The following is a 57,671-nucleotide window of genomic DNA, read 5'->3' on the forward strand; positions in this document are numbered from 1 at the left end:
AAAGTCTTCATTGGCTAAATTTCAAGAATAGATTGGAAAGCCCAATATTATAGGCTTTCTAACAGCCTTTTTCTATGTATTGATTGGTTGTTTTGTAATCAAATTTATTTCATCAATAAAGTTTAAAATCCCAAAGCCCGTAGTCGCTTGGGGTTTTTATATTAATGGCTCACCCGTTGAATTGCTTCATCATAAGTTGGGCTAGGTTTGTACTGATTGGCAAGTTGGTAATGTTGCTTTGCTTGAGCAAAGTCTTGATTATTTTCATAGATTTTACCCATGTTGTAATGTGAATAGGCACGGGTATTGTCATTGCTTGCAAGAGCGATTGCCTTTTGATTTGCCCAAAGTGCTTCAGATGAACGATTTAACTTCTGATAAGCCACAGCAAGATTACTATAGGTTTGTCCAATATTTGGGTTGTAATCAATCGATTGTTGATAAAGCATTGCAGCCTGTTCAAATTGATTATTTTTATACGCCTTATCTGCATTTAAATTTAAGGTCTTGGCACGTGCTTGAGCTGCTGCTGAAACAGGCACAATATTTACCCGCGTGCTTTGGCTTTGATAGTTGGAAACACTTGAACCTACTTGGCTGGCATTCACCGTTGTTCCTGACATGCGGTTAATGTCCTGAATTTCACCTTCAGGGCTGATACGGAAAACCGTCCATAAATTACCCGTTTGACCCGTCGGTACATAATAAGAACGAATTAGCGATTCACCAGTATAGACCATCACTTTGGCTTGGCTGTTGGATAAGTTTGTCGTATTCGGTTGTCCACGATCTGAGAAATCATGTACAGAATAAACATAATATTGACCCTCCAAACGTCGATCAATCGTCACGGTTTCAGGACCATATGAATCGACATCATCCACATCTAGATTGGCTTCTAAACCTTGCTTGCGATCCCAGTAAATGTGCTGATTTTTATAACTTAAATGTGAATCTAAATCAGATGGATTTTTACCCCAGTTAAGGACGATACGCATACTATTTAAATCTTTGAGCACAGGACTCAGCGCATAAGTCATACCATCACAAGGGCATTTGGCAACTAATGTTGAATAACCTGATTTTTTGATAATGAGTAAGTTATCAGCATTGTCTGTGGTATTGGCATTCACCGTTGCACGACCATGACTATTACTTGAGCTTGAAGCAGAACGTTCACCATTCTTTTGTAAAATCACTTCGGCATTGGCAATATTTTGATCTTTGATCGTGGCACTGAGCACATGCACATTGATCGCATCTGCATGGCTGAGGATTGGAATTGTAAGTGCTAAGATAGATGAATATAAAAGATGTTTCTTCATTGTTTATTACTCTTCTTTATATGGGGATATTTATATGCGGAAGTTGCATTTTTGAAGATGTTTTGAACAAAATTAACGGATTTTTAATTTTTGCATCGTTATATTTTGTAAGGATTATTTTGAATGATTGCTCAGTTTCAAGCAGCAATGCACTACTTGAAACATGAGCGTATTCACTTAGGCATTAAAGCGCATAGATAAATCAATTGCTTTGACATCTTTGGTTAAAACACCCATCGAAATATAGTCCACGCCTGTTTGTGCAACTTCATTTAAATTATCAAGGGTAATATTACCCGATGCTTCGAGTTTACAGCGCCCCGCCACATGTTTTACCGCGTCAATCATTTGTTGTTGACTGAAATTGTCGAGCATCACAATATCTGCTTTGGCTTCAATGGCTTGATCAAGCTCCTCCCAAGTCTCAACTTCAACTTCAACTGGTTTCCCTGGTGCAATTTGATGTGCTTTGGCAATCGCTTGTGCGATACCACCTGCTGCCATGATATGGTTTTCTTTAATTAAGAAAGCATCAAATAAACCCAAACGATGGTTTTGACCACCACCAATGGCAACCGCATATTTTTGAGCAATACGTAGACCTGGCAATGTCTTACGTGTATCAAGAAGTTTGGTATGCGTTCCATCTAAATATTTTACATATTCAGCTGTTTTGGTCGCTACCGCAGACAGCGTTTGGATGAAATTCAAGGCGGGGCGCTCAACAGTCAATAAGCTACGTGCTGAACCCGCAAGTTTATAAATGGTTTCATTGGCTTTGACTAAATCACCATCATTTTTAAGCCATGTGATTTCGACATTTGGATCATAGGTTTGGATCAAAGCATTGACCCACGGCTGTCCTGCCAAGATCATATCTTCACGGGTGATAATAGTTGCTGTGGCTTGTTCATCTTCAGGGCTCAAGAGTGCCGTAATATCCGCATCACCAATATCTTCTTGAAGGGCTTGTTGAATATTGATTTGAATAGATTGTTCAAGCAAAGATGCAGGTATGCTCATGGATGTCCCTATCGGTGTAAGCTTCAAAAACTGAGCGCTATATTATCACCGTCCTTTGTAATTTGAATAAGTTTTTATTTTAATCAGATCAGAGTAGACTAGAATTCCAATAGATTCTTGAAAATAGAAAAAACGCTATGCAATCTGCACCGCAGTTTCAGGTCGTAAATGGACAATTAATTGGCGCAAGACAAGTCCCATCCCCCAATTATAATCAACGCCCTGAACATACCGAAATTCAGTTGATCGTGATTCACAATATTAGTTTGCCACCATCACAATTTGGTGGCGGCTATATTGAACAATTTTTTCAAAATCAATTGGATTGGTCATTACATCCTTATTTTCAAACGATTGAAGGGATGCAAGTGTCTACGCATTTATTGATTTTACGGACTGGTGAAGTTCTACAATTTGTCAATTTCAATGATCGTGCATGGCATGCGGGACGTTCAACGTATTTAAGCAAAGTTGAATGTAATGATTATTCGATTGGCATTGAACTTGAAGGCAGTGATGATACTGATTTTGAAGCAATTCAATATCAAACATTGGTCGATGTTGTGGCAACATTACAAACCACATATCCAAAAACTGATCATCATATAGCAGGGCATTCTGATATTGCACCGGGTCGTAAAACTGATCCAGGACCGCATTTTCAGTGGCAGGAATTTAGACAAAGTTTGTCTATTCAAAAGCAGCTTGAAACAAAATAACGGATTAACGTATAGATTAAGCCAATTTAGTTGGTGAAAACTCAAGTAAAATGCCGTGTTGGTTATGATTTAACAACGCAAATTTAAGAATATTTAACTACAATAGCGACTTTATTTAACTGGGTGAATGCGATGGCGCTGTGGCGATCCACCTTTATTGTCAGTGCAATGACCATGTTGTCTCGAGTTTTAGGACTTGTGCGAGATATGGTTTTGCTCAATGTGTTTGGTGCAGGTAAGGATTTCGACACCTTTGTTGTTGCCTTTCGTATTCCCAATTTTTTTAGGCGATTATTTGCCGAAGGGGCTTTTTCTCAAGCCTTTATTCCAGTCTTAACAGAATACAAGACCACAAAATTACATGCAGAAGTACAAATTCTAATTAGTCGGGTCTTTGGCTGTTTGTTAACAGTCATGTCCTTACTGACCTTATTTTGTATGATCGCAGCCCCTGTAATTTTGTATGTATATGCACCTGGATTTCATAACGATCCTGCTAAATTTGATCTTGCAGTAGATATGTTTCGTTTAACGATTCCTTATTTGATGTTTATGTCGTTAACTGCATTTGCAAGTAGTATTCTGAATAGTTATGGTTCTTTTGCATCGCCCGCATTTTCACCGGTACTGCTAAATGTAGCGATGATAGCTGGCGCTTGGTGGTTAGCACCACATATGGCTGCACCGATTATGGCATTAGGTTGGGCTGTCGTTGCAGCAGGTGTATTACAACTTGCCATTCAAATTCCTGAATTGTGGAATAAAAAATTACTGATTCCACCCAAAATTGATTTTAAGCATGAGGGTGTAGATCGGATTCTTAAGTTGATGTTACCTGCATTGTTTGGTGTATCGGTGACGCAAATCAATTTGCTCCTCAATACGATCTGGGCATCATTTATGCAAGATGGCTCAGTGTCTTGGTTGTATAGTGCGGAACGTATGACTGAGCTGCCACTTGGATTGATTGGTGTTGCGATTGGTACAGTGATTCTTCCATCACTTTCAGTAAGTAAGGCTGAACAAGACCAAGCAAAATTCCGCAGAATGTTAGATTGGGCAGCACGTGTCATTTTTCTTGTGGGTATTCCTGCAAGTATTGCATTATTTATGCTATCGACGCCGATCATCCAAGCTTTATTCCAACATGGTGCATTTGATGCACGTGATACACAGATGACTGCGATGGCATTGCAATGTATGAGCGGTGGTGTATTGGCATTCATGCTAATTAAAGTGTTTGCACCCGGTTTTTATGCGATTCAAGATACCAAAACACCTGTGCGAGTGGGTCTAATGGCTGTCGCAGCCAATGCGATTTTAAATGTCATCTTTATTGGGATTTTTAAACTGATTGATTGGCAAGCGGAACATATGGCTTTGGCGATTGCTTCTTCAGGTTCAGCATTGGTCAATGCAGGGATGTTATATTTCTATTTGCACAAGAAAGATATTTTTAGATTTGGTGCACATTGGAAAAAATTATTCATCCAATATGCGATTGCAAATGCTGTCATGATAGTTGCATTGTGGATCGGCTTGACTTGGTACAAAGGCGATGTTTCGCAATGGATTCGTATTCTTGAAGTGGTTGGTTTATGTGTACTTGGTGTGTTTGCTTATGCAGTAGCATTATTGGCAACAGGGTTTAGACCAAGACATTTGAAGCATTAATCCAATTCATTTGAAAGTCTAAAAAGTAAAAAACATCGCCTTTGTGCGATGTTTTTTTATTTGAGAATGGTTTAGATTACCAATTTAAATCATAAATTTATGGTAAAACTTTTAACAGTTCAACATCAAAAATTAAAGTACTGTTTGGACCAATGCTATCCCCAGCACCGATTTCACCATACGCCAATTTTGCAGGAATAAAGAAGCGGTATTTCGCACCTTCTTTCATGAGTTGTAGACCTTCTGTCCAACCTTGGATTACTTGACTGACTTGGAATTCAACAGCTTCATTACGTGCGAAAGAGCTATCAAATACAGTGCCATCGAGTAAACGCCCTTCATAATTGACAGAAACTTTTGATTTGGCTGTAGGCGATTGTCCTGTGCCTTGCTGGAGAATACTGTATTGCAAGCCACTTGGACGTGTTATTACACCAGTTTGTTTCGCATTATTTACCAAGAAGGCTTCGCCTTGTTTGGCATTTTCACCAGCAATTTTTTTAAACTCAAGCATTTGTTTGGCTTCACTTTGTTGCTTGTATTGCGCTAAAGCTTTTGCCATTTCTTCATCAGTTAAAGTCGCTTTTTGGCCAGAAGAGCCTTCTTTAATCCCTTGAATAAATGCATTGAGATTGATTTGCTTTAATGTTTCAGCATTGCTACGTCCCATGACATAGCCATAACTATAACCCAATTGATCTTGTTGGGAACTTTTATTATTGATAGGTGCTGAAAAAACAGTTGTGCAAAGTGTACATAAACCGAGTGTAATCAGTGTTTTTTTCATAATGAATATCCAAAAAAGGAGAGCGATGCTCTCCTTTCTTTAATTATTTAACTTGAAGTAATTCAACGTCGAAAATTAAAGTGCTATTTGGCGGAATCGTGCCTGGTACACCTTGTTCACCATAAGCTAATTTTGCAGGAATATAGAAGGTTGCTTTACTGCCTTCTTTCATCAGTTGCAGACCTTCCGTCCAACCAGGAATCACTTGATTGAGTGGAAATTCAACAGGCTGTCCACGATCATATGAGCTGTCAAATACTTTGCCATCTAAAAGTTGCCCTTTGTAATGTACAGTCACCATAGATGAAGCAGTTGGCTGTTTGCCTGTACCTTCTTTGGTGACTTTATATTGTAGACCTGAAGCTGTCGTGATCACGCCTGCTTTTTTTGCATTCTCTGTGAGGAATGAATCATTGGCTGAATTGGTTTGTTTGGTTTTCTCTAATTGTTTCGCTTGCATTTCTTTTTGGAATTCTACATAAGCGGCTTGAAGTTCTTCATCTGTGTATATACGTTCTTTTTTTGCATGACCATCACGAATACCATGAATAAATGTGTTTACATCGACTTCCGGTGGTGTTTGGCTTGCAACTTCATAACCAAGTGCATAGCTAATTTTTTCAACAGGTTTTGCGTTTTTTGACATTGAACTACTGTTTACATCAGCAGGGTGTTGAGTTGCATAATAAACAGGTACAAGTGCAGCACCACCTAAAATAACAGCAACTGCGATGGGTAAGGCTTTACTCATGAAAATATCCAAATATTAATCTTTTAAGAGGCTAATTTGATCATTAGCATAGACTGAATAAGCATATAACGTCTTCATCATAAACGATATAGTAATCTGATCATGACAACTAAAAATATACAGATTCGAATAGTAATAAAAAGCCAGATCTAAATCTGGCTTCTCTTAATGTGAATATTTATTGGGAGTTAATCTTCTTTAGAAGAACCATAAGCATATGCATAGTTATAACCATAATTTCCACCTAGTGAAGCTTGGACATCATTTAAGATTATGCCATTCACTTTAGTACCTGCCTGTTCAAAGCGATTGATGGTTAATTCAAGCTCTTTCATCTGGGTTTTCGCATATCGTGCAACTACAAGATTTACCCCAACAAACTGAGAAATAATGATGCCATCAGTTACTGCAAGTACAGGTGGTGTATCAATAATGATATGGTCATATTGCTGTGATAATAGCGCTAGAAGTTCGCTAAAACGGCTTGAACTTAACATTTCAGAAGCATTGCCTTGATTCTTGCCTCGAGCCAAGAAGTCAAGGTTTTTGACTGTTTCAGACTGTACAATACATTGTTCAATTGAACTTTGATTGGTTAAATACTCGGTTAAGCCTGGTGAGGTTTCACGATCAAAATATTTATGTAAATAACCACGACGAATATCTGCATCAATTAAGAGTACTTTTTTATCACCTTGTGCAAAAATTGCCGCAAGGTTGGTTGAGATAAATGATTTACCAATTTCAGGTGAAGGACCAGAAACTGCAATAATATTATTTTTAGCTTTGTTTAAAGCAAAATGAATCGTGGTTCGGATGCTACGTAGGCTTTCAATTGCAACATCTTCGCTATTTTTAACAGCCAAAATAGGAATCGATTTTTTCTTTTTCAGTAACTGAACACGGCTTTCTTGAATCGGAGAGCGCGGCACTGTTGCATATACAGGAAGATCCAATTCATTTTCAATACGAGATGAATCTTTGATTCCAGACGAAAGCATGTTGCGGAGTAGCGCAATAAGAACACCAATAAAGCCGCCGACAAAAATTGAAAGAATTAAAACGATCAATTTACGTGGCTTAATTGGTTTAACAGGCTCTATGGCAGTATCAATAACGCGAACATTCCCGATTTCACCTGCTTTGACAATCTTTAATTGTTGGTAACTATTGAGTAACTCAGTATAAAGCTCAGTATTGACTTTAACATCGCGGTAGAGTTGTAGGTATAAACGTTGAGTTTCAGGTAAACGTTTAATCGCTTGTCCAAGTTCAGTAGATTTCTTGCTAATTGCTGCAAGCTGTGCATTGATTTCAGTCATCAAAGGGTGATCTGGAGTATATTTTGCAGAGTATTCAGCTTGTTTTTGCTTCAATTCAATTCGCATTTTTTCCAATTCAACATTTTGCTTTAACATCAACTCAGATTCTTGAGTGACATCGACAGTATTATATTGTTCACGGAATTTATTAAATTTGATCTCTGATTCTTCAAGCTGTTTTTTGAGTTCAGGGAGTTGTTGATCTAAGAAACCAAGAGTTTGCTTTGATTCTAAGGTTTTACGTTCAATATTTTGTTCATGATAAGTACTTAAAATATGATTCAGTACTTGAGTAATATGTTCTTGATTATTTCCAGTAAGGCTTAAACCAATGACGCCAGTCATTTTACCCTTTTCAGCAACAGCGTAACTTGTTTGTAAAACTTTCACTGCTGATGGAAGTGAAAGTTTAGTCACAGTTATATCTTGTTTAAAAGGGTGACTGCTATTAATTTGTATATTCCAAATTCCTTTACTGTCTTGTGATTTATTGAGTTGATTGAGGGTACCTTTAAAAATTGTTTGTTCTTTATAGCTGAGATTAAATTTATTTTGATTAATAAATTGAATGACTAATTCTTTATCTAAATAATATTGAGGAACTTCAAATTTGAGGATAGATAAGTTGGCTTGGTTATTTTGATAATGAACTGCTTTAGCACTATAGCTTAACTGTGTTTTGTCCTTTGAAATTAATTTATGAAAAAAGGTATCATCAGTATCTTTAATTTGAATGTCTAGATTCAAATCTTGAATAACTTTACCGAGTACAAGTCTAGAATTTAGGATTTCAATTTCTGCATCTGCAGGGGATTTGGCACCTAATCCTCCAGCAACATCTTTCAATTGACCCATCAATGCTGCTGAAGCAGCACTTTTACCATCTTCTACTTGAACTAGGGCATCAGTAGAATAAACAGGCGTTGTGACTCGCAGATAAAGTAAGGCGCAGATCAAACTTAAAATGACACAAAGAGCAATCACTTTCCATTGCGCAATTAAAGAGAAAAATAACTCTTTTAAATCAATTGTGTCATCATTCGTATTTGAATTTTGGTTCATAAGTTAACAACTAATTAAAATTTAGAGGTGTGATTGCCAGTCTTTGGCATAAGCTTGGATATTTTTACATGTTTCATCAAAAAAAGCTTGATCATGTTTATAAGGGTCGGGCACATTTTGACCTTGCCAATGTCCTAGGCGGAAGACTTTACCTTTGGCGAATGGCCATTTTTGCTCAATATGTTGAGATTGATTTTTACTCATCACCAGAATGAGATCAGCCTTTTTGATGATTTCTGCATTAATTTGACGTGCAGTATGAGTACGCATATCTATGCTGAGGCGATCCATACAGGCAATGGCTTTATCATCGGCAGGATGATTAACCATTGCAGAAAGTCCTGCAGATTCAATATTTAGATTTGGATGATTATGTTTAAGAAAATACTCTGCCATTGGGCTACGACAAATATTCCCTACACATACCACCAGTATATTTTGAATCTGCATAATTACTTCCCTAATTGATCAAAGGAATATAGGGCACTAGAGAATGGAATGATCTGATTCATAATACGTTGCCAACGGCTTAAACCAGTTGCATCTATATAGACAATATCATTTTTTTGCATTGCAAATTGATTGGCTAAAGCTAGGTTTCCAATACTACTTAAATTTAAATGATAAATGGTAGATTGTTTAGTGTTTAAGTCAGTGCGCATCACATAGATACGCGCAGCACTTGCAGAATAAGGGTTAATCCCTTCACTCTCACCCAAGACATCACTAAGTGTCATACCTTGATCGCGTAAGGCTAATGCCTGACTACGACTAGATTCACCCATCACATATAGCTTTTGATCTTGCTTGGTGTTGACATAAATAGTGTCATTCGGTTGAATCAACAAGTTATGTAAAGATAACCCTTGCTTTTCGAGTTGTATAGTATTTAAGTTAAAGGTTTGACCATTTCGAATCAATTGAATATTAGTGTTGTCCCCAGTTTTAGTATCGATACCCCCAGCTTGCCCTAAAGCTGTGTAGATACTAATAGGTTGATCATTGAGTGTATATTGTCCACTGCGCATGACTTGACCATTGACAAAATAACGGCGTCCTTCATAAGACAGTACACGAACAACAACATCAGGGTGCTTTAAATATTTTGCAAATTGATTATGCAAAAAACGATTTGTTTCAGCTAGGGTTTTACCTGCGATTCGTACAGAACCAATAAGAGGTAGCTGGACATTGCCATTCGGATCAATTGGATAACCAACAGCTTTAACATTAGTTGCATCTTGAATCGGAGGGGTAATCTCAGGATAAGCCCAAAGTTGAATCGAGAGTACGTCACCAGCACTTAAACGATAAATACTCTGCTGGTTATGAAAAAGTGATGCAACTTGACCAAAATTTTTTTGATTGATTGTACTGATATTAGGGATATTGTTTTGATTCAATTGAACAACAGAAAGTTCAGCACCTTGGTCAGTTTTATATTGACCTTGATCTGGTAAATCATAAGTTTGAAGTCCAGATGTAATAGCGCAACCAGAGAATGAGACCGAAATTGCTAACATTGTAAAAAGTGATATGCGCGAATGCTTCACATTTAATACCCTTATTTTATATTGCGTTGTTGCTTTGAATCCAATTTTGAAAGTGAATTGTAAGCTAAAAAAGTGAAGAAGGGTATCTTCAAGGCTGATACTAATGTAGTAAAACATAAAACATCTTGTTTAGACTTGTAATATTTTATATGAGCAAAAAAGTTTGTTAAGCCAATATACAGAATGTTACCAAGATTAAGTATTTGTATTTTATTGACTTGGTTTATGATAGGAATTGCTTACTATACTGAGTATAATATTTATTAAATTCAGGTTTTGAAAGTTCAATTTCAAATGAGTCTTGTAAAAAAGATATTGTTGAATTAGAACAGCTTTAAAATTTTTAAAATGATTCATTAGGAAACAATATGAAAGTTTTGGTTACTGGTGGTGCCGGATTTATTGGATCAGCAGTTGTAAGATATATTATAAAAAATACTCAAGATGAAGTATTAAATATTGATAAGTTAACCTATGCTGGTAATTTAGAGTCTTTAATAGACGTTGAACAAAATGAAAAATATCAATTTAAGCAAATCGATATTTGTAATGCTAATGAATTGACTATAGCTTTTAATGAATTTAAGCCTGATTTAGTGATGCATTTAGCTGCTGAATCGCATGTAGACCGTTCTATCGATGGTCCAGCTGAATTTATTGCAACCAATATTGTAGGAACATATACACTTTTAGAAGTTGCGCGGAAATATTGGGTGCAACTCGATGAACAAGCTAAAACGAAGTTTAAATTTCATCATATTTCTACGGATGAAGTGTATGGGGATTTAGAGGGTACAACAGATTTGTTTACTGAAACGACTTCGTATGCACCAAGTTCACCTTATTCAGCAAGTAAAGCCAGTTCAGATCATTTAGTGCGTGCTTGGCAACGTACTTATGGATTGCCAACGATAGTGACCAATTGTTCAAATAATTATGGTCCATATCATTTCCCTGAAAAATTGATTCCATTAGTCATTTTAAATGCATTAGATGGTAAGCCTTTGCCGATCTATGGTAAAGGTGATCAAATTCGTGATTGGTTGTTTGTGGAAGATCATGCACGTGCACTTTATAAGGTTGTAACGGAAGGTGTGGTTGGTGAAACTTATAATATTGGTGGTCATAACGAAAAACAAAATATAGAAGTTGTAAAAACAATTTGTAGAATTTTGGATGAATTAAAACCGCAAGCAAATCAACAATCATATGAGTCATTAATTACATTTGTAACAGATCGTCCAGGGCATGATTTGCGTTATGCGATTGATGCAACAAAAATTAGCAATGATTTAGGTTGGAAGCCTGAAGAAACATTTGAAACAGGTATTCAAAAAACTGTGGAGTGGTATTTAAATAATTTAGAGTGGTGCCGTCGAGTTCAAGATGGTAGCTATCAACGTGAAAGATTGGGTGTAAGTGCATAATGTCAAAAACAACAAAGGGTATTATTTTAGCGGGTGGGTCTGGAACTCGTCTGTATCCAATTACTAAAGGTGTTTCTAAACAACTTTTACCAATTTATGATAAGCCAATGGTGTATTACCCATTGTCTGTATTGATGTTGGCTGGAATTCGTGAAGTTTTAATTATTAGTACGCCTGAAGATATAGATGGTTTTAAACGCCTATTGGGTGATGGTTCTCAGTTTGGTGTAGAGCTAACTTATGCTGTTCAGCCGAGTCCAGATGGTTTAGCACAAGCATTTATTATCGGTGAAGATTTTATAGGTGATAGTAATGTTTGTTTAGTGCTTGGTGATAATATTTTTTATGGTCAAGGATTTACACCAATGCTTCGTCAAGCGGTTGCACGTCAAAAAGGTGCAACAGTATTTGGCTATCAAGTCAAGGATCCTGAGCGTTTTGGTGTGGTTGAGTTTGATGAGCAGAAACGTGCAGTTTCATTGGAAGAAAAACCAAAACATCCGAAATCAAATTTTGCTGTGACAGGTTTGTATTTCTACGACAATGATGTTGTGCAGATTGCAAAGCAAGTTAAACCCTCTGATCGTGGAGAGTTAGAAATTACTACAGTAAATCAAATGTATTTAGAGCGCGGTGATCTGAATGTAGAATTGCTTGGTCGAGGCTTTGCTTGGTTGGATACAGGCACACATGCAAGCTTACTCGAAGCAGCACAGTTTGTTGAAACCATTGAAAAACGCCAAGGCTATAAAGTTGCTTGTCTTGAAGAAATTGCATTGCATAATGGTTGGTTATCTAAAGAGCAGGTTTTGGCGATTGGTCAAAGTATGAGTAAAAATGACTATGGTCAATATTTGATTTCTTTAGTGGATGAAGATTGATGAAAGAACCAATTTACGTTACTCAGCCAGTTTTACCAAAATTAGATGATTTTATTCCTTATTTAGAGCAAATTTGGAAAAATAAAGTTCTAACCAATTGTGGTCCTTTACATCAACAGCTTGAGCAAGAGTTATGTGATTACTTGGGTGTGGAATACATTTCACTCTTTAATAATGGAACTATTGCACTTGTTACAGCTCTCCAAGCATTGAACTTAAGTGAAGGTGAAGTAATTACAACACCTTATACTTTTGTTGCAACAGCACATTCTATAGTTTGGAATAAATTAACCCCAGTTTTTGTAGATATAGACCCAGTAACCTCAAATATTGACCCTAAAAAGGTTGAGCAGGCGATTACCGAAAAAACAGTTGCGATTATGCCTGTGCATTGTTATGGCATCGCTTGTGATGTTGAAGGCTTACAAAAGATTGCTAATGAACATCATTTGAAGCTAATTTATGATGCGGCACATGCTTTTGGTGTGAAATTTCAAGGTCAAAGCTTATTAAATTATGGTGATGTCAGCGTGATTAGTTTCCATGCTACAAAAGTATTTAATACTTTTGAAGGTGGTGCGATTGTTTGTCATAGCCTAGAAATGAAACAGCGAATTGACCGTTTAAGAAATTTTGGTATTGTGAATGAAACTACAATTGATGATATTTCTTTAAATGGTAAGTTGAGTGAAGTTCATGCAGCTTTAGGATTGCTCCAATTAAAAACAATAGATCAAACTTTATTTGCACGCAAAAAAATCGATAGCCATTATCGTGAGTTGTTAAAGGATGTTGAAGGAGTTTTATGTATTCAACGATCCATCACTGATACTGATAACTATTCATATTTTCCAATAGTGATCTCCCAACCCTATCCATTAACTCGTGATCAGCTGTTTGAAAAATTGAAAGAGCGTAATATTTTTGCTCGTAAATATTTTTATCCAATTATGACTGATTTAGATATATACAAAAAATTTAAATCTAATACGCCAAATGCTCAAATATTATCAGAAAAGGTACTTTGTTTACCTATGTATCCGACTCTTAAAGATGAAGATGTTCAACAAATTGTTTGTGTTATTAAAGATGGTTCAAAATAATGAGTAAAAAGATTCTTTTTTTAGGAGCTGCACCGTCACAGGTTCCACCAATTGAATATGCAAAATCACAGGGTTATTATGTGATTACGTGTGATTATTTACCTGAGAACCCTGGTCATAAGCTTGCTGATGAATATCATAATGTTTCTACAACAGATAAAAATGCAGTTTTAGGATTGGCTAAAAAACTAGAGATTGATGGTATTGTCGCTTATGCATCAGATCCAGCAGCTCCTACGGCAGCATATGTTGCAGAGAAGATGGGGTTGCCTGGAAACCCGTATGACTCAGTATTAACTTTGGCTCGTAAAGATTTATTTAGAGCCTTTTTAAAGGAACATGGATTTAATGTTCCAAGATCAGAATCTTTTTACCAACTTAGTGATGCTAAACAATGGTTAGATCAAATCAGTGTGCCAGCTTTTATTAAACCTGTAGATTCTTCAGGTAGTAAAGGTGTAACGGAAATTCATTCAAAAGAGCAATTAGACGAAGCTTTTAAATATGCTTTGGGTTTTTCTCGTGAAAAAAAGGTTGTAGTTGAAGAGAAAATCGTAAAACAGGGCTATCAAGTCGCTGGCGATGGTTTTGTTGTAGACGGTCAACTAGCTTTCCGTTGTTGGGCTGATGAGCATTTTGATAAGCTATGTAATGGTTTAGTACCAATTGGCCAGACTTTTCCAACATCTCACCATGAGAACTTATTAGAAGACGCTCATCGAGAAACACAGCGCTTATTGAGTCTTTTAGATATTCAAACCGGTGCTCTTAATTTTGATTTTCTATTTTCTGAAGATGGAAGATTTTACTTTTTAGAGTTAGGGCCTCGTAATGGTGGATGTTTGATTCCTGAAGTGATTAGACATGCGACAGGTATTGATTTGATCAAAGCTACGGTTGATGCGGCACTTGGTTTGGATTGTAACTACGTTATTCAAACTCCAGTTAAAGGTTTTTGGTCTAGTTATATGGTTCATAGTTTAGTCGATGGTAATTTTGAGAGTTTAAATATTTCTGAGCGTGCCAAAGATATGATTGTTGACCAAAATATTTATATATCAAAAAATGAAGTGGTAAAACAGTATAGTGGTTCAAATGATACGCTTGGTATGATGATTCTAGAATATCCAACAATGGAAACAATGTTAGATATGATTGATAATATGGAGAAAGATATTCGTGTTACAACATTATCATAATCGTGATTGTATTGAATTAGTTATAAGAGAGTTGGAAAGTAATCCAACTTTCTTAGCGTTATCAGGTGAAAAGCAAAGGGAATATTTTTTAAAAATAGATAAGCACGCTGAATTTATTAAATATGATTATGAGTCTAATTTGGCAGGATTTATAGCTTGCTATTGTAATGATTATGAGTCAAAAAAGGCATTTATTACATTAGTCCTAGTTGATCATAAATATAGAGGGCTTGGAATTTCTAAAAGAATGTTTTCTCAACTTTTTACTTTTTTAAAAAATAAAGGTTTTTATTTATGTAGTCTTGAAGTTAAATTAGACAATGAACCTGCGCTGAACTTATATAAGGCTTTGGGTTTTGAGGTATTTGAAACAAGTGATAAAAATTATACCACGATGTGCATCAAGCTCTAATTTCATGATAAATAAATCACTACAGCTTAATATCTTAGCGAATTACATAAGTCAAATTTACATAGTGATCATTAGTATTGCTATTTTACCTATATATATGAAGTATATGGGTGCAGAAGCCTATGGATTAGTGGGTTTTTTTGCAATGTTACAAGGACTCTTTGGTCTGCTTGATTTTGGTTTAACACCAACAATTAGTCGCCAAACAGCTCAATATAATGCTGGTGTAGAAACAGCATTAGGATTTCGCCAACTTTTTAGATCTCTTAGCATCATTTTTACTGGAATAGCGTGTGTAGGTACCAGTTTTCTTTTTTATTATAATCAGTCTATTGCAGAGCATTGGTTAAAATTAGAAGATTTAGCTATGTCTGACGTGTTATTTTGCCTACAGATCATGGCAATTTGTGTTGCACTTAGATGGATGACAGGGCTTTTTCGTGGTGTTATTACTGGATTTGAAAAGCTAGTTTGGTTAAGTATAAGTAATATTATCATTGCTACTTTTAGGTTTCCATGTGTATTGCTCTATATGTATTTTTATGGATTCTCAGTAAATAATTTTTTTATATTTCAATTGATTGTTGCAATTTTTGAGTTCCTAATATTGGCTTGGAAGTCCTATATTCTTCTTCCAAAGCTTGATCACTCTCAACAAATAGGTTGGTCACTGGTACCAGTGAAACCTCTATTAGGTTTTGCTTTTACCATTGCATTTACTTCATCTGTTTGGGTTTTACTGACTCAACTAGATAAATTTGTATTATCGGGCATATTGCCTCTGTCTGAGTATGGTTATTTTACGCTTGCTGTTTTAGTAGCGGGTGGAATTTTACAAATAGGCGCACCAATTAGTTCAGCAATTATGCCTCGAATGGCGCGTTTACAGGGTGAACAAAAATATCAAGACTTAAAAACAGTTTATTTAGGAGCTACAGAGTTTGTAACGGTCATTGTTGTAACAGCCGGAATTATCTTAGCTGCACTTGCAAAACCTGTATTGTATGTTTGGACAGGTGATGTTGCACTGTCAGAAAATGCTGCACCAATATTACAATTGTATGCCTTAGGTAATGCTATTTTAACTTTAGGTGCCTTTCCTTACTATTTACAGTATGCCAAAGGCAATTTAAGGTTACATTTTATTGGTAATATTATTACAGCAATATTGTTAATTCCTACCATAGTTTGGGCTGCTAAAAACTATGGTGCAATTGGGGCTGGTTGGGTTTGGTTACTGATCCAATTATTTTATCTCATTCTATGGGTAAGTTATGTGCATAAAATTATTGAGCCTAATATTAACTTGAAATGGTTCAAGTGTTTCTTACCAAGTGTAGGTAGTGTTGCTATAGCATCCTACACGCTTATTCATTTTATAGATTTTTCAGAGCAGAGAAGTATTGCATTTTTACAAATCTGTTTTTTTAGTTTGGTGTGCCTCATGGCCTCACTACTTAGCTCTAAACAAGCTAGAAGTATCATCCAGTCAAGAGTGCTAAAGAGATTTCTATGAATATAGAAAACGAGATTAAAGTATCGGTATGTGTAGTCACGTACAATCAAGAGCATTATATTGCAGAATGCCTTGAAAGTTTAGTCAATCAAGTAACAAATTTTAAATATGAAATTATAGTTGGAGAAGACTGCTCAACTGATCGTACTCGAGCAATCGTACAAAGCTATGTAGAAAAATACCCAGATTTAATAGTGCCGTTATTTTATAGTAATAACATAGGTGCAGTTGAGAATATTAAACAAGTGTACAAAAAAGCTAAAGGTAAATATATTGCACATCTGGATGGTGATGATGTTGCTTTACCAAATAAGCTTCAAAGACAATTTGATATTTTAGAGACGAATCCTGATTGCTCTATTTGTGTTCATAATATGAATGCAATAGATGGAAACTCTAAAGAAATGAGTAGAGCTTTTTCATTATTTGAGGAAAAAAAATATAGTTTGTTAGATATATATTTAATCAATCCATTTTTCATACATTCCTCCAAAATGTTTATAAACAGAATTGATGAGTATCTTGACCAGTTAAATGTAAATGCTTTAGATATAGAGGTACATATTGAACAAGCTAAACAAGGTGATATTTATTTTTTAGAAGAGTGTCTAGGTGCGTATAGGCAGTTTGTAGGTGTTACTTATGAAGGAAAGTTGATAAACCCTCTAATTCCAGATCGTATTCAAGATGTTTATCATAAGTTCCCGTATCATAGGTATTCTAGCAATGAAATTAAAAAAGTTAAAATTAAGTATGCTTATATTTTATTACAGTATACGAATCACTATGTGATTCATAATGATTTTGAAACAGCAAAAGAGTTTTTTATAAAATCCACTAAATATCATTTAGGTTTTCTGACAGCTTTCTTTTCATTAGTGCTAGTTTATCCCAAAATTCTAAGAAAAATACTGAAATATAGAAATCAGGGGAAATAGTTTTTTATGAAAAAAATTCACATTAATCCTTTTTATTTATTGGTATTTTTTTACCTTATTATTAATTTTATTTACGCTATTATAGGTTTTTATGATGGTGAAATGGAAATTGAGTTCCAGCATAAAATTATAGATAAGATATCTTTTATTTATGCTTTTATTTTTCAATTAATTTCTGTTTTTCTAATAGTTGTAGCTTATATTGTTGCTTCTAATAAGTATGTGGCAAATAATACTACTGAATATTCAGATAAAATAGGTTTTTTCCTGCTTTTTGGTCAAATATTGTATTTAGTTGTCAATCTTCTTTATAATGCAAATATAGCAGGGAGCTCAGAAGTTTTTTCTGGAAACCCATTATTAAATATGTTTTTTATATTACTACCCTTTGATATTCTTTTTTTTATATTAGGAGTTTCTCTTAAAAGTAAGAAATTATTTTATTTAAATTCTATAATATATTTAATATCAAACTTATCGAGGGGCTGGATGGGGGCGCCTTTACTTTTATTGTTTGCAGTTTTATGTAGGAGTAATGGGTTTTATTTAAATGGTAGAAATTTTTTTAAAATTCTAGTTTCAATAGTTATATTTGCAATTATTTGTCCTTATTTATTGGAGTTGAAGTGGGTCATTAGAGGAGGTTATGATCTTATTGATGTTGTAAATAATGTAGATAGTTATGGTTATGAAAGATATTTTTTTGAAGCTATGGATTATGTTTTTAATAGGTTTCAACATGTCGGTCATGTCGCATTAATACTTGATAATAGTGATTATCTTGGTATGAAATATAGTCATATGAGTAATATGGTTCCTTATTGGGCAGAGGGGCTAATACAGTCAATATTTATGAATGTTGCACATATCGATGGGTATCTTACTTTTTCAAGATTTACAACGATGTACTTATTTAAAGTATCACTGGCCCAAAGTTGGACTACAAATGTTGGAATGGCTAGTTGGTTTTTCATTTTAGGATATAAAGTTATATTTTATATTTTATATCTTTTGTTGGTAATATTTATTCCCTTTATGTTTGTTGCTAAATATGCAAATAGACAAATATTTTTAATGTTAAGTGTTTTTGCTATATTTTATTTATTTCATGGATGGTTTTTTGCTTATCTAACTTTCTGTACTTATGCAATGATTATTGTGTGTTTGAGTAAACTAAAAGTATGAAAATTCTTTATTTAATTACTGGTCTAGGTGGTGGTGGTGCTGAAAAGGTTGTTGCTGATTTAGCTGACCAAATGTCGTTAAGAGGACATAGTGTAAAAATTGCCTATTTAAAGGGAGAGGTAGTAGTGCAGCCTGAAAATAAATCTATAGAACTTATTTATTTGGGCTTAGAATCGTTGAAAGATACAAAGATAGCATACCTCAACTATAAAAAAATAATTTTAGAGTTTGCGCCAGACGTTGTGCATTCACATATGGTACATGCCAATCTTTTTGCAAGACTCGCTCGTAAATTTTATTCAGTACCTAAACTTATTTGTACGGCGCATAATTCGAATGAAGGTGGAAGGTTACGAATGTTATTTTACCGCTATACAAATTATTTATCTGATTTCAATACAAACGTAAGTAGAGAGGCAACAGAAAAATTCATTAAGTTAAAGGCATTTACAAAAAGTGCGATAACTATTTATAATGGAATTAATCTAGATAAATTTTATAATAATAATAATTTAAATAAAAATAATTTTACTCAAAATGGGGAGAAATTGATACTAGCAGTAGGACGATTCAATCTTCAAAAAGACTATCCAAATTTACTAATAGCGATACGTAAATTAAAAGAAACAGACCAATTAAAGTTTAAGTTAATTATTGCGGGGGATGGCGAATTAAGAACTTTAATTGAGAAATCTATTGTTGAGTTTGATCTTATTGATGATGTAATCCTGTTAGGGCGAAGAGATGATATTCCTGATCTAATGTCAATTGCAGATGTATTTGTATTATCTTCAGCATGGGAAGGATTCGGATTAGTTGTTGCTGAGGCTATGGCATGTGAAACTTTTGTTGTGGCAACAGACTGTGGTGGTGTGAAAGAGGTTATGGGAGGGTTTGGTCAATTAGTTCCAATAAAAAATTCTGATATATTGGCTGAGAAATTACAATATGCACTAAATTTATCTACTAGAGAACGATTAACAAATAATAAAAATGCTTTGAAATATGTACAAGATAATTTTGACCTTCGGCATATAATAGATCAATGGTTGAGTATATATGCAAGCAAATAAAAAAATTGTTCTTATCGGAACAACAGGCTCTAGTTTTTATGGCTTTCGCGCGGATTTAATCAAACAGTTAGTTTCTGAAGGGCATACAGTTTATGCTTTAACGTCAGAATATACAGAGCAGTGTTTAGAAAAGATAAAGGTATTAGGTGCAATCCCTGTAACTTATCAGTTGAGTCGGGGGGGGCTAAACCCATTTGCTGATATACAATCTTTTCTGCAACTCAAAAAAATATTAAAAAATCTGCAACCTGATATCGTATTTTCATATTTTGCTAAGCCAGTTATTTACGGAAGCATGGCAGCGAAAGCGGCAAAAGTACCTACAGTAATCGGTATGTTGGAAGGGTTGGGTTATACTTTTACCAACCAACCTGAAGGGCAAAGTGCTAAAACGAAACTCATCCGTAACATTCAAGTGCTACTGTATAGAATGGCTTTCCCTTGTTTACATAAAATGATTTTCTTAAATCCAGATGATCAATATGATTTAATGCAAAAGCATAATCTAAAAGTGGCTGAAGTTCATATTTTAGGAGGAATTGGATTGAATTTGGAAGGTTATCCATATTCCGAAGCAGAAATGTCTCCAGTCAAATTCTTGTTTATTGGTCGATTACTTAAAGAAAAGGGCGTTTTTGAACTTATAACAGCGATGAGGCTCGTAAAAGTCAAATACCCTCAAGCACATTTTACAATTTTAGGTGCAATTGATCATCAAAATATGGGCGCATTAAAGCAAGTGGAATTAGATGCCCTTCTTGAAGAGCAATTATTTGAATATCCGGGCTATGTTACAAATGTAAATCAATGGATAACAGATTCAAGTGTGTTTGTTCTGCCATCATATCGTGAAGGTGTGCCACGAAGTACCCAAGAGGCTATGGCAATTGGTCGTCCTGTAATTACAACTGATGTACCAGGTTGCCGTGAGACAGTTATAGATGGTTTGAATGGCTTTTTGGTACCAAAATGGGATGCTGAAGCATTAGCAGAAAAAATGTGTTATTTTATAGAAAATCCTGAACAAGTGAATTTAATGGGATTAGAGAGTTATAAAATAGCTCAAGAAAAATTTGATGCTGATAAAGTAAATTCAAAATTGATTGAAATCATGGGTTTAAAAAACTAAATGAAAAGATTAGTTGATATAGTTATTGCTTCAATAGCACTTTTATTGTTGTCGCCAATTTTTTGTTTGGTTGCATATAAGGTTCGAAAAAATTTGGGCTCACCCATTTTCTTTTATCAAGAGCGTCCAGGAAAAGATGGCAAACTTTTCAGAATGATGAAGTTTCGTTCAATGAAAGATGTGAATGATGTACAAGGTAATCCTTTACCAGACGAACAGCGAATAACCCCATTTGGACAAAAGTTACGTTCAACAAGTCTTGATGAAATGCCTCAACTGCTTAATGTACTGAAAGGTGATATGAGTGTTGTCGGTCCTCGACCAATGTTAAAAGAATTTGTTGAACTCTATTCTCCTGAGCAAGCACGTCGTTTAGAGGTTCGTCCAGGTATGACAGGGTTAGCACAAATTAGTGGGCGTAATGAATTAGACTATGAAGACCGTTTTAAATGTGATGTGTGGTATGTAGATAATCATAATGTCTTAGTCGACTTTAAAATTATGTTTAAAACAGTATCAGTTATGACAAATAGAGATGGGATCAATGCCCCAGGTCATGTTGGACCTTCCTTGTTCAAGGGTAATGAACCCCAAACTAAAAATGATGAAGTTAAGTCATAAACATAAATGAGTAATGAAGTTTACAGTATGATCAAAAAAGCTATTCTCCCTGTCGCTGGTCTTGGTACACGTTTTTTACCAGCAAGCAAATCTATTCCAAAAGAAATGGTCACTGTGGTAGATCGCCCAGCAATAGAATATGTGGTGAAAGAAGCAGTTGCTGCAGGAATTGAACAAATTATTTTGGTCACACACTCTTCAAAAGCTTCAATCGAAAATTATTTTGATCGTAATTTTGAGTTAGAAACAACTTTAGAAAATAAGAAAAAAATTGATTTGCTTAAAGAAATTACAGAAATTTTACCAAGTCATGTGAGTGTGATTAGTGTACGTCAACCTCAGCCTTTAGGTTTAGGGCATGCTGTACTCTGCGCAAAGGCTGTTGTAGGTGATGATGATTTTGCCGTGCTATTGCCTGATGTATTAGTTAAAGAAAATAGTACCGAAAATGATTTAGCGCGAATGATTCGTCGTTTTGATGAGTCAAAGGCCTCTCAAATTATGGTCGAAGCTGTGCCAGACCATCTGGTTGATCAGTATGGTATTGTTGATGTTGCTCATTCACCAGATGAAGGTGAAAGTATTGTGATGCAAGGTATTATAGAGAAGCCTGCTGTGGGTACTGCACCATCAAATCTATCTGTTGTTGGTCGTTATGTTTTGCCTGCGAAAATTATGCAACTCCTAGAGCAAACACCAAAAGGTGCGGGTAATGAAATTCAATTGACAGATGCAATTGCTACCTTACAAAAAATTGAAAATGTTGAAGCTTACCGTATGAAAGGGCAAACTTTTGATTGTGGTAGTAAAATTGGTTACCTAAAAGCAGTATTGCACTATGGTGTAGAACATCCTAAGTTAGGTAATGAATTCAAAGAACTGATTAAAGAATTAAATTTATAAAATATTGGACTCTATATGAAAATTTGTGTTTTTGGCACAACCTTACAAGCTGGCGTGATTGCCGGCTTGTTTGCCGAATATGGGCACCAAGTTTCATGGTGTCCTCAAGTGGGACAAGAAAAGCAAATCTCGATTCATTATCAAGATTCTAATCTGAATCAATTGATTCATAAGCAGTTTTCTAATAATGCTTTGCAATTAGTCGGTTTGAGTAATATTGATTTTCAAAGTGAAGTTTTTGTATTTAGCTTTAATCCAACTGAATTTGATCAAGCAATTGCATTGGCTGAACAATTAAAAGTGCAACCCGTGATTCATCCGAAATTGATGATTAATGGCTCTACTTTTGGTTTGGAAGGTACTGAAAAACTAAAACAAATTTTAACTTCAGATCATTGGGCGTATCTACCAGATACGATACAAGAAGGTAATGCTGTTGAGAGCTTTATTGATTTAAAGCAAATTATTGTCGGTGTGGATGGTGTTGAAACCCAAACGCTCATTGAAGAATTACTTCGACCTTTCTTTCAATTAAAGCATCAATACTTATTTATGCCATTCTTGGATGCCGAATTTACCAAGTTGAGTATTTCAGGCATGTTGGCAACACGTATCAGCTACATGAATGATATGGCACAAGTTGCAGAAAAGTTAAATATTGATATTCAAAATGTCAAACAAGGTCTTGCTGCAGATAGTCGTATTGGGGCGACATATTTATCACCAGGGGTAGGCTTTGGCGGTGAAAACTTTTCACATGATATTTTGACACTTACTGGCACGGTGGCAGGTTCAGGTATTAAAAGTCAGTTATTAGACCAAGTTTGGGCGATTAATGAACAGCAAAAAGAGATTTTATTCCGTAAGTTATGGAATTATTATCAAGGTCAATTGTCAGGGAAAATTGTTGCAGTTTGGGGTGCATCATTTAAAGAAAATACTTCGAGTATTGATCATTCACCGATTCATGCGATGTTAACAGCATTATGGGCGCAGGGGGCGATTGTACAATTACATGATCCACAAGCCTTGGATCGAGTGAAACAATTATATGGCGATCGTGCTGATTTAATTTTATGTAAGGATCAATATCAAGCTTCTGAACAAGCGCATGCATTATGTATTTTGACGGCTTGGAAGCAATATTGGAGTCCTGATTATCATCAGTTAATGTTAAAAATGGTACATCCGCTGATTTTAGATGGTCGTAATATTTTGAATCCTGACTTTGTCAAAGCACAAGGTTTTGCTTATCAAGGTGTAGGTCGCGTATGACACATTCTATTCATAAAAATGAGCAAGCTGAACTCAGTTTCACACAATTACAGGATAAGGCATTTGCACAACAATCTGTTAAATTGACCGATTTATTTCAACAAGACGCGCAGCGATTTGATCATTTTTCAGTCCACTTTAATCCATTGAGTTTTGATTATAGTAAGCATCGAATAACCCAAGAAACGCGTGATCATTTATTTGATTTTGCTCATTCAAAGCAACTGGGTGAATGGATAAAACGTCTGTTTACCGATGAAGCAATTAACTATACTGAAAACCGTGCAGCAATGCATTGGGCATTACGTTTACCTAAAGATAACCAAGATTATCCTGCACTTTCCAGTATGGTACATCAACAGTTAGATCGCATGTATCAGTTGGTGGACAAAGTGCATACTGGGCAATGCCGTGGTTCTACTGGTGAAGTCATTCAAGATGTGGTTAATATTGGTGTGGGGGGATCAGACCTCGGACCCTTGATGGTCAGTCATGCTTTATCGGATTATAAAGTGAGTACTGCGAAGCCTTTAAAAGTCCATTTTGTTTCAACCATGGATGGAAGCCAACTTTCTGAATTACTGCATCAGCTTCGTCCAGAAACGACTTTATTTATTATCTCATCGAAATCTTTTGGCACGATTGATACATTGTCCAATGCGCAAACTGTCCGCCAATGGTTAGAAAAAGCATTAGGTTCACATCAAAGTGTGGTGCAACACCATTTTATTGGGGTTTCGACCAAGCCTGAAAAAATGACCGAGTGGGGAATTGCCAAAGATAATCAGTTCTTGTTATGGGATTGGGTGGGTGGACGTTACTCACTTTGGTCGTGTATTGGTTTGCCTATCGCATTGCAAATCGGGGTAGAAGGCTTCAAGCAGTTATTAGCAGGCGCGTATGCCGTTGATCAGCATTTTCAAAAAGCGCCATTTGAACACAATATTCCTGTATTAATGGGCTTGCTCGGCGTTTGGAATAATAATTTTCTGAATATTCAAACGCATGCAGTGCTTCCTTATGATGGTCGTCTTAAGTACTTTGCTTCCTATTTACAACAATTGGAAATGGAATCCAATGGTAAGTCGATTCAACGTAATGATGAGAAAGTTGATCTAAATACCTGTCCAATTGTTTGGGGCGAGGTTGGGCCAAATGCGCAACATGCATTTTATCAATTGTTGCATCAAGGCACACATGCAGTCAGTTGTGACTTTATTGCACCCGTACAGCGTTATAATGCCAATCAATTTACTTATGCGGAAAATGCAGAAGCGTTAATTGAACAGCATCACTTGGCTTTATCAAATTGTTTGGCGCAATCGCGTTTATTGGCATTTGGTAATCAGGCATTAAATGCCGATGAATTAGCTCAATTGCCGTTATATAAGCAGTATGAGGGGAATCAGCCAAGTTCTACAATTTTGTTACAAGAACTTAGTCCATATAGCCTTGGTATGCTGATAGCTTTATATGAACATAAAGTGTTTGTGCAATCTGTGATTTGGAATATCAACCCATTTGACCAATGGGGCGTTGAAAAAGGTAAAGAAATTGCCAACCAATTGCTGCCAATTTTGAGTGGGAAAGAAAAAGATATTTCTCAATTAGATGCATCGACTCAAGGATTGATAAAAATCTTGTTGGGTAAAGAATAGAAATAGAGGAATAAAAGTATGGCGACAATTTTAGTGACAGGTGGTGCAGGTTATATTGGCTCACATACCTGTGTAGAGTTATTAGAAGCTGGTCATGAGGTCGTTGTTTTAGATAATCTCTCAAACAGTTCAGAAGAATCATTAAAGCGTGTTCAGGAGCTGACTGGAAAATCGCTCAAATTTATTCAGGGCGACATTCGTCAACAGCAAGATCTAGATCAGGCCTTTGCTTCACATCAGATTGATGCGGTGATTCATTTTGCAGGGTTAAAAGCTGTAGGTGAGAGTCAACAGATCCCATTGACTTATTTTGATAATAACATTGCGGGTTCGATTCAATTGGTTCAAGCGATGCAGCGTGCCAATGTATTTAATTTGGTTTTTAGTTCATCTGCAACGGTCTATGATGAAGCAAATATTTCACCACTCGATGAAACGATGCCAACAGGGATGCCAACCAATAATTATGGTTATACCAAGCTGATTGTTGAGCAATTATTAGAGAAATTATCTGTTTCTGATGAGCGTTGGTCGATTGCATTATTGCGTTATTTTAATCCTGTTGGTGCACATAAAAGTGGACGTATTGGCGAAGATCCGCAGGGAATTCCTAATAATTTAATGCCTTATGTGACACAAGTGGCTGTTGGTCGTCGTGAAAAATTGTCTATTTATGGTAATGATTACAATACAGTAGATGGTACTGGTGTGCGTGATTATATTCATGTGGTGGATTTAGCCAATGCACATCTATGCGCTTTGAATAATCGCCTTACTGGGAAAGGTTGTCGTGCTTGGAATGTTGGTACAGGCAATGGATCATCTGTTCTTGAAGTAAAAAATACCTTTGAGAAAGTGAATGGTGTAAAAGTTGCTCATGAAATTGCACCAAGACGTTCAGGCGATGTGGCGACTTCATTTGCCAATAACACACGTGCAGTCGCTGAGTTAGGCTGGACACCAAAACATAATTTAGAAGACATGTTGGCTGACAGTTGGAATTGGCAAAAGCAGAATCCAACAGGTTATAAAGCATAGTTTTAAAGAGATGAGGAAAAATAGGCGCAATCCGCGCCTATTTTATTACCAAGTGAAAATATTAGCTTTGAATCAATTGAGTTAATTCATCTACATAGTCTTGCATCGGTTTAGGATTTTTATCTTTACGGCTTTCGATATTTAAACGTAACAAAGGCTCAGTATTTGAAGCACGAACATTTAAACGCCATGCACCAAAATCTAAACTTACCCCATCAGTTTTGTCGATCTCAGGTTTTTGATCTGCAAAATGATCAAATATTTTTTGAATCGTCACTTGAGTATCTGCAACTTTAAAGTTGATTTCACCACTACATGGAAAGCGGTCAATCATATCTTCCACAAGACTAGAAAGCGATTGCTTGGTTTCAGAAAGAACAGAAACAGCCAATAACCATGGAATCATCCCACTATCACAATAAGCAAAATCACGGAAATAGTGATGCGCACTCATTTCACCGCCATATACAGCATTATATTCACGCATGACATCTTTGATGAATGCATGCCCAGATTTAGATTGAACAGCAACACCATTGTATTGCTCAACAATATCTAAAGTATTCCAAACTAAGCGAGGATCGTGCACAATTTTCTCACCTGCTTGTTTGAGTAAAAACGCTTGTGCAAGCAGACCGACAATATAATAACCTTCAATGAATTGACCTTTTTCATCAAAAAGGAAGCAACGGTCAAAGTCACCATCCCAGGCAATGCCCATATCTGCTTTATGTTCTAAAACAGCATTTGAGGTGCTATCACGATTTTCAACGAGAATAGGGTTAGGGATCCCATTTGGGAAAGTCCCGTCAGGATTGTTGTGAATTTTAATAAATTCAATTGGAATATTCAGTTGTTTGAATTTTTCTTCAATGGCATCAACGGCATGACCTGCAGCACCATTTCCAGCATTCATAACGAGTTTAAGTGGGCGAATTTTTTTTGGGTCGATGTAGGTGAGTAGATGTTCAACAAATTCTGGCAAAATATTGTATTTTTGAGATGTACCCTTTTGTGAAACTTCATCAAATTGTTCAGATTCAGCCAAAGCTTGAATATCTTTCAAGCCTGTATCTGCACTGATTGGGCGAGCATTTTCACGAACCAATTTCATGCCATTATAATCCATCGGATTATGGCTTGCTGTGATTTCAATACCACCCTGAACATCAAGATGGAAAGCACCGAAATAAACCTCTTCAGTTCCAGTCATGCCAAGATCTAAGACATTGACACCTGCATCATTTAAACCGCGAATCGTCGCTTGTTTTAAACCCTCACTCGTTAAACGAACATCACAACCCACTACAACAGTTTTAGGTTGATAAATTTGCCCATAAGCACGACCAATTTTATAGGCAATTTCTTCATTTAATTCTGTGCCAAGTTTGCCACGAATATCATAGGCTTTAAAACAAGTCAGTTTATTCATAATCATCTTTCTATTATCTAAAATTGGATCATAACGAAGCATTCATTTTAACGCTAAAGTATATAAGTGATACTACAAAAAGACACATATTTGATTCTAAGTTTTTTAAAATGTTCTTCCCAATACCTTGGTTTTGCCGATGTACGGTTTTATTTTCAAAAATTAGCAATAAAAATGAGACGTAGTTTTCAATAAATAGCGATTAAAGTCATGATTTTACATTTAATCTAAATAAATAGTTTAATTTTTGTGCGCAATTCCGATAAAGTGATAACTGGTTCTCACAATTTATGGTTTATAATTACAAAAAATTGACATTAAAATTTCAAAATGAGGAAAAGCAAATGGCTAATTTACTAGATTCTGTACTCACGCCTGTTGGGGGTGTTGTTGGTGGAGTGGTTGGCGGTGTTGGTGGCATCGTTGGAGGTGTCCTAGACCTTGTAAGCAACATTATTAAAGTAGCAGGGTTCAAACCGAATAGCGACGTTACAATTAGCTTTTATGATGCAATTACTAATGCTCTGATTAAAGCTATTGTGGTTCAATCTGATGCAAGAGGTCGTATAGAATATACAACTTCAGAATTTATTAATGGCGAGACAGCTATTATTACAGGTATCAACCCACAAGGGTTTGATATTAAAAGTACGCAAGTTCTAAAAGATTTCGCTCCACCAGTCGCACCTACTGTATCAATTAATGCAGCAGGTAGCCTAGTTTCTGGTATTACTGAACCAGGCGCGCTAATTAAAATTAAAAATCAAGCAAATGAAGTTATCGCAACTACTGTTGCAGACCAATTTGGTAAATTTGCTGTTGCATTAGTTCCACCAAGAATTGCATCTGAGCAACTCAGTGCTACAGCTTCAGATAATTCAGCAAGCCATAATGAATCAGTTGCAACTCAATTTACTGCTCCAGATTTAATACCACCAGTAGCACCTGCAAACTTAGCAGTTGTGCAAGATGGTAGTGTGGTTACCGGTAAGGCAGAACCAAATTCAAAAATTGAAATCAAAGATTCAAAAGGTCAGGTCATCGGAACTGGCACGACAGATCAAAATGGTGCTTTTTCGGTAACTTTGACGGTTCCACAAAAAGATAGTCAACAATTAATTGTAAATGCAATTGATACTGCTGGGAATAAGTCGCCTGATGCAATAGTAAATGCTTCAGACCTAACACCACCAGCAGCACCTACAAACTTAGCAGTTGTACAAGAAGGTAGTGTGGTGACGGGCAAAGCTGAACCAAACTCTAAAATTGAAATTAAAGATCCGTCAGGAAAGATAATAGGAACGGGTTTGACAGATGCTACGGGTTCATTTGCAGTAACATTGACTACGCCTCAAAAGGACAGCCAAAAGCTGACTGTGAATGCCTCTGATGCGTCAGGAAACAAATCACCAGATGCAACAGTAATTGCACTTGACTTGACACCGCCACCAGTACCGGCCAACTTGGCAGTTGTCAATGACGGCACGGTTGTAACAGGTAAAGCAGAAGCAAATTCTAAAATTGAAATTAAAGATCCGTCTGGAAAGTTGATTGGAACAGGTTTGACCGATGCGACGGGTTCATTTGCAGTAATTTTGACCACACCTCAAAAAGATAGTCAAAAACTGGCAGTAAACGCATTTGATGCAGCTGGAAATAAATCACCAGATGCGACAGTAAACGCACTTGATTTAACACCACCACCAGTACCGACCAACTTGGCAGTTGTCAATGACGGCACGGTTGTAACAGGTAAAGCAGAAGTAAACTCTAAAATTGTAATCAGAGATCCAGCTGGAAATATCATTGGTACAGGTACAACTGATGCAAATGGCTTATTTTCAGTAGGATTAACTATTGCACAAAAAGATAGTCAAAAACTGACAGTGAACGCATTTGATGCAGCTGGTAATAAGTCACCAGACGGTAATGTACAAGCACTTGACCTTACTCCTCCAGATTTAGGTACCCCATTGTTCAATGCGACTGGTAACCAAGTGTCTGGAACGGCTGAAGCGAATAGTAATATTGCAGTAAAAAATGCTTTAGGAACGGTTATTGGGACTACTGTAACTGGTGCTGATGGTAAATTTGTTGTTAATTTAGATAAAGCATACGGTGCTGGTGAAAAAATATCTGTTACCGCGACAGATGCTGCTGGTAACTCAAGCCTACCTAAAGCAGCGATTGCACCAGTTTTATTACATGCAAATGATGATGTTGTACGTGCAGATCTTGACTTAGGTTATACATCTACCAGTTCGACTTATTCTGAAACGAAAGGTTTTGGATCTATTTTTAAATTCTTTGGTATTTCTTTTCTTGGAAAACCAGCAGCAGAAATTAACTTCACTGTGGGTGAAACTCAGGCAACTTCAGTTGATATTTCTTCGACAAATGCTGGTTTTGGATCATTTTTAGATTCAACTCGAATTACTCTGTATAAACAAAATACGGATGGTTCATGGGCTAAAGTTGTTTCAAGTACAGATACGGGCCTGTTTAATGCTTTCTTCTTTTTCTTCCCACAACAAGCACGTCTTAAAACTGTAGATTCTTTGGTGCAAGGTAATTATAAAATTATTGCTGAAGATACAACTGCATTTAGCTTTTTTTCCGCGAACAGCTTAAATGTGACATATACAACTACAACTAAATCTACAACATTAGATGCTCAAAAAGCGAATGTAGTTTCGGGTAATGTATTGGCAGATGATGTTACAACTGCAGGTACACAAGTCTCTAAACTTGTGAACTCAGATGGTAAAGGTGCGGATGTTGCTTCTACTGGAACTACGACATTGGTGGGTAAATACGGAACAATGCTGATTAAAGCAGATGGTTCATATTCTTATACGCCAAATAAAGATTCTAGTAATATTGGGAAAGTTGATACATTTACGTATACCATTAAAAATGCAAATGGCAATACATCGGAAGCGAAAGTATTTGTACAAATTGGTTCAGATGAAGTTAAAGTGAAATGGGATCCAACAGATCCATCAAAATTTGGTACGACACTACAGCTGTTCAATGACTTTGATACAGTTAAATCAAATGTGTATCACACGACTTCTCAGTCTTCTGTAAGTTCAGGGTCTATTACAACCAGTTCGAGCAGATTGATATCGACAACATCAAATACATTTAATATTGATAATAACGCTGAATCTACGATTAAAGTTGCATTTAAGGCTGCTTATGGTAAGAGTTTCTTTGGTAGTACAGTTTCTACAACTCAAGATCCAGATAACACCACTTTCAAATGGCAGTTGCAGAAATTCAATAAGGCAACGAATCAGTGGGAAAATGTAGTAGGTGCAAGTGGTTCTAAGTTTATTGGCTCTTCACTGAGTAACAGTATTACGAGTGGTAATGAAGTGCTAAATGCAGAATTTAAAATCAATTCAGCTGGACAATATCGCGTTGATTTTAGTGCTTCAACAAGTAGTTGGTTTACTTCAAGTTATGACACTTCTGTTCAAGTGACCACAACGAACTTAAATGACTGGTATTTAGATAGCTTTGGTACTGCAACAGGTAATATTTTCAATGGTGTAGGTGTTGAAACAACATCTCAAGATACTTTGGGTATCGGAAGTAAATTGTCAATTTCAAAAGATGGTGGCGTAACGTTTGAAACCGTATCTGCAAGTGGTAACACGATTCAAGGAGTGAATGGTGTTCTAACAATCAAAGCTGATGGGTCATATAACTACAGTCAAACAGGATATAAATATGCAACTGAAGACTTTGTGTATAAAGTCACAAATAGTAATGGTGAGACTGCAACAGCGCACCTAAATATCGGTTATGAACACACGATTCAAGGTTCTGCTGCAAGTGAAGTTTATTCTACTGGAAGCATCATCCATGTTCTTCAAATGGGTGCAGGTGCAGACACTGTGAAATTCACTGCATTGAATACAGATGAACATGGTGATATCTGGTCAGACTTCTCTAAGGCCGAAGGTGACAAGATTGATGTATCTAGCTTATTAAGTGGTAAAGGTGTGACTGCAAGTAACATTAGCCAATATGTAACAGTTGAGCAAAGTGGAAAAGATGCAGTTGTAAAAATTGACCTAGATGGTAAAGGTACTCAATACACCCCTAAAGAGCTCGTGATTCTAGAAAATAATACATTAGCATTAGATGATTTGTTAAAAGGTAATCATATCATTTATTAATTTAATTAATTTTTAGTAAAAAAGAGAGTTTTATACTCTCTTTTTTATTCATGATTAAAGTTAAAATTAAGTTTTATGGTTTAAATTGTCTAAAATTTAGATTGAAAACTTATGCTTTGAACATTAGATTTAAATGTTTTGTGATTGATTTAACGAAAATTAACTTTAAATAAGTATTTGATTGCTTTTTATAATGTGTAAAATAGGTATTAGTTAAGAGAATAATCTAAAATAATTTAATGCCGATAATTAAAAGCTTGTCTAGGTGTCATTCACGAATGTTAATAGCGAAAAAGCCATCCATTTTTTTTAAAAGTTTGAGTGCAGTGAGCTTATTTGTTCTGTCACAGAGCAATGGATATGCACAAGATACAAACTATATTGAAAATATTAAACAAGGTGTGGCAGGTTTAATTAAACCTAAAGATGATCAATCATTTAGAACTGCTCAGCTGAAAGCACTATCTGATTTTACATATCAACCAGATGTGAGTTCAAATGATTCATTACCAGTTGTGAAGCCTTATACTGGGCAAAAAGCATCATTAAATAATTTATATTTAGAAAATGCTGAAGCAACTAGTTTGAATACTCGTCAGACGCGAACAATGAATTTAGAAGATGCTATTCAAATCGCAGTAAAGAGGAATCCGAGTATTGCACAGACAATCTCAACATTGGCATCACAAAATGCCAATATTGATGTTGCTAAAGCGCAATATTATCCACAATTAAAAGCAGGAATGAATACAGGTGATTTCACTTCAAGTGATAAAGGAAGACAGTTATATTCTGTTGAAGCCAACCAAATGCTTTATGATTTTGGTAAAGTAAAATCGAGTGTAACTACACAGCAAAATAAATTAGCGCTTGAGCAAGCGAATGTTTTAATGAGCATTGATGATATATCTACACAAACTGCACGTACGATTTTGTCATTAATGAGATATAGAAATATTATAAAAATAGCACAAGAACAATATAATGGTGTCAGTCGCTTACATGAAATTGCACGTTTAAGAGCGGAGGCAGGTATCAGTAGTAATGCTGATCCAGTACAAGCACAAAGTTATGTGGAATATGCGCGTTCTTATTTGATTACTCAACAAAACCTGTTAAAGCAACAAGAGCAAAAATTGCGAACTTTCTTAGGATTTGATGTGGGGCGGATTGATTTTGTCATTCCAGATGAATACGTCAAAATGTCTGGACTCTATGATTCACCTGAAATGAATTTAATTCCGAGTATGATTGCAGCTAAAGCGGAAATTGATGTTGCACAAAGCCAGAAAAAACAGACACAATTGAGTGCTTATCCAACAATTTCTTTAGTGGGTTCAGTCAGTAAAGCTTTAAATGGTAAAAATCCAAATACAGGTATTGAGGATGACACGAATAGTTCGATTGCCGTACAAATGTCGAGTAATTTTTATCAGGGCGGTGCTGTCGGTTCTCAAGTAAAGGCAGCCAACTATGCGGAGCAAGCAGCACGAGCGAAGCTCAATGCAACTTATTTGAATATTGTTGATCAAGCACAGATTGCCCGTGAAAGTATTGAAAATACAGATAAGCAAATTTGGGTACTAATGGATCGTGAACGATCTACAGCAAAAACACGTGAGCTTTATGAAGAGCAATACAAACTAGGCAAACGTTCTATCTTGGATTTGCTCAGTTCTGAACAGTCATATCAAAGTTCAAGAATTGAAAGAGAAGGCGCGCGTTTTGATATATACGATACAATTGCTGTATTTATCAATGTGACTGGTAAAAGTAGAAATGCTTACCACTTAAATAATATTCAAATTCAGGGGTTTGAAGTACAACCATGAATCAAAAAATAAATTATCAACCATGGTTACAAGCCATTATTACGGTTGCACAGCATTATCGAGTTCAACCCTCTGAAGAACAAATTCGACTTCAACTGGATTGGAATAAATATTCAGACCTCGATGATATGTTGGCGATTATTACGCGCCAAGTTGGCTTAAACGTTCGCAAGGCAGATTTTACCACAGATGTGTTAAACCCATGGCGATTGCCAGTGGTGGTAGAGTTTAATGATGGTCAGGTTGCAGTCATTGAGAAGGTAGATAGTGCTGGGAATGCAAGCTTGCAATTGAGTGGCGATCAAGGCCTATCTCAAACTTTTAATTTACATGAATTACAAAGTAATGCGAAACGAGTTTACATTTTTAGACCAGAAACATCTGTACCAGATGCACGTATTGACGAATATATTAAGCCTTATGAGAAAAGCTGGTTCTGGGATATCGTTCTAAAGGATTGGAAGCGTTATACAGATATTATGGTTGCATCGATGATGGCCAATATTTTGGCATTAGCAACAGTTATTTTTTCGATGCAAGTATATGACCGTGTAATCCCTTCGCAGTCGATACCAACGCTTTGGGTTCTGGCAGGTGGTGTTCTCATTGCTGCTATTTTTGAATTTGTATTAAGAATTGCCAGAATCTATTTATCAGACATTATTGGTAAACGCGCAGATTTGAAAGTTTCAGATCAGGTCTTTGGGCATGCTTTACGGATTCGTAATAAAGATCGTTCTCGCTCAACAGGATCTTTTATTTCCCAAATTCGTGAGTTAGAAGGTGTTCGTGAATTGGTCACCTCGACCACGATTAGTGCGATTGCTGACTTACCTTTCTTTTTCCTATTTCTTATTATTTTCTGGATTATTGGTGGCAACATTTTCTGGGTGATGTTGATCGTCGTCCCACTGATGATACTCCCTGGGTTTCTTGTACAGAAAAAATTAGCACAATTGGCAACAGAAGGGATGCGTGAATCTGCAATTCGTAATGCGATTTTAGTGGAAGCTGTGCAAGGGATTGAAGATATTAAATTATTGCGTGCTGAAGCAAGATTTCAAAATCAGTGGAATCATATGAATGAAGTTTCTGCTGAAATTAGTATGCGTCAACGGAAGATCGTTGGTTGGCTTAATTCTTGGACGCAGAAGGTTCAAGGTTTGACTTTTGCAATTGTGGTCTTAGTAGGATGCTTTGCGGTCATGAAAGGGGACATGACTACGGGTGCATTGGTTGCATGTTCAATTTTATCCTCTCGTATGCTTGCACCAATTTCGCAAATTACAGGCGTATTAGGTCGTTGGCAACAAGCGAAAGTAGCGAAAACAGGTCTCGATGAGTTGATGCAAAAACCTGTTGATCGCCCTGATCGCGCGCAATTAATTCAGCGAAAAGTATTAAATGGTGATTATGAATTTAAAGGTGTGGTATTTAAATATACTGAAGATGATCCACGTCCAACCTTAGTGATTCCGCAATTAAAAATTAAACCAGGTGAGAAGATTGCAATTCTGGGCCGTAATGGTGCAGGAAAATCGACATTGTTGCAGCTTCTTTCAGGTATGCAAAGCCCAATACAAGGCAAAATTAGTTTAGATGGTGTGGATCAATCTTTACTTGACCCAGATGATATCCGCCGTGATATGTCTTTATTAAATCAAAATGCACACTTATTCTTTGGTACGATTCGTGAGAATTTAACGTTGGGTGCGCCTTTGGCAACCAATGATGAAATTATTCGTGCATTGAAAATTACCAATGCGATGGAAATCGTAGAACAGAAAAAAGAAGGTTTAGACCACATTATTCTTGAGGGTGGTGTAGGCTTCTCTGGTGGGCAAAAACAAGCATTGTTGCTCACACGATTATTGTTAAGAAACTCAAATATTGTATTGCTCGATGAGCCAACAGCATCGATTGATGATGTTTCTGAAAAATTATTGATTCAGCATCTAAAACAGTGGTTGGGACATCGAACTTTGGTTGTTGCCACACACCGACCTGCGGTTTTACAACTCGTTGACCGTATTATTGTTGTACATGAAGGTAAGATTATTAAAGATGGACCTCGTGATGCCATCCTGAATCCTGGGAGTCAACCAAATGCAGGAGGGGCTTCAGCATGAGCCAAGAGCAAAATAATCAAAATGAAGTTGTTCCAGAAACAAAGATTGTATCTGAAAATAGTGCATCCAATGTTTTGCAGCGCCCAACCAATCCTTCAGCTTTGAAGTTCTCTGAGCCTCCTTTGCCTAAGTCAACATTCATTATTTGGATAGTGGCTATAGGGTTGTTGGCTTTCTTAATCTGGGCATGTCTATTCAAGCTGGAAGAAGTGTCAACAGGCACGGGTAAAGTCATTCCTTCATCTAAAGAGCAAATTATTCAGTCTTTGGATGGTGGTATCTTGACTAGCTTAGATGTGAAAGAAGGTGATATTGTTCAAAAAGGTCAAACACTTGCACAAATCGATCCAACACGGTTTGAGTCTCAAGTGGGTGAAAGTCAAACTAAATTATTGGCAACTCAGGCAACAGCAGCACGTTTAGAAGCAGAAGTGGATGGTACTGCCATTAATTTTCCAAAAGCTGTTTTGGCGGTACCGAGCTTAGTTCGAGAAGAAACAGCATTGTATACTTCGCGCCGTGCCAATCTTGATGAATCAATCACTGGTCTTAAGCATGCATTGGCTTTGGTTCAAAATGAATTGCAAATGACACAACCATTGGTTGCAAAAGGTGCGGCCTCTGAAGTTGAAGTATTACGATTAAAACGTGATATTAACAATTTTGAGAATCAAATCAATGATAAGCGTAATGATTATTATGTGAAATCACGTGAAGAGCTTGCGAAGGCAAATGCTGATATTCAATCTTTACAACAGGTGGTTGCTGGTCGTACTGATTCGGTTAAACGTTCTACTTTTAAAGCACCTGTGCGTGGTGTGGTTAAAGAAATTGCAGTGACTACGATTGGTGGTGTAGTTCCTCAAAATGGTAAATTGATGACAATAGTACCAATTGATGAACAATTACTAATTGAAGCGCGTATTTCTCCACGAGATATTGCATTTATCCATCCAAATCAGCCAGCGATGGTAAAAATTACAGCCTACGATTATTCAATCTATGGAGGATTGGAAGGTAAAGTTACGGTTATTTCACCTGATACAATTCGCGATGAAGTAAAGCAAGATCAGTTCTACTATCGTGTTTATATTCGTACTGATAAAGACAAGTTAGTGAACAAAGCTGGAAAATCTTTCTCAATTACACCAGGTATGGTGGCAACAGTGGATATTCGTACGGGTCAAAAAACCATTATCGAGTACTTGTTGAAACCATTCAATAAAGCGAAAGAAGCATTAAGAGAACGATAATTTAAAATGTTTTCAAAATTAAACCGCCGAAAGGCGGTTTTTTTGAGATTGTATGAATGAGTATGTCGCGCTATATAAAAAGCTTAATTTTTATCATCTACAATTTTTTTGAGCAAAAACTGTAAGGCAATTTTTTCTGCGGGATTCAGTGCTTTGAGTGTTAAGTCTGTGATTGTTTCAGCGATAGGGATGGCCTGTTTTAATTGGTCTTTGCCTTGAGGAGTAATATGAATTAAAACTTTGCGCTTATCTATACTGTCAGGGTCTTGGGAAATCAGTCCTTTATCTTTTAAACGTTGAATAATGCCACGAATCGTCGCCTGATCTATGCCTGTATCATTGACCAGTTCTTTTTGAGAGCATTCTTGTAATTTATGAATCGAATAAAGTGTTGCAAATTGCACGGATGTAAGCTGAGTTTCATCTAGGCTTTGCTGGAAAATGGATAAATGATGGTAGTACGCACGACGTAGTAAATAACCAACTTGGTCTTCAATAATATATTCATTATTTTCTTGATTCATTTATTGTTAACCCTAAAGAGAAATAAAAACGAAGAATTACTGGATTATAGACCTTAAAAAAAATAACGACTATAGCGCTATAGCCGTTATATGTTTTGATCAAAAGATTAATCTAGATCGGTCGGAACACCTTGGTCAACAACGATAAGATCATCTAATTTAACGGTACAATTTCTTAGAGGAATATCCATATGACAAGGTGTTTTACGACTGCCTCCAACTTCTGTATTTGGGCCTGTTGAAAATAAGAAATTACCATTAAAAGCACGAGCATCCATACACATACCATCATTTTTGTCATGCAAGCCCATTGCTGTCCATTGCGCGCGAGGTTGTAAGCCCCATCCAATATGAGAGATGCCATAAACTTCTGGATCATTAAAATATTTCATATAGTCACGTAAATATTCAGCTTCAAAGCCACCATGAATTTTAGTAATAAAGCCTTTTTCAACTTCTAAGGTAACTTTTTCGCGAACATAGTTTTTGAAAGGAAGAAGAATATCTCCCACATCTAAAACCAATGTTCCTTCAGCGGTATTTTCATTGGGCCATGTAAATAAGAAGCCACTCGGCCAATGGTCCCATCGACCTGGTTCATCCGCAAAACCATATTCAGTGACCGCTGGATATTGCCCGAGTGGTGCATAGAAATCTGTGCCTGCTTTGGATGTCACATGCATACTTTGCGCTTTTTTGAGGTATTTCTCAGCAGTTTGTACACGTATTTTATCTTCTAGGGTTGGCATGATTCGAGCAAGCACTTCGGGTGGCTCAACGGCGAGTAAAATCCGAGTGCCTGTTTTTAAAATTTGTTCTTGTTCAGGTGAATGTAACAGCATCATGGTGTCTATAACTAAATCTACAGATTCCAACGCACGTTGTGCAGCTAAATTCCCAGTGAGTGCCGTATCTCCACAATATGCCGTCATATCATTGCCCATCGCTTTGGGATGATTAAATGACGGAAGTTCCAAGATAAATACTTTTGCTTTTAATCGACAAGCTGCATCCATTGCAGCTTGAACTGTTTGTGGATGTGAATAATGGCTTTTTAAGATCGCAACAGTTTGAGTCTCATCTACTTTAGATAGTTGCAATACATGTTCAAACATTTGCGTAAGTTCGGATGAATTAACTGGCATGAATAGCGCTCCTTTGCTGATCGTTTTTTGTATTAATAAAGAGTATACGCTTTATATTCGTGTAGTAAAGAAATTATTTTTCCAAAATAATTTTATTTAAAATATATATAAAACAATATATTAAGTCGAAATTGCTAAAATTTTTATAAAAAATAATTAAAGTGTATAGACTTTAAATTTCTCTTAATGTATATCTATTTAGTAGGAAATATTTGTTTGAAGGAGTAAGCAATGAATACGTCTAAAAAAATCGCGGTAATCGGTGCTGGTTTAGGTGGGGCATCCATGGGAATCCTGCTGCAGAAAGCAGGCTTTGATGTTGAAGTTTATGAGCAAGCGGCTGAGTTTTCACGTTTAGGTGCAGGAATTCATATTGGTCCAAATATCATGAAAATTTTTCGTGAAATGGGCTTGGAACAAGATTTAGAAGATATGGGTTGTCATCCAGATTATTGGATTAGTCGTGATGGAAATACGGGTGACGTGATTGCTAAAGCGCCTTTAACGGGTTATGACGCTGCATATTTGACGATTCATCGTGGTGATATGCACGCACGACAAATTGAAGCATTACAACAAGATAAATTACATTTCGGTAAGCGTTTAAGCAATGTTGAGCAAGATGCTGAGGGTGTAACACTGAGTTTTGAAGATGGCACTGTAACAAAAGCAGATATTGTGATTGGAGCAGATGGGATTAACTCGAAAATCCGCGAAACCATTCTGGGTGTTGAAGCACCACTCTATAGTGGTTGGGTCGCACATCGTGCCATTATTTCAGGTGACAAATTAGCAAAACTAAAACAGCAGTTTGATTTAGATGATTGCGTGAAATGGTGGTATGAAGATCGTCACATCATGGCATATTGCACCACGAAAGAACGTGATGAATATTATTTCGTCACAGGTGTTCCACATCCTGCTTGGGATTTCCAAGGCAAGAGTTTTGTGCCATGCGACAAAGCAGAATTATTTGAAACATTTAAAGATTTCCATCCTTCGATTACAGCCATGATTGAAGCCAGTGATGATGTGACAAAGTGGCCTTTAAATAATCGTAATCCTTTACCTGTGTGGAGTAATGGGCGTTTAGTGTTATTAGGTGATGCATGCCATCCAATGAAACCACACATGGCGCAAGGTGCTGGCATGGCGATTGAAGACGCTGCAATGCTGACACGCTGTTTGCTTGAAGAAGGTTTAGATAACTACGAGCAAGCATTTAATCTTTATGAAGAAAATCGTAAAGAACGCGCAAGTAAAGTTCAAAAAGTATCCAATGCAAATACCTTCCTGAAAACGCAAGAAGATCCAGCTTGGGTATATGGTTATGAGGTTTATGCACAACCTCTACATGCGGAGGAAAATGTATGAGTCACTTACTATATGGCGGTAATGTAGTTGCGAACGATGTTCGTCTACATTACCTCCGATATGGTGGGCAAGGTCATCCTCTGGTTTTAATACCAGGGATTACCAGTCCTGCAATCACTTGGGGTTTTGTTGCTGAGAAACTCGCAGAATATTTTGATGTGTATGTTTTAGATGTTCGTGGTCGAGGTTTGTCATCTTCAGGTGATCATCTTCAGTACGATACTGAAACATGCGTGAACGATATTTTGGCTTTCGTCGCAGCATTGGAACTTACTGAATATCATTTGGTCGGGCATTCGATGGGGGCGCGTTTTGCAATTCGTTGTGCTTCGCAACATCCACAAGGTTTAAAGAAAATCGTACTGATTGACCCACCTGTTTCTGGTCCAAATCGCCGTGCTTATCCAAGTCAGTTGCCGTGGTATGTCGATTCTATTCAGCAATCTATCGAAGGTATGGATGCTGAAGAGATGAGAAAATTCTGCCCGACATGGACTTTGGAACAACGTCAATTACGTGCTGAATGGCTACATACGTGTTATTTACCCGCAATTGTCAAAGCGTTTAATGATTTTCATGATGTTGATATTCATCAATATATTCCACAAATTTCAGTGCCTGCTTTGCTTATGGTTGCAGGTAAGGGTGGCGTGATTCAGGCAGATGATATTGATGAGATTCAGAAGCTTAATCCAAATATATCGCTCAGTCATGTAGAGAATGCAGGTCATATGATCCCTTGGGATGATGAACAAGGCTTTTATCAAGCATTCGGTGATTTTCTAGATCAGTCAATTATTTAAGGAAGAAATAAGTCATGGAAAAGATATATAAAATTGGTCAAATCGTACCAAGTTCGAATACGACAATGGAAACTGAAATTCCTGCGATGTTAAAAGCTCGTCAACTCATTCGCCCTGAAAAGTTTACTTTTCACTCAAGTCGTATGCGTATGAAGCATGTGAAAAAAGAAGAATTGGCTGCGATGGATGCTCAATCTGATCGTTGTGCATTAGAGCTTTCAGATGCACGAGTGGATGTATTGGGATATGCATGTCTTGTTGCAATTATGTCGATGGGTATTGGTTACCACCGTGAGTCTGAAAAGCGTTTGCATCAAGTGACGATCGACAATGATGCAGCAGCACCGATTGTGACGAGTGCTGGTGCTTTGGTGGAAGGCTTAAAAGTCATGAATGCTAAGAAAATTGTTGTGGTGACACCGTATATGAAACCATTAACAGAGTTGGTGGTGGACTATATTAAAGCTGAAGGTTTTGAAGTGTTGGATTACGTCGCTTTAGAAATTGCAGACAATATCGCTGTGGCACAACATGATCCAAATAATTTGCCTGAGATTGTTCAAAAGCTGAATTATCAAGATGCTGATGTCATTGTGCTGTCCGCATGTGTACAGATGCAATCTCTTCCAGCGGTGGCAAAAGTAGAAGCATTAACTGGTAAACCAGTAATTTCTGCTGCAATTGCAACTACTTATCAAATGCTAAAAGCATTGAATCTTGAGCCAGTTGCGCCAGGTGCTGGTGCGCTATTGTCTGGTGCTTATGCATAGTTGGAGGTCGAGATGTCTCAGCAAAATGTACAAGAAAATTTACAGAGCAACTATCAAGGTGTTTGGGGAAATAGAATTGGTTTTGGTAAAAAACCAGTACTTCTCCTTGTAGATTTTATGCAGTCTTATACCACCGAAACAGAGCCTCTTTTTGCACCAGACGTGATCAAAGCGGTGCAAGAAACCAAAGACATTTTAGAGCTCGCTCGTGAACAAGACATATTGGTGATTCACACCAATATTTTGTATCACCCTAATCAACTTGATGGGGGAATGTGGGTCAAAAAGTCACCCGTAATGGCAGCCATGGTTGCAACAAATCCTGCGACGCAATTTTGCCCTGAGGTTAAGCCACTGGATGGCGAATTAGTGATCACAAAAAACTATGCAAGTGCTTTTTTTGGCACAAGTTTAGCATCTATTTTAAGCACTCAAGCCATTGATACTATTGTAATTGTTGGTTGTTCTACAAGCGGTTGTGTACGTGCTACAGCAGTGGATTCTGTACAACATGGTTTTAGAACAATTGTGGTTCGTGAATGTGTGGGTGACCGTCATCAAGCACCGCATGAGGCCAATTTATTTGATATCGATAGTAAGTATGGGGATGTTGTGTCTAAGCAAGAAACTGTCGATTATTTTCAAAAAATCAAAGTGATTAAATAGATACATAGTGATGAAAAATATTATGCTTATGATCACAAGCCGAGGGGAATAGTGCAATGCGGGATTAAATCTGATCATTAGTCAAATGAGGAGAGGAGTACCTAATTGGCTGAAAAATATGATCAATTGCATTGTATCAATTTTAAACTTGGTTTGTTATCTAAAAGGAGTTAGATATGTCTGCCAATGTTATCGTTTCTGAATCTATTGGAAAGGTAAGTTATACCGAACAGGAAGTTAAAGTTTATAAAAAAGTGATTTGGAAACTTATTCCTTTTTTATGCTTTTGTTATATTGCGGCCTATTTGGATCGTATTAATGTCGGCTTAGCAAAGTTACATATGCTGAGCGACATTCACCTCAGCGAAGCAGCTTTTGGTTTAGGCGCAGGGCTGTTTTTCGTTGGTTATATTCTTTTTGAAGTACCAAGTAATCTGGTGATGGAAAAAGTTGGGGCAAAAATTTGGATTGCTCGAATCATGATTACTTGGGGAATTCTTTCTGGCTTGACGATGTTTGTCACCACACCTATGCAATTTTATGTTTTACGCTTTTTGCTAGGGGCCGCTGAAGCAGGCTTTTTACCGGGTGTTTTGTATTATTTAACCACTTGGTTTCCAACCTATTATCGTGGAAAAATTATTGCTTTGTTCATGATTGGCTTACCTCTCGCTGTGATTATTGGTAGCCCGCTCTCTGGATGGATTATGGGAGCATTTGATCAGGTTCATGGATTTACAGGTTGGCAGTGGTTGTTCTTTTTAGAGGCTATTCCAAGTGTATTATTAGGAATTTTAACTTTTAAAATGTTACCGAACCATTTTTCAAAAGCAAAATGGTTAAATGAAGAAGAAAAGCACATTATTGACAGTAATTTAAAGAAAGATCTCGAGGGAAATTCATCTGCTAAAGAAAAGCATAGCTTTAAAGATGGTTTTTTTAATCTCAATATTTTGAAATTAGGTGCAATTAATTTCTCTATGTTGCTGTGTACTTACTCGATGGGATTCTGGTTGCCGACATTCATTAAGAATACTGGCATGACGGACGTTTTCCACATTGGATTGTTGGTTGCGATTCCAAGCATTATCGGTTTGGTTGCAATGTTATTGATTGGTCGCAGTTCAGATAAATTTAGAGAGCGTCGTTGGCATCTCGTTATTCCATTTGTACTGGGTTCAATCGCATTATTTTTCACACATATGTTTAGTGCCAATATTGTGATGACCTTGGTTCTATTCTCAATCGCAGCAATTGCAACAACAGGGACTATTCCTGTGTTTTTCAGCCTTCCAGCAACTTTCTTATCAGGTACAGCAGCAGCAACTGGTTTTGCACTGGCTTGTTCAATCGCCAATTTAGCAGGCTTAGTGAGTAATACACTTGTGGGTTATGCCATCCAAATTACGGGTCGGCCTGAAGGTGCTTTGATGGTATTTGCTGTGTGCCTGCTACTGAGTTGTCTGATCGTTTTATCCTTACCGAAAGCTTTAGTGAATAAATAATTGAACAATTTGATTGGGCAAATAATTCAAAAAATTATTTGCTAAGGGGAAATTCATGTCTAAAAAAAGTTATTTGAGCATATTTATCGGTTGTTTGATGTCAATGAATGCCTTTGCAGAAGCGCAAGGGACACCATTTAAATGGCAAACTGAAGATGGTTCTAAATCTTTAGAGGTCGGTGGTTTTATCCGAGCTAACTATCGTGATGAGCGTTGGGACAGTGACAATAATGGTAAGGTTTTATTTGATAATGCGCGTTTAAATGTCAAAGGGAAATATGATCAATTTTACTTAGATACCAGTTACGCATTTCAAGATGATCATAAGCGATCTATTGAACATGCTTTTGTAGGGTATAAACCAAATGAAAATAATGACATTCAAGCAGGTATTATTTACAAACCATTTGCCATCTACCCATTTCCTGAACATGCTTGGACATTTCAAATTCCATTCTTTTTAGGATTTGCAGACAGTGTTGCACCCGGTGTGAGTTGGAAAAACTCTAGTGATGATTATGATCTGACATTGGCCTATATGCCAATCATGAGTAATGGTAGTGCTCGTTATGCACCTGAAGCAGGTTCAGCCGATGATCTCGATTATGTTTTACCTAACCAGAAGCAATATCTGAACGAAAAGCGCAATCAGGTGAATGTTCGAGTCGCCAAAAAACTTAATTATGACTTTGGTAAGCAAGAGTTTGGACTGAGTGGTGCATATTCTCAGTTGCACAATAAAGCGACCGATGATGATGGCAGTTATTACGCACTTGGCTTACATGCTTTAAATAATTATGGCAAATGGGATTTTCAAACATCAGCGATTCACTATAAATATGATGCAAAAAATCCAACAGGTGTCGATGACGATAAAATATTGATGCAGTCCAATGGATTAACACCTGCATATTTTGTTGCTTCTGAGGGGACAATTGGTATTTTTAATATTGGTTATACCCAACCTGTAACAAGCAAATATTTTCCGAATTTAAAATCTGTAAAATTTTACAATGATTACAGTATTTTAATGAAGGATCGTTCTGATTGGGCAGATTCACAAATGGATACTTTTGGTGTGCAATTTAATGCGATGCCTTTCTTGATCTGGGTTGATGGCAGTGTAGGAAAAAATGTGAATGTGTTGGGTGGTGCGAAAAACTCTACCGGTTATACCTCGGCAAACTCTGATTATAGTAATGATTGGAAGTTTAGATGGAATATTAACATTGGTTATAACTTCTAAAGTTTGAGATTGTAAATTTAAGTGTGAAATTTATGGAACTGCAACTATAGATTAAAAGTTAGGTTGTAGCTTCCGTAATTTCCATTGATTCAGCAGAGGTGAGTGAGGTTCAATTTTTCCCATCATATTTATATTATTCAATGTAATAGTTTTCCTTTTATTTGTGTCTTTAGCTTATTTAAATATAGACAGTGTTAATCAGCTCAAGACACCGAGTGGAACGACGGAGGAATTCGTTCGATGTTTGGGTTGAATGGTTAAGTCATTAGTTTGATTTGTCTTAAGCATTATTTTTTTGGGTCAATTCTTTTTAGTTGATGATCCTATAGTTCAAAGAATCAACACTAAAATGTCAAATGGATAAAGCACTACGGTGAGTGCTTTATTTTAAAATCCTCAAATTTTACACGGTTCAGTTTTTAAAAAATAAATACCTATAGCAAGTCCAAGCAATGCAGAGATGATGGAACCAATCAGAACCCCGAGTTTTGAAGCATCCATTAAAATAGGGTCTAGTTGAAATGCTAGTGTTGCAGTGAAAATAGACATGGTAAAACCAATACCTGCGAGGCAGCTGACCAACAGTAACCATCTATAATTAAACGTCGCTGGAAACTGCGCAATACCGATACGGACACAAAGCCAAGTGATCAGAAAAATTCCGAGTGGTTTGCCTAAAATTAGGGCTATGGAAATCCCTGTAATGACGGAGTAAACACCTGTATAATCAAAATTGATTTGGGTCAAGTTAACACCAGCATTGGCTAGAGCAAATAACGGCATAATTAGAAATGCAACCCAAGGTGAAAAAGCATAGCTGACACGGTTGACGGGGCTGTGTAATTCACGGTTTGCCAGTTGTAATTTTTTAGAAGATTCTACGCAGTCCTGTTGTTTTTTGATTTGCTCATAAGCCGCTTTTATTCCGTTAAATCCATGTTGGCTAGACGGACGAACAGCAACAGGGGTTAACAGTCCGAGGATTACACCAGCAAGTGATGGATGTACACCTGTGATGTATAATCCATACCAGATTAGGCAAGCAGGAACAGCATAGGGTAGCATGGAAAAAATGCCCATACGTTGCATGATAAAGACCAGTAATAATCCCATGACAACAAAAATTGCACCAGTAGCATTCAGACCTGAAGAATAGAATAGCGCAATAATAAGTACTGCGATAATGTCATCAATAATGGCGAGAGTGAGCAGAAAAATTCGAGCAGAAGCAGGAATTCTTTTACCCAATAAAGCGAGGATGCCTACTGCAAAGGCAATGTCGGTGGCGGTTGGAATCGCCCAACCTTGATGTGCCTGACCAGCAGATAAACTAATACTCAGATAAATCAGCGCAGGAACAATAACACCACCGCAGGCTGCGATGACAGGTAGATAGGCAGATTTTAGATCAGCCAAAGTACCATCATGAATTTCTTTGCGTACCTCAACCCCTACAGCTAGGAAAAACAGAGTCATCAGCACATCATTAATAATAAAATGTAGGTCTGTTTTTATTTCAATAGAACCTAAGCTAAAAGCGATTTGGGTGTGTAAGAAAGCTGCATAACTGTCAGCATATTGTGAATTTGCCCATACTAGGGCAATTGCAGTAAATAACAATAAAATTGCACCACCAATGGCTTCTATGCCGCGAATCAGTTGATAATACTGCATTCCTCTTTCAGTGATTTTTTGCAGAGGATGTATTTTGTATGATGAATTCTGAATCATTTCGGATTCCTTCCCTGAATTGCGCGCGAATTTAAATAAACCGTGAAATCCACTGTCTGACGTCATCAAAACTGCTGAAATCGTCAATACTCCGAACTTGTACTTCTGGCATTACGGTACCAATCATTTTACTTAAGGCATTGCCTGGACCAATTTCGAGAACGATGTCTGGCTGATATTCCTTAAGTGTTTCCAAGCAACGGTACCAATCTAGTGGGTGATCAATTTGCTGAGACAAAATAGGCAAAGCTTGAGTATAAGAAAAATATTTTTGTCCCTCACTGGCACTAATCACAGGAAGTTCCATGCGACCTATGGGCAATTGATGACAATAATTGGAGAACTGTTCAGCGGCATTTTTTAAAAATGAAGTATGAGAAGGTACAGAAACTTTCAGTCTATTGACCTGCTGTGCCCCTTGTTCATTGGCCGCTTGAATTAATTGATCTATGCGTTGGACAGGGCCTGCGACAATATAGTGTGTTTCATTTAATCGGATGGAAATTTCTGTCTTTGTTCTTTCCAACAGGGGTAATAATTGATTTCGGTTTAGCCCTTGTATGGCAGCCATGCCACAGCGGGTATTCGTTTGTTGGCTCATCAGTTTAGCTCTGATAGAGATCAACTCGAAAGCCTGAGCAAATGGTAGAGATGAGCTACAACAGAATGCGCTGGCTTCACCCAATGAATAACCTGCAAGAAATTCAGGTTGTGGTAAGTACTCACGAATCTGTTGCCATCTTAAATATTGCAATGCAAAAATAAGGGGTTGTGCAATCGTGTTTTCAAAAATAGCTTCCTGCTCAGTTTTTGTTTGCTCAAGTTGTGTAGACTCAAGCTGATTCATGAGCGACTTTAGCTGTGTAGTTAAGCCGTATTGTGAAGCTTGATCTTGAATTTCATGAAGGTGCTGGACAGATTGCAGACCCTGTCCACTAAAAATCACGGCAAAGTTCATGTTCCACCTTATGAAAAAATAGGGTAATCCCGAGTAGGTCTGCACTGCCACCAGGACTCAGGCGATGCTCAGTAAAATAATAATTGATTTGTTTGAGTTTATTTTCCCAATCGGCCTGAAGAACGCCACCATCTTTCAGAAATTGTTGAGTCATTTCCTGAACAATAAACAAAGCACTCATGCCTCCCCGCCAAACAATATTGGTATCGGGCAATTGGCTGATGAGAGTCAGTAAGGTTTGAACAGATGCCTTGTTGTGACAACCTGTTGTTACGAGAGTAGATTGAAAGCAGGGTAGAGCAAGCTGCTTAATAATTTGGAAGCCATGTGCCACCTGTTCAATCGCACCTGAAATGCCATATTTTTTACGCATTTGTTGGCCATGGCTGTTAGGATTTCTGCTCAGGTTTTGTAGCAGATCTTCTTGCCAGTTGAGCATAATCTGCTGGCAGATATTTTCAGCATTCAAAGGGAGATTTTGTCTGAAACACTGCCCTAGACCAGCACTTGCGAAGCCCAGATTAAAAATTGCACCTTTATGCGTGTTAACTTGATCGGTTGCTCGCATCATGCGTTGTTCACACTGGATGCCTGCTTGTTGTAAGGATTGAAAAGGTTGTTGATGAAAACCATATTCAAACAGTGTTGCATAATATCCTTGCATAGCATGGATGCTGGTCTCGAATAGGGCATAGTCCATATCATCATGACTACCTTGGCTCGATGGGCAGACTAGACCTGGTTTAAGCTCAAGACTCACTTCTTCATGTAGTGCCGATAGTGCAAGTTGGTCGATATGTGCCGCTAGGCCGTGAACAAGTTGCTGACGTTCAGGCTGGGCAAGTGCGATATTGCTGTAATTCATATAGGTTCCCTCCTAGTATTTCAGCAATTTTTTGCAAACGAATTTCGTATAATTCTTTAACAATCAAAGTATCTTGTTGGTGATTCAAGGCGAAAATCAGTTCATTGAATGAAAAATTTTGCGCAGTAGGTAGTGCAATTTCTCCATCAATGGTGATAGAAATCTGTATTTTCAGTTGTTCGATTGCCTGAATAATTTGCGGAAGTTTATTCATCTCATTCACTTCAATTAGTAGATCTAGATCAGACTGAGCATGAACAAAATTTTCTTTATACAAATATTGGTTGGCATAAGAACCGTAAACCTGTACAGAACAGGACATTTGTTCCATCTTTTGTATAAATGCCTGTAACAATGCCTGCGTTTGCGTGTCTAGGTTTTCAGCAATCACAGAAAGCAAAGGTGGTTTATGACTCTGTACTGGCACAGTATCCAGTGCCAAAGCAACACGATATTTTCGCCCATCTATGAAACAACTGACCGCCACTTTGAAATAGTCTACAGATTCCTGACGGCATACGGTAAATGGTATATTTTGCTCAATCATCTGGTGTATTTTCTGTTGTATAGACACAGCAAGAGATGTATCGAGAAACCTAAATGTCTCATTTGCTTGTAGATAAATCAGATGGTGGCGGTTCATATCACGACCTCTCTAAGCTGAAAGTACAGCCTGTACGATATCGTTGCACAAATGGCGACCTTGCCTTTGCTGGGCAAGAGTGCCTCGGTCATCATTTAGATATTGATCAATCTGAGTCTGTTGCTGCTGGATTGCATCGGGTACTAAATTTTCATCTAATGTATGCCAAATGGCAGAAATAGCGCCCATTTTGTAGAAGTTTTCTACACCTGGTGCAAAAATAGCAGAGCTTTGAGACAGTTCTTTCAAGCGTTCAACTGGAATTTTAGTTACGCGCGACATCGCATTTAAATCCATGACCTTGACCTGACTTTGTTCTAGGGCAAAGACTTGGTTGGACATCAGACCATAAGACAAGAAGCCTCCACTGACAGCTTCTCCCAAAATTATGGCAAGGTTAGGATGCTGTTTTCTGCGCAGTAAATCCACGCAACTTGCCAGATGAGCAAAGGTTCTGTTCAGACACAATAGTTCATCAGAGCGAGATAAAGCCTGCCCTTGTGTATCTACAATAAAAACCACAGGTGTCTGCGCATCTTCAGCAATAATATTAAGTACTTCAGATGCAATTTGCATCGCGATTTGTTGATTGATCGGTGCAGAATTTACAGTACCTACAATGCGAACTTTACCTACAGCAGTTTGCGCTGAACCACAGATAAAATGTCCCTGAATGTCATAGTTCAGATCATGTGGAAACAGCTGTTTCAGAATCATTTCAGTTTCCATATTAAACTCCTTGTTTAATCTGAGTCACTTCGGCTGCACTGAGCATTGGAATCTGTTCAGCATGTTCAATATTCATGCCTTTCCAAATTTCTAGACCATCTTTTTGACCGAACCAGCGTGTGTATTGTTCCTCAAGAGATTGCTGCTTTTGCAACAGTGTTTCGAGGTTCAGTATGTCTGAATCCTTTTTTTGACTTGTTTCTGAGAGTGCATGGATAATGCCATCTCTGATGTCATCGGTATCATCTTCAGTTAGCTGTTGTACATGATTGAGTAGATAACGATGTTTGCCACCCGTCACTCGCCATACCAATGCACGGTCTTTGGAGTCAAACTCTTCTACACCTTTGACGGTTTCAATGACTTCAGGTCCAGAAAGTGCAAGACGACCTTCTTCAGACATGATGATATGACTGCTTAGACACGCGCTGATGCCCATGCCACCAAATGCGCCACAAGTGCCACCAATGACAGTGATGATAGGGATGCCCGCATTTCTGACTTTAAGCATTGCCCGCATAATTTCAGAAATGGCAATCAACCCCGCATTGGCTTCGTGTAGGCGTACACCACCAGAATCGACAAGGAAGATAACCGCAGATGACTGGTCTTGAATGGCTTTTAGCAATAAGCCAACCACTTTAGCGCCGTGAATCTCACCCACAGCACCACCCATAAACTGACCTTCTTGGGCAATAATATGTACAGGTGAGCTTTGGATACGAGCTGTACCAATAATCACGCCATCATCAAAACTGCCAGGAATATCAAGTGCTTTTAAATTAGGGCTGAGTTCAACAGTTCCAGGTTTAAGGAACTCGGTGAAACTGCCTTGATCCACGATACTGTTGATTCGGTTGCGTGCTGTTTTTTCATAAAAACTTTTTTTAATCATCTTATGCATGTTCGCCATCCTTCAGCATTGCAACAGCCTGACTTAAACGTAAACTGACCACAGCAGGTGTTGCACCCATATCATTCAGCTGAAATTTCAGACCACCCACTGCATGTCGATTACAAAACTCTGTCAGCACTGCATGCCATACTGTTTGAAATCCAGTCGCAGACGTATTGACTGAAATTTCACAGGTCTGATGGTCTTGCAATGGGCTGACCAATACTTCCAAATTACCTGAACCAACTACACCACAAATCATATTGTGTTCAGCCTGCGCTGCGTGTGTGGAGGAAAGTTTAAAATTTAATAGTTCCATATTATTTGCTCCATCATCACCAATTTCTAAAACGACTTGGTGGGGAATACATACCTTCAGACCATTTCACCAAATCTTTAATAGACTGAGCTGCAAGTAGGTCACGTGTTGCTTTGGATGGGTCAATGCCAAGATCTTCAGGACGTTGAATGATTCCTCTTTCACGGAGTTCTTCAACTTTTTGATGATCACGCTTCATCCCTACAGGGGTGTAACCTGCTACACCGCGAATGGCTTGTTCACGTTCTTCTGCTGTACGACAAAGCAGTAAATTGGCAATGCCTTCTTCAGTGACAATGTGTGTGACATCTTCGCCGTAAATCATAATCGGTGGAAAATCACTACCCATTTTATCTTGGAGTTGCCATGCATCTAGATCTTCAACAAAGACAGGGTGCATATGTTCACGATAAGTTTCTACCAGCTGTACGACAAGTTTTCGACCTTTAATGGCTTTGCCATCTACAGCCTCTTTACCCGCTTTGCTATAAGCATAACTAGAATGGCGACGTCCATGTGGATCAGACCCCATGTTCGGTGCGCCACCAAAACCAGCTATACGATCAACGGTGGCCGTTGAGCTATTACCTTGCAAATCAATTTGTAGCGTAGAGCCAATAAATAAGTCACAGGCGTATAGTCCAGCAGCTTGAGAAAAGGCTCGGTTGGAACGCATACTTCCATCTGCACCAGTAAAGAAAATATCTGAACGGTTACGGATGTATTCCTCCATGCCGACTTCAGAGCCAAAACTGTGAATGGATTCTACAAAACCACTTTCGATAGCAGGAATCAGGGTTGGATGTGGATTCAGTGCCCAATTTGTACAAATTTTCCCTTTTAAATTTAAATCATTAGCAAAAGTTGGTAATAATAGCTCGATAGCTGCTGTATCAAAGCCGATACCGTGATTCAGACGCTGAATTTGATAGGGTGCATAGATACCTTTAATGACCATCATTGCCATTAAAATTTGCACTTCGGTAATTTGTGCAGGGTCACGGGTAAATAATGGTTCAATATAGTTTTGTTTAGGACTAATAATAAAGAAGTCAACCCAGTCGGAAGGAATATCTACGCGAGGTACGTGATCAACTAGTTCATTGACCTGCGCAATAACAATGCCACTCTTAAATGCGGTTGCTTCCACAATGGCTGGGGTATCTTCGGTGTTGGCACCTGTATATAGATTGCCTTGAGCATCTGCCGAATGTGCGGTAATCAGGCAGACATTCGGTGTTAGATCAATAAAGTAACGACCATATAATTCCAGATAGGTATGGATCGAACCAATCGAAATTTTCTGTTGCTGTACCAGTTGAGCTAAGCGCAGACTTTGTGGTCCTGCAAAAGAAAAATCAACTTTAGAAGCAATCCCTTTTTCAAATACATCGAGATGACTAGGTAGTGCCAATACAGATTGCAAAATATGCAGATTATTCAATATTTCAGGGTTGCACTGACTTAGAGTTTTGGATAAGAAATCAGCTTGTTTCTGGTTGTTGCCTTCTTGACAAACTTTGTCACCACAGGAGATGACCGTTTCAAGCAATTCAACTGCACGTGAATGAGCAACTTGTTTTTCAAATCCCTTTTGGCTTGCTTGTTCAAGTTTCTGTAAACGTTTGGATTTTTGACTGTTCCATATCCGCTTGTTGATCATATTATTCATTTCATCACCTGATGTTTAACCAAAAATTGCATTGACTGTCAGGAAAAATATAGACGGGCCGAGTAAGCAACCTAAGCCTGTATAGAATGTCGCAACCAATGCGCCATAAGGGACAAGGCGAACATCTGTACCTGCAAGACCAGCAGCTGTACCACTGGTTGTACCAGCCATACCACCAAAAATCATGGCTGAACGAGGGCTTTTTAGGTACATGAATTTAGCGAGGAGAGGAGTACCTACCATGAAGAAAACGGATTTGATTAGTCCAATCGCAATAGAGAGCGCAATGACTTCTGAACTTGCTCCAATTGCTGTGCCTGTAATTGGGCCAACAATATAAGTCATGGCACCAGCACCAATTGTAGTCATCGAAATTGGATCTTTGTAACCCATCATCCAAGCAACGCCAGCACCCGCAACAAACGGGATGATACAACCCAATGCAAGAGCGATCATGCCTACCTTGCCTGCTTTTTTTACTTCTTTTACATCGACTTCAAATGCTGTGGAAGCAATAGCTAAGTCACGTAACATCGCGCCACCTAACAGGGCGAATCCTGAAAAAATGGCAATATCTGAAACACCTTTAGAACCTTCTGTATATACACCTGCAAAATAGGCAATCACCAGACCGAGGGTAATGGCTATCGCAGAGCTTTGAAGTTTCCCACCAGTCAAATATTTTGACAGCAGATGGGAAATAAACATCATCAGCCCTGTTACTGCGAGTGCTGTGACCAGTGCATTTTTGGTCAGAACCTGAATTAGTACGTCCATACAATAACTCCCTGAATTCCTTTATATGTGAGGAGTGCGAGGCTTAAGCTTCAGCCGGTTGATTTGTTTGTTCAGAAGGCCACTCATAACTGTGATAGTCATTGCTTAGTTTATTTAGCCAGCGAATAACCAATACTGTTGCAACTAGAGAAATAACGGCAACGATCACGCCAACCATGCCACCAGACATTGCTGCGACAACATTTTGTCCAGCGGACATTGCAACTACGATTGGGATATACATGCCTGACCAATACAACACACCAAATTGAGTGACCTGAGGCAGATACCCTTTTTTTGCCAACAGTTCCTTACTGGCAATCAATAGAATCATGGCGATAGCAACCCCACCAACATTGGCTTTTACACCGAGTAAGATTCCAAGCGTATTTCCTAGATAGTCACCTAGCAGATGACAGATTGCGAGTAATGCTGTTCCGTAAATAATCATCTTGATCCTCCATGGACTGAGATTTAGTAGTAATAAACATCCTTATATTTTGTTATAGTTATATCTGGAATGTATTCAAATAACAATACGTTTGTACTCAAAAAGCAAAATATTGTATACAAAATGGTGTGAAATGAATTTAATCAAAGACTTACCTTTATCCATGCAAGTGAGTAAAAAAATAGAGGATGATATTATCTTTGGACACTTTTTACCGGGAACTAAACTCGATGAAGCTGAGCTATGTGAACGCTATGGAGCATCAAGAACTCCTATTCGTGAGGCTTTAAAGCTGTTAGCTGCTGAGGGGCTTGTGGAAATTCGACCACGACGGGGCGCTATCGTACCTGCAGTGAACCCGATGACATTGTGTGAAATGTTTGAAGTGATGGCTGAGTTAGAAGGGATGTGTGGACGACTTGCAGCTAGACGGATACAAGAAAATGAAAAAAGTAAGCTTTTGGAGTTACACAAACGTTGTGCTGAATATCTAGAGTCGGGTGATTCTGAAAACTATTATGAAATGAATCGGCAGTTCCATTTCCAAATCTATGCTGCAAGTCATAATAGCTTTTTGATTGAGCAGGCGGGAAGTTTGCATAAAAGGTTACATCCATATCGTCGCTTGCAGCTTCGAGTTAGCAACCGTATGAGCAATTCTTTTACTGAACATGAAGGTATTGTCGAAGCAATTATCAATGGTAATGAAGTTGAGGCTGAACGTCTATTGCGTGAACATGTTGTGATACAAGGGCAAAAATTTACTGATTTAATTGCGACGATCAATACTTATGGAAAATGAGTTGAGTGTGTCGAGTGATTGCAAAAGTAACGAGACACATTGCTTTTCGATATTTTAGGTGAATGATGGTAAAAGCACTTAAATCTTGGCAAGCTTGCGTAAGATCGATGATGCTAAATTATATTCAATTTGACTGATTGGCTGAAATTTGTGGTTATTTAGCATAGTTTATTGTGATTAGGCATATTTTGGTCACTAAAAATACAGCACATTAAAATTTGATCATGAATTTTTGTGAAGGTTTTTTTAACTTATCAGAGAAATATCTATTAAATCAACAATAAAAAAGCCCCAATCTTTCGATCAGGGCTTTTTGAATTTGGAGCGGGAAAGGAGACTCGAACTCCCGACCCCAACCTTGGCAATGTTCACAGACATAAAATACACTAAATAACATAATAGATATTCTAATAAACCCTATATATAACAGTTATATAAGTTTTTTATTTTGTGTGGTGTAATTTAAGGTGGGGTATTTTGATTTTTGGTCACTAATTTAAATGTAGTAATCAACAATAATAACCAACATATATCTTATCTTTTTAAAGGTATTTTACTATGTGGTAAATCATTGATTGGTAGTGGGAGCAGTTCAATTGGATCCGCAGCTTTCTCCTAGCTCTTTAAGATCCAAGATGCGATGATAACAATAGATGCCATGAATGGCATCATAAGAAGAATGGATGAGCTGTATAACCGCTTATCTTCAATAGTCCTACCTAGCTTTGTTGCATAAAGAATTTAAAGAGGTTTTGTTGCACAAACCTATCACTAAAGGCTTATTCTAAAATATAATTTTGAGATGAATAAGCCTACACCTAAAATCTACCGTACAACGAATTGGTCCACATATAACCGAGCCCTCATTAATCGAGAAAATATTGCCATTTGGTTTGACCCCAAAACACAATGGTACGCTCAACCAAAAAGCAAATATGGACGCAATCAAACCTATTCTGATGTAGCTATCCAATGCTGTTTAATGATTAAATCCATATTTCGTCTTTCTCTACGCATGGTCACAGGCTTTGTTCAAAGTCTAATTAAGCCGAGTGGCTTAGATTGGACTTCACCAGACTATTCGACACTGTGTAAAAGACAAAAGCATATCGATATATCGATTAACTATCAAAAAAGTAATGATGGACTACATTTATTCGTAGATTCAACTGGCATGAAATTTTTAGGTGAAGGTGAATGGAAGCGTAAGAAACATCAGCCTGAATACCGTCGTCATTGGCGTAAACTACATATTTGTATAGATGCTGAAACCCTTCAAATACGTGCAGTACAACTCACCACAAATAATGTCAGTGACTCACAAGTACTCGGTGATTTACTGGATCAAATTCCACCAAATGAACAAATAGATTCAGTCTATACCGATGGGGCGTATGACACAAAGTGCTGCAGACAAGTGATTTCAGATCGACAAGCACATGCCGTGATTCCACCAAGAAAGAATGCAAAGCCATGGAAAGATCAGAAATTGAGATCTATAGAGCGGAATGAGTTATTAAAAACAGTTAAGTGTCTAGGAAGAGCCCTTTGGAAAAAGTGGTCTGGTTATCATAGGCGAAGTTTGGTCGAAACTAAGATGCATTGCATCAAATTATTAGGCGATAAACTCTGCTCAAGGAATTTTGACAGCCAAGTGAATGAGATCCATGCACGCGTAGCTGTATTAAATAAATTTACAGAATTAGGCAGACCTCATACCCAAGTTGTAACTTAAATTTTAGCAAATTAGGAAACTTTACCTTCAAAGGCTTTATGCAACAAAGCCCTTTTGATATGTAAATATTATGGGAATGGTTTTAATTTCTAATTAAGATAAATTACTACACAGCTTACCAACGATGCTATCTGAACAAACTCCCCTATTTTTATAATCTATTTTATTAGCTTAAACGGTGGGGTAGTGTTAAATAAATTGTAAATTACATATATATTAACTACAAATGTGCAATAATTATGAGGAAGAGTGAATTTTATTACATTAATGATAGAGGCTTATGTTAATTATTAATGTGTTGCGGAGAGTTGTTAATGTATAAGGTTTTATTGCTTTTAGTTTTAATATGTATGGGGGGAACTGCTTGTGTATCAAATTATAGGCATCCCTCGGAGTTACGTTTTCAAGAAAAAAATACAAAGAATAATCAAATAATAAGTTTAAAAAGAGATGGGGTCTTATGTGCTGGTGATACAGAAGGAAATCAAAATTGCCCAATTGAATTTTATATCGATAGTATTAAAGCTGGAAATTTTTATATAAATAACTCGGCTCAATATTCATTAAAACCTGAGACGTATAATTTCAAAGTAAAAAACTGCACTGAAGCATCATGCCAGAGTTGTGATATTGACTTGAACGTAGGGCAGT

51 protein-coding genes and 1 pseudogene (2 of these 52 cut by a window edge) are annotated in these 57,671 nt (G+C 37.3%); 30 read left to right on the forward strand and 22 right to left on the reverse strand.

What is annotated here, in order from left to right:
* From EXE10_RS05600 to nadC, 3 genes are all read right to left on the reverse strand, one after another.
* A protein-coding gene (locus EXE10_RS05600; protein ID WP_130112645.1) for an LTA synthase family protein crosses the window boundary here: on the reverse strand, positions 1-11 show its beginning. Its footprint begins 1,858 nt before the window's first position; 11 of the gene's 1,869 nt are visible here — the first part of the coding sequence; it begins with the start codon at positions 9-11; the stop codon falls past the left edge of the window.
* A 150-nt stretch (positions 12-161) separates the two neighbouring features.
* Positions 162-1,325, reverse strand: coding sequence for a YfaP family protein (locus tag EXE10_RS05605; protein WP_130112646.1), 1,164 nt, complete (start codon positions 1,323-1,325; stop codon positions 162-164).
* 177 nt (positions 1,326-1,502) lie between these two features.
* Entirely contained in the window at positions 1,503-2,348 is an 846-nt protein-coding gene (gene nadC / locus EXE10_RS05610; protein WP_130112647.1) for a carboxylating nicotinate-nucleotide diphosphorylase, read from the reverse strand.
* Positions 2,349-2,485: 137 nt separating this feature from the next.
* Between nadC and ampD the strand changes: the two genes are divergently transcribed.
* Positions 2,486-3,067: a 1,6-anhydro-N-acetylmuramyl-L-alanine amidase AmpD gene (ampD, locus tag EXE10_RS05615; protein WP_130112648.1), complete on the forward strand. Its 582-nt coding sequence runs from the start codon at positions 2,486-2,488 to the stop codon at positions 3,065-3,067.
* Between the two features lie 123 nt (positions 3,068-3,190).
* Positions 3,191-4,741 carry a murein biosynthesis integral membrane protein MurJ gene (gene murJ, locus EXE10_RS05620; protein WP_171478488.1) on the forward strand — a complete coding sequence of 517 codons (1,551 nt, stop codon included), beginning with the start codon at positions 3,191-3,193 and terminating at the stop codon, positions 4,739-4,741.
* A 97-nt stretch (positions 4,742-4,838) separates the two neighbouring features.
* Here murJ and EXE10_RS05625 read toward each other — a convergent pair whose 3' ends face one another.
* From EXE10_RS05625 to EXE10_RS05645, 5 genes are all read right to left on the reverse strand, one after another.
* Positions 4,839-5,528 (reverse strand): FKBP-type peptidyl-prolyl cis-trans isomerase, encoded by a 690-nt coding sequence (locus EXE10_RS05625; protein WP_130112650.1) that lies wholly within the window; start codon positions 5,526-5,528, stop codon positions 4,839-4,841.
* A gap of 43 nt (positions 5,529-5,571) precedes the next feature.
* Positions 5,572-6,279, reverse strand: a complete 708-nt coding sequence (locus tag EXE10_RS05630; protein WP_068975560.1) for an FKBP-type peptidyl-prolyl cis-trans isomerase — start codon at positions 6,277-6,279, stop codon at positions 5,572-5,574.
* Between the two features lie 188 nt (positions 6,280-6,467).
* On the reverse strand, positions 6,468-8,663 hold the full coding sequence (locus tag EXE10_RS05635) for a polysaccharide biosynthesis tyrosine autokinase (RefSeq protein ID WP_130112651.1): 2,196 nt from the start codon (positions 8,661-8,663) through the stop codon (positions 6,468-6,470).
* Positions 8,664-8,684: 21 nt separating this feature from the next.
* Complete coding sequence (locus tag EXE10_RS05640) at positions 8,685-9,113, reverse strand: low molecular weight protein-tyrosine-phosphatase (protein WP_130112652.1); 429 nt, start codon at positions 9,111-9,113, stop codon at positions 8,685-8,687.
* Between the two features lie 2 nt (positions 9,114-9,115).
* Complete coding sequence (locus EXE10_RS05645; RefSeq protein ID WP_228256783.1) at positions 9,116-10,186, reverse strand: polysaccharide biosynthesis/export family protein; 1,071 nt, start codon at positions 10,184-10,186, stop codon at positions 9,116-9,118.
* A 398-nt stretch (positions 10,187-10,584) separates the two neighbouring features.
* Here EXE10_RS05645 and rfbB point away from each other — a divergent pair, with 398 nt between their 5' ends.
* From rfbB to galE, 15 genes are read left to right on the forward strand one after another with little or no spacing between them, the layout of a single operon-like run.
* Positions 10,585-11,643 carry a dTDP-glucose 4,6-dehydratase gene (rfbB, locus tag EXE10_RS05650; RefSeq protein ID WP_130112654.1) on the forward strand — a complete coding sequence of 353 codons (1,059 nt, stop codon included), beginning with the start codon at positions 10,585-10,587 and terminating at the stop codon, positions 11,641-11,643.
* Positions 11,643-12,524, forward strand: coding sequence for a glucose-1-phosphate thymidylyltransferase RfbA (gene rfbA / locus EXE10_RS05655; protein WP_130112655.1), 882 nt, complete (start codon positions 11,643-11,645; stop codon positions 12,522-12,524). The genes rfbB and rfbA overlap by 1 nt, the downstream gene beginning before the upstream one ends.
* Entirely contained in the window at positions 12,524-13,627 is a 1,104-nt protein-coding gene (locus EXE10_RS05660) for a DegT/DnrJ/EryC1/StrS family aminotransferase (protein ID WP_171478489.1), read from the forward strand. Before rfbA ends, EXE10_RS05660 begins: the two co-directional genes overlap by 1 nt.
* Positions 13,627-14,826, forward strand: a complete 1,200-nt coding sequence (locus EXE10_RS05665) for an ATP-grasp domain-containing protein (RefSeq protein ID WP_130112657.1) — start codon at positions 13,627-13,629, stop codon at positions 14,824-14,826. The genes EXE10_RS05660 and EXE10_RS05665 overlap by 1 nt, the downstream gene beginning before the upstream one ends.
* On the forward strand, positions 14,807-15,238 hold the full coding sequence (locus EXE10_RS05670; protein ID WP_165382987.1) for a GNAT family N-acetyltransferase: 432 nt from the start codon (positions 14,807-14,809) through the stop codon (positions 15,236-15,238). The genes EXE10_RS05665 and EXE10_RS05670 overlap by 20 nt, the downstream gene beginning before the upstream one ends.
* A gap of 4 nt (positions 15,239-15,242) precedes the next feature.
* Positions 15,243-16,754 (forward strand): oligosaccharide flippase family protein, encoded by a 1,512-nt coding sequence (locus tag EXE10_RS05675; protein WP_130112659.1) that lies wholly within the window; start codon positions 15,243-15,245, stop codon positions 16,752-16,754.
* The gene (locus EXE10_RS05680; protein WP_130112660.1) at positions 16,751-17,692 is read left to right on the forward strand and encodes a glycosyltransferase family 2 protein; all 942 of its coding nucleotides are present in this window, start codon (positions 16,751-16,753) and stop codon (positions 17,690-17,692) included. The genes EXE10_RS05675 and EXE10_RS05680 overlap by 4 nt, the downstream gene beginning before the upstream one ends.
* Before the next feature lie 6 nt (positions 17,693-17,698).
* Positions 17,699-18,877, forward strand: coding sequence for an oligosaccharide repeat unit polymerase (gene wzy / locus EXE10_RS05685; RefSeq protein ID WP_130112661.1), 1,179 nt, complete (start codon positions 17,699-17,701; stop codon positions 18,875-18,877).
* On the forward strand, positions 18,874-19,950 hold the full coding sequence (locus EXE10_RS05690) for a glycosyltransferase (RefSeq protein ID WP_130112662.1): 1,077 nt from the start codon (positions 18,874-18,876) through the stop codon (positions 19,948-19,950). The genes wzy and EXE10_RS05690 overlap by 4 nt, the downstream gene beginning before the upstream one ends.
* Positions 19,937-21,079 (forward strand): glycosyltransferase family 4 protein, encoded by a 1,143-nt coding sequence (locus tag EXE10_RS05695; RefSeq protein WP_130112663.1) that lies wholly within the window; start codon positions 19,937-19,939, stop codon positions 21,077-21,079. The genes EXE10_RS05690 and EXE10_RS05695 overlap by 14 nt, the downstream gene beginning before the upstream one ends.
* A complete protein-coding gene (locus EXE10_RS05700; RefSeq protein ID WP_130112664.1) occupies positions 21,080-21,700 on the forward strand; it encodes a sugar transferase in 621 nt (206 codons plus the stop codon).
* A gap of 27 nt (positions 21,701-21,727) precedes the next feature.
* The gene (galU, locus tag EXE10_RS05705) at positions 21,728-22,603 is read left to right on the forward strand and encodes a UTP--glucose-1-phosphate uridylyltransferase GalU (RefSeq protein WP_130112665.1); all 876 of its coding nucleotides are present in this window, start codon (positions 21,728-21,730) and stop codon (positions 22,601-22,603) included.
* 15 nt (positions 22,604-22,618) lie between these two features.
* A complete protein-coding gene (locus EXE10_RS05710; protein WP_130112666.1) occupies positions 22,619-23,878 on the forward strand; it encodes a UDP binding domain-containing protein in 1,260 nt (419 codons plus the stop codon).
* Positions 23,875-25,536 (forward strand): glucose-6-phosphate isomerase, encoded by a 1,662-nt coding sequence (gene pgi / locus EXE10_RS05715; protein ID WP_130112667.1) that lies wholly within the window; start codon positions 23,875-23,877, stop codon positions 25,534-25,536. Before EXE10_RS05710 ends, pgi begins: the two co-directional genes overlap by 4 nt.
* A gap of 18 nt (positions 25,537-25,554) precedes the next feature.
* A complete protein-coding gene (gene galE, locus EXE10_RS05720; RefSeq protein ID WP_130112668.1) occupies positions 25,555-26,574 on the forward strand; it encodes a UDP-glucose 4-epimerase GalE in 1,020 nt (339 codons plus the stop codon).
* Positions 26,575-26,635: 61 nt separating this feature from the next.
* Here galE and EXE10_RS05725 read toward each other — a convergent pair whose 3' ends face one another.
* A complete protein-coding gene (locus tag EXE10_RS05725; RefSeq protein ID WP_130112669.1) occupies positions 26,636-28,006 on the reverse strand; it encodes a phosphomannomutase CpsG in 1,371 nt (456 codons plus the stop codon).
* 344 nt (positions 28,007-28,350) lie between these two features.
* Between EXE10_RS05725 and EXE10_RS05730 the strand changes: the two genes are divergently transcribed.
* The 4 genes from EXE10_RS05730 (at position 28,351) to EXE10_RS05745 (ending at position 37,410) form a co-directional block, all read left to right on the forward strand.
* On the forward strand, positions 28,351-32,196 hold the full coding sequence (locus EXE10_RS05730; RefSeq protein WP_165382988.1) for a BapA/Bap/LapF family large adhesin: 3,846 nt from the start codon (positions 28,351-28,353) through the stop codon (positions 32,194-32,196).
* A gap of 278 nt (positions 32,197-32,474) precedes the next feature.
* A complete protein-coding gene (locus EXE10_RS05735; protein ID WP_130112671.1) occupies positions 32,475-34,028 on the forward strand; it encodes a TolC family protein in 1,554 nt (517 codons plus the stop codon).
* Positions 34,025-36,157 carry a type I secretion system permease/ATPase gene (locus EXE10_RS05740; RefSeq protein WP_130112672.1) on the forward strand — a complete coding sequence of 711 codons (2,133 nt, stop codon included), beginning with the start codon at positions 34,025-34,027 and terminating at the stop codon, positions 36,155-36,157. The genes EXE10_RS05735 and EXE10_RS05740 overlap by 4 nt, the downstream gene beginning before the upstream one ends.
* Positions 36,154-37,410, forward strand: a complete 1,257-nt coding sequence (locus tag EXE10_RS05745) for an HlyD family type I secretion periplasmic adaptor subunit (RefSeq protein ID WP_228256785.1) — start codon at positions 36,154-36,156, stop codon at positions 37,408-37,410. The genes EXE10_RS05740 and EXE10_RS05745 overlap by 4 nt, the downstream gene beginning before the upstream one ends.
* A gap of 83 nt (positions 37,411-37,493) precedes the next feature.
* Here EXE10_RS05745 and EXE10_RS05750 read toward each other — a convergent pair whose 3' ends face one another.
* Positions 37,494-37,934, reverse strand: a complete 441-nt coding sequence (locus EXE10_RS05750) for a MarR family winged helix-turn-helix transcriptional regulator (protein WP_068975582.1) — start codon at positions 37,932-37,934, stop codon at positions 37,494-37,496.
* A gap of 107 nt (positions 37,935-38,041) precedes the next feature.
* Positions 38,042-39,079: a 2,5-dihydroxypyridine 5,6-dioxygenase gene (locus tag EXE10_RS05755; RefSeq protein WP_130112673.1), complete on the reverse strand. Its 1,038-nt coding sequence runs from the start codon at positions 39,077-39,079 to the stop codon at positions 38,042-38,044.
* 231 nt (positions 39,080-39,310) lie between these two features.
* Between EXE10_RS05755 and EXE10_RS05760 the strand changes: the two genes are divergently transcribed.
* The 6 genes from EXE10_RS05760 to EXE10_RS05785 all read left to right on the forward strand — a co-directional run bounded on the left by EXE10_RS05760 (position 39,311) and on the right by EXE10_RS05785 (position 45,443).
* Positions 39,311-40,453 (forward strand): FAD-dependent oxidoreductase, encoded by a 1,143-nt coding sequence (locus EXE10_RS05760; protein ID WP_130112674.1) that lies wholly within the window; start codon positions 39,311-39,313, stop codon positions 40,451-40,453.
* Positions 40,450-41,256 carry an alpha/beta fold hydrolase gene (locus tag EXE10_RS05765; RefSeq protein WP_130112675.1) on the forward strand — a complete coding sequence of 269 codons (807 nt, stop codon included), beginning with the start codon at positions 40,450-40,452 and terminating at the stop codon, positions 41,254-41,256. Before EXE10_RS05760 ends, EXE10_RS05765 begins: the two co-directional genes overlap by 4 nt.
* Positions 41,257-41,270: 14 nt before the next feature.
* The gene (locus EXE10_RS05770; protein ID WP_068975586.1) at positions 41,271-42,026 is read left to right on the forward strand and encodes an Asp/Glu racemase; all 756 of its coding nucleotides are present in this window, start codon (positions 41,271-41,273) and stop codon (positions 42,024-42,026) included.
* A gap of 12 nt (positions 42,027-42,038) precedes the next feature.
* A complete protein-coding gene (locus EXE10_RS05775) occupies positions 42,039-42,692 on the forward strand; it encodes an isochorismatase family protein (protein ID WP_130112676.1) in 654 nt (217 codons plus the stop codon).
* 176 nt (positions 42,693-42,868) lie between these two features.
* On the forward strand, positions 42,869-44,197 hold the full coding sequence (locus tag EXE10_RS05780) for an MFS transporter (protein WP_130112677.1): 1,329 nt from the start codon (positions 42,869-42,871) through the stop codon (positions 44,195-44,197).
* A 55-nt stretch (positions 44,198-44,252) separates the two neighbouring features.
* Positions 44,253-45,443, forward strand: coding sequence for a hypothetical protein (locus EXE10_RS05785; RefSeq protein WP_130112678.1), 1,191 nt, complete (start codon positions 44,253-44,255; stop codon positions 45,441-45,443).
* Positions 45,444-45,839: 396 nt separating this feature from the next.
* Here EXE10_RS05785 and nhaA read toward each other — a convergent pair whose 3' ends face one another.
* Genes nhaA through madL form a run of 10 tightly spaced genes read right to left on the reverse strand, consistent with a single transcriptional unit; the run spans position 45,840 to position 54,483 of the window.
* On the reverse strand, positions 45,840-47,174 hold the full coding sequence (gene nhaA / locus EXE10_RS05790; protein ID WP_165382989.1) for a Na+/H+ antiporter NhaA: 1,335 nt from the start codon (positions 47,172-47,174) through the stop codon (positions 45,840-45,842).
* Between the two features lie 31 nt (positions 47,175-47,205).
* Positions 47,206-48,132 carry a malonate decarboxylase subunit epsilon gene (gene mdcH, locus EXE10_RS05795; RefSeq protein ID WP_130112679.1) on the reverse strand — a complete coding sequence of 309 codons (927 nt, stop codon included), beginning with the start codon at positions 48,130-48,132 and terminating at the stop codon, positions 47,206-47,208.
* Complete coding sequence (gene mdcB, locus EXE10_RS05800) at positions 48,110-48,997, reverse strand: triphosphoribosyl-dephospho-CoA synthase MdcB (protein ID WP_130112680.1); 888 nt, start codon at positions 48,995-48,997, stop codon at positions 48,110-48,112. The genes mdcH and mdcB overlap by 23 nt, the downstream gene beginning before the upstream one ends.
* Positions 48,963-49,640: a malonate decarboxylase holo-[acyl-carrier-protein] synthase gene (mdcG, locus tag EXE10_RS05805; protein ID WP_130112681.1), complete on the reverse strand. Its 678-nt coding sequence runs from the start codon at positions 49,638-49,640 to the stop codon at positions 48,963-48,965. Before mdcG ends, mdcB begins: the two co-directional genes overlap by 35 nt.
* A gap of 12 nt (positions 49,641-49,652) precedes the next feature.
* Complete coding sequence (gene mdcE / locus EXE10_RS05810; RefSeq protein WP_130112682.1) at positions 49,653-50,369, reverse strand: biotin-independent malonate decarboxylase subunit gamma; 717 nt, start codon at positions 50,367-50,369, stop codon at positions 49,653-49,655.
* A gap of 1 nt (position 50,370) precedes the next feature.
* Entirely contained in the window at positions 50,371-51,273 is a 903-nt protein-coding gene (locus EXE10_RS05815; protein ID WP_068975595.1) for a biotin-independent malonate decarboxylase subunit beta, read from the reverse strand.
* On the reverse strand, positions 51,266-51,583 hold the full coding sequence (gene mdcC / locus EXE10_RS05820) for a malonate decarboxylase acyl carrier protein (RefSeq protein ID WP_068975596.1): 318 nt from the start codon (positions 51,581-51,583) through the stop codon (positions 51,266-51,268). Before mdcC ends, EXE10_RS05815 begins: the two co-directional genes overlap by 8 nt.
* A gap of 16 nt (positions 51,584-51,599) precedes the next feature.
* On the reverse strand, positions 51,600-53,255 hold the full coding sequence (mdcA, locus tag EXE10_RS05825) for a malonate decarboxylase subunit alpha (protein WP_130112683.1): 1,656 nt from the start codon (positions 53,253-53,255) through the stop codon (positions 51,600-51,602).
* Between the two features lie 15 nt (positions 53,256-53,270).
* Positions 53,271-54,032, reverse strand: a complete 762-nt coding sequence (madM, locus tag EXE10_RS05830) for a malonate transporter subunit MadM (protein WP_068975598.1) — start codon at positions 54,030-54,032, stop codon at positions 53,271-53,273.
* 43 nt (positions 54,033-54,075) lie between these two features.
* On the reverse strand, positions 54,076-54,483 hold the full coding sequence (gene madL, locus EXE10_RS05835; protein ID WP_130112684.1) for a malonate transporter subunit MadL: 408 nt from the start codon (positions 54,481-54,483) through the stop codon (positions 54,076-54,078).
* 133 nt (positions 54,484-54,616) lie between these two features.
* On the opposite strand from madL, the gene EXE10_RS05840 reads away from it, so the two are divergent.
* Positions 54,617-55,285, forward strand: coding sequence for a GntR family transcriptional regulator (locus EXE10_RS05840; RefSeq protein ID WP_130112685.1), 669 nt, complete (start codon positions 54,617-54,619; stop codon positions 55,283-55,285).
* 595 nt (positions 55,286-55,880) lie between these two features.
* Here EXE10_RS05840 and EXE10_RS22130 read toward each other — a convergent pair.
* A pseudogene (locus EXE10_RS22130) lies at positions 55,881-56,008 on the reverse strand (IS3 family transposase); the annotation flags it as partial.
* A 79-nt stretch (positions 56,009-56,087) separates the two neighbouring features.
* On the opposite strand from EXE10_RS22130, the gene EXE10_RS05845 reads away from it, so the two are divergent.
* Together EXE10_RS05845 and EXE10_RS05850 are read left to right on the forward strand one after the other, a co-directional pair.
* Positions 56,088-57,020, forward strand: coding sequence for an IS5 family transposase (locus tag EXE10_RS05845; RefSeq protein ID WP_130112686.1), 933 nt, complete (start codon positions 56,088-56,090; stop codon positions 57,018-57,020).
* 314 nt (positions 57,021-57,334) lie between these two features.
* Positions 57,335-57,671, forward strand: the start of a protein-coding gene (locus EXE10_RS05850) for an OmpA family protein (RefSeq protein WP_227554840.1). It continues 437 nt past the right edge of the window; only the first 337 of its 774 coding nucleotides appear in the window; it begins with the start codon at positions 57,335-57,337; its stop codon lies beyond the right edge, outside the window.

The organism is Acinetobacter sp. WCHAc060033, assembly GCF_004209125.1.
Taxonomy (GTDB): domain Bacteria; phylum Pseudomonadota; class Gammaproteobacteria; order Pseudomonadales; family Moraxellaceae; genus Acinetobacter; species Acinetobacter wuhouensis.

What these genes read in the sequence shown, in the direction of transcription:
- EXE10_RS05605 (WP_130112646.1), bottom strand. Translation starts at nt 1,325, where the DNA reads ATGAAGAAACATCTTTTATATTCATCTATCTTAGCACTTACAATTCCA.
- nadC (WP_130112647.1), bottom strand. Translation starts at nt 2,348, where the DNA reads ATGAGCATACCTGCATCTTTGCTTGAACAATCTATTCAAATCAATATT.
- ampD (WP_130112648.1), top strand. Translation starts at nt 2,486, where the DNA reads ATGCAATCTGCACCGCAGTTTCAGGTCGTAAATGGACAATTAATTGGC.
- EXE10_RS05625 (WP_130112650.1), bottom strand. Translation starts at nt 5,528, where the DNA reads ATGAAAAAAACACTGATTACACTCGGTTTATGTACACTTTGCACAACT.
- EXE10_RS05630 (WP_068975560.1), bottom strand. Translation starts at nt 6,279, where the DNA reads ATGAGTAAAGCCTTACCCATCGCAGTTGCTGTTATTTTAGGTGGTGCT.
- EXE10_RS05635 (WP_130112651.1), bottom strand. Translation starts at nt 8,663, where the DNA reads ATGAACCAAAATTCAAATACGAATGATGACACAATTGATTTAAAAGAG.
- EXE10_RS05640 (WP_130112652.1), bottom strand. Translation starts at nt 9,113, where the DNA reads ATGCAGATTCAAAATATACTGGTGGTATGTGTAGGGAATATTTGTCGT.
- EXE10_RS05645 (WP_228256783.1), bottom strand. Translation starts at nt 10,186, where the DNA reads ATGTTAGCAATTTCGGTCTCATTCTCTGGTTGCGCTATTACATCTGGA.
- rfbB (WP_130112654.1), top strand. Translation starts at nt 10,585, where the DNA reads ATGAAAGTTTTGGTTACTGGTGGTGCCGGATTTATTGGATCAGCAGTT.
- rfbA (WP_130112655.1), top strand. Translation starts at nt 11,643, where the DNA reads ATGTCAAAAACAACAAAGGGTATTATTTTAGCGGGTGGGTCTGGAACT.
- EXE10_RS05660 (WP_171478489.1), top strand. Translation starts at nt 12,524, where the DNA reads ATGAAAGAACCAATTTACGTTACTCAGCCAGTTTTACCAAAATTAGAT.
- EXE10_RS05665 (WP_130112657.1), top strand. Translation starts at nt 13,627, where the DNA reads ATGAGTAAAAAGATTCTTTTTTTAGGAGCTGCACCGTCACAGGTTCCA.
- EXE10_RS05675 (WP_130112659.1), top strand. Translation starts at nt 15,243, where the DNA reads ATGATAAATAAATCACTACAGCTTAATATCTTAGCGAATTACATAAGT.
- EXE10_RS05680 (WP_130112660.1), top strand. Translation starts at nt 16,751, where the DNA reads ATGAATATAGAAAACGAGATTAAAGTATCGGTATGTGTAGTCACGTAC.
- wzy (WP_130112661.1), top strand. Translation starts at nt 17,699, where the DNA reads ATGAAAAAAATTCACATTAATCCTTTTTATTTATTGGTATTTTTTTAC.
- EXE10_RS05690 (WP_130112662.1), top strand. Translation starts at nt 18,874, where the DNA reads ATGAAAATTCTTTATTTAATTACTGGTCTAGGTGGTGGTGGTGCTGAA.
- EXE10_RS05695 (WP_130112663.1), top strand. Translation starts at nt 19,937, where the DNA reads ATGCAAGCAAATAAAAAAATTGTTCTTATCGGAACAACAGGCTCTAGT.
- EXE10_RS05700 (WP_130112664.1), top strand. Translation starts at nt 21,080, where the DNA reads ATGAAAAGATTAGTTGATATAGTTATTGCTTCAATAGCACTTTTATTG.
- galU (WP_130112665.1), top strand. Translation starts at nt 21,728, where the DNA reads ATGATCAAAAAAGCTATTCTCCCTGTCGCTGGTCTTGGTACACGTTTT.
- EXE10_RS05710 (WP_130112666.1), top strand. Translation starts at nt 22,619, where the DNA reads ATGAAAATTTGTGTTTTTGGCACAACCTTACAAGCTGGCGTGATTGCC.
- pgi (WP_130112667.1), top strand. Translation starts at nt 23,875, where the DNA reads ATGACACATTCTATTCATAAAAATGAGCAAGCTGAACTCAGTTTCACA.
- galE (WP_130112668.1), top strand. Translation starts at nt 25,555, where the DNA reads ATGGCGACAATTTTAGTGACAGGTGGTGCAGGTTATATTGGCTCACAT.
- EXE10_RS05725 (WP_130112669.1), bottom strand. Translation starts at nt 28,006, where the DNA reads ATGAATAAACTGACTTGTTTTAAAGCCTATGATATTCGTGGCAAACTT.
- EXE10_RS05730 (WP_165382988.1), top strand. Translation starts at nt 28,351, where the DNA reads ATGGCTAATTTACTAGATTCTGTACTCACGCCTGTTGGGGGTGTTGTT.
- EXE10_RS05735 (WP_130112671.1), top strand. Translation starts at nt 32,475, where the DNA reads ATGTTAATAGCGAAAAAGCCATCCATTTTTTTTAAAAGTTTGAGTGCA.
- EXE10_RS05740 (WP_130112672.1), top strand. Translation starts at nt 34,025, where the DNA reads ATGAATCAAAAAATAAATTATCAACCATGGTTACAAGCCATTATTACG.
- EXE10_RS05745 (WP_228256785.1), top strand. Translation starts at nt 36,154, where the DNA reads ATGAGCCAAGAGCAAAATAATCAAAATGAAGTTGTTCCAGAAACAAAG.
- EXE10_RS05750 (WP_068975582.1), bottom strand. Translation starts at nt 37,934, where the DNA reads ATGAATCAAGAAAATAATGAATATATTATTGAAGACCAAGTTGGTTAT.
- EXE10_RS05755 (WP_130112673.1), bottom strand. Translation starts at nt 39,079, where the DNA reads ATGCCAGTTAATTCATCCGAACTTACGCAAATGTTTGAACATGTATTG.
- EXE10_RS05760 (WP_130112674.1), top strand. Translation starts at nt 39,311, where the DNA reads ATGAATACGTCTAAAAAAATCGCGGTAATCGGTGCTGGTTTAGGTGGG.
- EXE10_RS05765 (WP_130112675.1), top strand. Translation starts at nt 40,450, where the DNA reads ATGAGTCACTTACTATATGGCGGTAATGTAGTTGCGAACGATGTTCGT.
- EXE10_RS05770 (WP_068975586.1), top strand. Translation starts at nt 41,271, where the DNA reads ATGGAAAAGATATATAAAATTGGTCAAATCGTACCAAGTTCGAATACG.
- EXE10_RS05775 (WP_130112676.1), top strand. Translation starts at nt 42,039, where the DNA reads ATGTCTCAGCAAAATGTACAAGAAAATTTACAGAGCAACTATCAAGGT.
- EXE10_RS05780 (WP_130112677.1), top strand. Translation starts at nt 42,869, where the DNA reads ATGTCTGCCAATGTTATCGTTTCTGAATCTATTGGAAAGGTAAGTTAT.
- EXE10_RS05785 (WP_130112678.1), top strand. Translation starts at nt 44,253, where the DNA reads ATGTCTAAAAAAAGTTATTTGAGCATATTTATCGGTTGTTTGATGTCA.
- nhaA (WP_165382989.1), bottom strand. Translation starts at nt 47,174, where the DNA reads ATGATTCAGAATTCATCATACAAAATACATCCTCTGCAAAAAATCACT.
- mdcH (WP_130112679.1), bottom strand. Translation starts at nt 48,132, where the DNA reads ATGAACTTTGCCGTGATTTTTAGTGGACAGGGTCTGCAATCTGTCCAG.
- mdcB (WP_130112680.1), bottom strand. Translation starts at nt 48,997, where the DNA reads ATGAATTACAGCAATATCGCACTTGCCCAGCCTGAACGTCAGCAACTT.
- mdcG (WP_130112681.1), bottom strand. Translation starts at nt 49,640, where the DNA reads ATGAACCGCCACCATCTGATTTATCTACAAGCAAATGAGACATTTAGG.
- mdcE (WP_130112682.1), bottom strand. Translation starts at nt 50,369, where the DNA reads ATGGAAACTGAAATGATTCTGAAACAGCTGTTTCCACATGATCTGAAC.
- EXE10_RS05815 (WP_068975595.1), bottom strand. Translation starts at nt 51,273, where the DNA reads ATGCATAAGATGATTAAAAAAAGTTTTTATGAAAAAACAGCACGCAAC.
- mdcC (WP_068975596.1), bottom strand. Translation starts at nt 51,583, where the DNA reads ATGGAACTATTAAATTTTAAACTTTCCTCCACACACGCAGCGCAGGCT.
- mdcA (WP_130112683.1), bottom strand. Translation starts at nt 53,255, where the DNA reads ATGAATAATATGATCAACAAGCGGATATGGAACAGTCAAAAATCCAAA.
- madM (WP_068975598.1), bottom strand. Translation starts at nt 54,032, where the DNA reads ATGGACGTACTAATTCAGGTTCTGACCAAAAATGCACTGGTCACAGCA.
- madL (WP_130112684.1), bottom strand. Translation starts at nt 54,483, where the DNA reads ATGATTATTTACGGAACAGCATTACTCGCAATCTGTCATCTGCTAGGT.
- EXE10_RS05840 (WP_130112685.1), top strand. Translation starts at nt 54,617, where the DNA reads ATGAATTTAATCAAAGACTTACCTTTATCCATGCAAGTGAGTAAAAAA.
- EXE10_RS05845 (WP_130112686.1), top strand. Translation starts at nt 56,088, where the DNA reads ATGAATAAGCCTACACCTAAAATCTACCGTACAACGAATTGGTCCACA.